We start from the raw sequence: 56,621 nt of genomic DNA, 5'->3' as shown, positions 1-56,621 counted from the left end.
GGCGGCCGACCACGAAGAGGCCCATGCGCTGCGAGACGGCGGCGTCCACGGTCGGCGGGTTGGCCAGCTTGTGGTTGATGTCCGCGAAGTCCTCGGCGGTGAGGCCGATGCCCTTGTCGTGGATCTCGACCATCACGCGGCCGTCGGGCAGCCGGGTGGCGGTGACGCGGACCTTGGTCTGCGGGGAGGAGAACGTGGTGGCGTTCTCCAGGAGCTCGGCGAGCAGGTGCACGAGGTCGGTCACGGCCTGGCCGTGGATCTCGGCGTCCGGCACGCCGGCCAGCTCGATGCGCTCGTACTGCTCCACCTCGGAGGAGGCGGCGCGCATGACGTCGACCAGCGGGACCGGCTGGTCCCAGCGGCGGCCGGGCTCCTCGCCGGCGAGGACCAGGAGGTTCTCGCCGTTGCGGCGCATACGGGTGGCCAGGTGGTCCAGCTTGAAGAGGTTCTCCAGCTGGTCCGGGTCGGCCTCGTTGTTCTCCAGGTCGGTGATGAGGGTCAGCTGGCCCTCGATCAGCGACTGGTTGCGGCGCGAGAGGTTGGTGAAGATCGCGTTGACGTTGCCCCGGAGCATGGCCTGCTCGGCGGCGAGCCGGACGGCCTCGCGGTGCACCTGGTCGAAGGCGCGGGCGACCTCGCCGATCTCGTCCTGGGAGTCGATCGGGATGGGCTGCACGCGGGTGTCGACCCGGCCGGGCTCGGTCCGGGACAGCTGGTCGACCAGCATCGGCAGGCGCTGCTCGGCGATGCCGAAGGCGGCGGTGCGCAGCTCGCGCATCGAGCGGCTCATCTGCCGGGCCATCATGCCGGCCAGGATGAAGGCGGTGAGCAGGGCGATCACGACGATGCCGCCGTTGACGTACGCGTCGGTCTGGGCGCTGTCGGAGATGTCGGCGGCCTCGGTCACGGCCTTGTCGACGAGCTCCTTCTCGACCTCGGTGTAGCCGTCGAACTTGCCGGTGGAGACGGCCATCCAGGTCTCGGGCGTGATGCCCTGGGCCTTGAGGGCGGCGAGCGCCTCGGGGTCCTTGGCGGAGCCGATCAGCTGGGCCACGCCGGTGTAGACGGAGTCGTCCTTGCCCTTGGGCAGCTCGATGCCGGCGACCGACATCTTCTTGGCGCCCTCGGCGGCCTTGCCGGCCATGACCTTCTTCAGCCGCTCGACGTCGGCCTCGGTACCACCGGACTGGAACTCGCCCAGGGCGATCTGCTCCAGATAGTTGTACGAGTTGAACGCAACCGACTGCTGTGCGAAGACGTCGTCCTTCTTGGAGGGACGCACGAGGAGCTGGGTGCCGATCGACCGCTGCAGCGACTCGGCGGCCTTCGCGAGCTGGATCGCGTAGACCGTACGGCCGTAGCTGGTGATGTTGCCGGTGCCCAGACCGAGCTCGTTGGAGAACTCCATCAGGTAGTGCTGGATGCCCGTGTAGCCGAGCTGGGTGTTCACCGGGTCGAGCGAGCGGGTGTAGGCGACCTTGCGCAGCGCCTCCAGCTTGGGCTCGGAGTCCCGGAAGAGCTTGAGGCGGCGCTCCAGGCCCTGCCCGCTGGGCATGTTCTTGACGGCCTCGTCGAACTTCACCTTGGCGGCGTCGGTGGCCGCGTAGGCCCGGGCCACCTCGTCGCTCTGGCGGTCCTCGGCGGTCTTGGCCTTGAGCAGGGGAGCGGCGGTGAGGTCGCGCTCGTCGAGCAGCGCCTGGCCGTACTCCGAGGCGGCGCGCACGATGAGCGCCGTCTTCTCGGCGTCCTGTGCCTCCGACCAGGTGTCGATGGAGGACTTCACCTGGAAGCCGCCCATGACCAGACCGACGAGCACGGGTATGAGCAGGATCGCGTTCAGCCTGGTGGGCACGCGCCAGTTGCGCGGGGACAGCTTGCTGGAGCTGCCCTTGCGGCTCGGGGCCGGGGGCGTCACGGGCTCGTCCGCGGGCGGCATCGCCGCGCGCGACGGCGGCGTGAAGTTGCCCCGCGTCTGCTGCTCCGCGGAGCTTTCCTTGCTTCGCCTCACTCGACCAACAACCTCTCGGCGTCGGCACCTACGTTGTGCCGGTGTTTCGTTCAGGGCCGTACTACTCGGGAGTTCATGAATTGCAGCACGTGAAGGGGGTCCCTTCCAAACAGTGCGAAGCAGCCGGTTTTTGGGTTTCACGCCAGAGATAAAACGGGCATAAAGAGCGAGCCCCGCCAAATGGCGGGGCTCATGTGAGCGCAGCGGCACCGATCGGATGCATCGGGTGTCCGAGGCGCCCCAATTCTCTGTCGAAATGTTATGAACGCGGGGGCGGCCGTGTCGAAGGACACAGACCGCCCCCAAAACCTCTACGACAACTTCCGTATATCGGCTTCTACTTGAGGTGTACTACTTCAGGCGGGCCATGAGGGCGTGCTCGACCAGGGTGATGAGCGCGCTCTTGGCGTCCGCGCGGTGGCGGGCGTCGGTGGTGATGATCGGGGTGTCGGGCCCGATCTGGAGGGCCTCGCGGACCTCCTCCGGGTTGTACGGCTGGTGTCCGTCGAAGCCGTTGAGGGCGATGACGAAGGGGAGGCCCGAGTTCTCGAAGTAGTCGACCGCGGGGAAGCAGTCGGCGAGGCGCCGGGTGTCGACCAGCACGACGGCGCCGATGGCGCCGCGGACCAGGTCGTCCCACATGAACCAGAAGCGGTCCTGGCCGGGCGTGCCGAACAGGTACAGGATCAGGTCCTGGTCCAGGGTGATGCGGCCGAAGTCCATCGCCACCGTGGTGGTGGTCTTGCCACCGGTGTGGGTCAGGTCGTCGATGCCGGCGGAGGCGGAGGTCATCACGGCCTCGGTCCGCAGCGGGTTGATCTCGGAGACCGCGCCGACGAACGTGGTCTTGCCCACGCCGAAGCCACCCGCCACCACGATCTTCGCGCTGGTGGTGGAGCGCGCCGCGCCGCCGTCAGAGCTTGCGAAGTCCACTGAGCACCCTTTCCAGGAGCGTGACGTCCGGCGTGCCGCCGGCCTCTCCGTTGCCCGGCTGGTGGATCGCCACCATGCCCGCCTCGGCCAGGTCGGCCACGAGGATGCGGGCCACACCGAGCGGCATCGACAAGAGCGCCGACACCTCGGCCACCGACTTCACCTCGCGGCACAGGTGGCAGATCCGCTGGTGCTCGGGGAGCAGGGTGGCCAGGTGCGCCGGGTCGGCCGTGGTGCTGACCAGGGCCTCGATGGCGAGCTGGTAGCGCGGCCGGGTCCGGCCGCCGGTCATCGCATAGGGACGGACCAGCGGCTGGTCGCCCTCACCGTAGCCGTCGTCTATCGACGCGCCATACGGATCGTGAGAGGCGGGGGGCGGGGTCATGAATCCTCCGGGCGTGACAGCAGAGACTTCTGCCGTCTGATGGGGCCGGTGGGGGGCCGGGTGGGGCGGCCGGACGGTGAACGGTCCGGGGGCGGCGCGGAGGGGCGCACCGCCCTGCGGTCGGTCTGGGTACGGAGTACGAGGTCGGCGCCCGCTCAGTGGAGCAGGCTGCCCTGGAGCTCGGCACGCAGGTCCGGGGTGAGGACCGTGCCTGCCCGGTCCACGAGCAGCGCCATCTCGTAGCCCACGAGGCCGATGTCGCACTCGGGGTGCGCGAGCACGGCCAGCGAGGAACCGTCGGAGACGGACATGAGGAAGAGGAAGCCGCGCTCCATCTCCACCACCGTCTGGGCGACGGGACCACCCTCGAAGATCCGGGACGCCCCCGCGGTCAGCGAGGTCAGTCCGGACGCGACCGCCGCCAGCTGGTCGGCGCGGTCCCGGGGGAACCCTTCGGACATGGCGAGCAGCAGACCGTCGGCGGAGACCACCACCGTGTGGGACACCCCGGGGGTGTTGTCCACGAAGTTGGTGATCAACCAGTTCAGATTCTGCGCCGCCTGGCTCATCGCGCTCAACTAGTGCTCCTGCTGGTGGGTCGGACCGATGTGGTGGGAACCCGTGGTCGAGTTGCCCGCCTGTCGGCCCTGCTGGATACCGCGGCGCAGATTCGTGAGCCGGCCGCGGACGTCGTCGGGTGCACGGGAGACCTGGGGGCCGGCCGACTGGGCCTGCTCCTGGGCGGTCCCGGGCACGAGGTTGGCACGCGGCACCCGCCGCGGCAGACCGGAGGTGGTGACACCGCCGGCCGCGGGCTTGCGCACCCGCTCGGCCTGGCGCACCAGCTCGTCGTTGGGCGAGGTGCGCCAGGCGCCGCCCCGCTGCTGCTGTGCCTGCTGCTGCGTCTGCTGCGGACCCTGCTGCTGCGGGGCCGCGGAGACGGGCTGCTGGGGTACGGCCGGAGCCGGGGCCTGCTGCCGGGGCTGCGCGGGCGCCTGGCCCGGGGCCTGCCCCTGCGGCTGACCCGGCACCTGGCCCTGGGCCTGACCCTGCTCCTGCCGGAACCAGTTGGTCTCCAGCGTGTCGTACAGCGGGGTACGCGCGTCACCGGCGCTCGGCGCCGGCGGCAGGGCCTCCGGCTGGCGCGGCTGCTGGAGCTGCGGCTGCTGGGGCCGGCCCTGCTGCTGGTCCTGCGGGTTCCGGCGCGGGGCCGGGGCCTGCTGCTGCGGGGCCTGGGCCTGCGGGACGTACGGCTGCTGGCCGTACGCCTGCTGGGGCTGGGCCTGCGGCTGCGGGGCGCCGAAGTCCGGGCGCGGGAACTGCGCGGTGGACGCCGGGTCCTGGACGCCGCCCTGGTAGCCCTGCGGGGCCTGCTGCTGCGGCATCTGCTGCTGCGGCTGCGGGGCACCGAAGTCGGGCCGCGGGAACTGGCCCGTGGAACCGGGGCCCTGCGGGGCGCCGGGCTGCGCGTAGCGGCCCGTGTTCTCCGGCTCCTCGTGACCGCGCGGCGCGTCGAGCGGCGTCATGTCCTGCTGCGGCCGACGGACCGGCTGCGCCGGGTCGTTGCCCCAGCTGGCGGCCTGCGGGCGCTGCGGCTGGGGGTTGCCGCCCGGCAGCTCGGCGCGCGGGAAGCCGTTCTGGCCCGGGCGGGGCTCCTGCGGGGCCTGGGGCGCCTGCTGCTGCGGAGCCTGGCCGGCCGGCTGGCCGCCCCAGACGTCCGTACGGGACGGGATCGCGCTCTGCGCGCCGCCGACGAAACCGCCGGGGGCGCCGAGACCCGGACGCTGCTGCGGCTCGGGCCGCTGCGGCTCCTGGGGGACCTGCGGCAGCTGCGCCGTCTGCGGGCCCTGGGCCTGCGCGGGCTGCGGGCTGCGTTCCTGGAACAGGTTCTGGCCCTGCGGACCGCCCTGGCCCTGCGGACCGTTCGGGCGCTGGGCGCCGTCGCGGCCCGGCAGCGCGGTGCGCGGACCGGGACCGGCGGCGAGCCGGCCGCCGGGAGCACCCGGGGCACCGCCCGGACGGCCGCCGGGGCCACCGGCCGCGCCGGGACCGCCGGCCAGCAGACCGCCGGGGGCGGACTGGCCCTGCGGCACGGCGCCCTGGCCGCCGGCGCCGGGCTTCGGCACGGGCTTCTTGCCGCCGTGGGCGACGTCGACCGGGAGCATGACGAGCGCGGTGGTGCCGCCCGAGTCGGACGGGCGCAGCTGGATCCGGATGCCGTGTCGCAGGGACAGGCGGCCGACCACGAACAGACCCATGCGGCGGGAGACCGAGACGTCCACGGTGGGCGGCGAGGCGAGCCGCTCGTTGATCGCGGCGAGGTCCTCGGGGGAGAGGCCGATGCCGGTGTCGTGGATCTCGACGAGCACCCGGCCGTCGGGCAGCGCGTGACCGGTGACCTTGACCTTGGTCTGCGGGGAGGAGAACGAGGTGGCGTTCTCCAGCAGCTCGGCGAGGAGGTGCACGAGGTCGTTGACGACCCGGCCGGCGACCTCGGTCGCCGGGACCGAGGCCAGCTCGATGCGCTCGTACTGCTCCACCTCGGACGCGGCGGCACGCAGGACGTCGACCAGCGGGACCGGGCGGGTCCAGCGACGGCCCGGCTCCTCACCGGCGAGGACGAGGAGGTTCTCGCCGTTCCGGCGCATACGGGTCGCGAGGTGGTCCAGCTTGAAGAGCGAGGACAACTGGTCCGGGTCGGCCTCGCGGGACTCCAGCTCGGAGATGAGCGAGAGCTGACGCTGGATGAGGCCCTGGGAACGGCGCGAGAGGTTGGTGAACATCGCGTTGACGTTGCCCCGGAGGAGGGCCTGCTCGGCGGCGAGGCGGACCGCCTCGCGGTGCACGTCGTCGAAGGCCGCGGCCACCTGGCCGATCTCGTCCCGGGAGTGCACACCGACGGACTCGACGGAGGTGTCGACGTCCTGCGGGTCGGACTCGGAGAGCTGCTTGACCAGCTCGGGCAGGCGTTCCTGGGCGACCTTGGTCGCGGTGTCCTGGAGCCGGCGCAGCGAGCGGATCATGGACCGGGCCACGACGAAGGCGCCGACGAGGGAGACGCCGAGGACGAGGAGGATCAGCGCACCGTTGATGATGGCGTCGCGCTGCGACTCCTGGCGCAGCTCACGGGCCTTGCTCTCCATCTCGCCCAGCAGCGTGGCCTCGATGGTGTTCATTGCCTGGATCTTCGTGCCGTACTCGTCGGTGAAGTTCAGGTGACCGCGCTTGACGCGGTCGGACATCCCGCGGTCCGACTGCAGCACCCGCTCGGTGTACTTGTCGGCCGCGTCGATGGACGGGTTGCCGGAGGTCAGCGCGGCGGTCAGCTCGTCGGCGTTCCCGCCGGTCGACTCGTAGATCGACTGGAAGGTCTTGAGCTCGACGCCCTCGGAGTTGAGGGCGGCCTCGCCGTAGAGGCGGTCACCGAGCTGGAGGCTGCCGGACTTGCTGTCGCTGGAGGGCAGCGCGGCGGCGATGATCGCCTGCTGGATGGAGGCGTACTCCTTGGCGGACGAGAACGCGGCGAGCGCGCGGGTCCGCTTGATCATCTCCGGGTTGCTGGTCGCCTGGGCCATGTCCTGGGACAGGCTGAGCAGCGAGCGGATGAGGCGGCTGTAGGCCTCGACCGTCACCGAGTGGGCGATGTTCTTCTCGTACGCGGAGCTGCGGATCGCGCCGAGCTGGCTGACCTGCGAGGCGATCTGGCTGACGTTCTGCCGGATGCTGCGCAGCGACTCGTCGTCCTCGGTGGCCGGGATGTCGTTGGTCGCGTCGAGGAACGCCTTGTACGCGCGGTCGGTCGCCTTGCGCGGGTTGGAGATCTGGTAGTCGCTGACCGTCTTGCCGTTGGCCAGCGGACCCGCCGACAGGTCGCGCTCGGCCTGCAGGGCCTGCGCGAAGTCGGTGGCCTCCTTGGTCAGCTTGGTGAGCAGCTGCATGTGGTCGAGCTGCTGCATGTCCTCGAGGGACTCGCTGATGCGGATGCCGCCGAGGCTGGTCGCCGCGACCACGGGGAGGGTCAGCAGCGCCACCAGGCGGGTGGAGATGCGCCAGTTGCGCAGGGCTATTCGGGGCCCGACCTCGTTCTCCGCGCCCGCCTTGGGGGGCGCGGTCTGTTCGGCGGAGGCGTCGGCGGCGCCGCGCGCGGCGGTGTCGCCCTCGCCCTGTCCCGGGTTCGGGGAGTGCGGGGCCGAGGAGCCGTGCTGGGCTCCGGCACGCGGCTCCTGCTCCGCCGGAGCTTCCCCTCGGCCCTTCCGGGCCTGGGAAGAGCCCGTGCCATCCCTCTTGAAACGTCCCTGCACTAGCGTCGCAACCTCTGGACCAGGCGTCCTTCCGGGTGAACGGAGAGGACGGTGTCGGCTTCGTGGGGCGCAGGCGCGCCCCAGTGGTGGTCGTAGGTGACCGGCGCAGATCCCCCTTTCCCGCCACTCGGCCGGCGCTGCTCGCGCCTCCTGCGCGCCGGCTTGCAAACCAGCGGCGGTGCGGGAATTCCAGCACAGTGCCGGATCTCCAACAAGGGCTGTGGGGCGTGGCGCGAAGGGGATGACAACGCGTGAACGCCGTGTCACCCCATGTAGAAGATGATCACGGAGGAATCGGGCGTATCGCATCGAAGGGGCGAGGTGGCCCCGGTGTCCCAGTCGCCATGATCAGGAGCGGAATGGATCATTCAATGGCGGAATGTCCGTTTCGGTGGCGACGGATGGCGGTGCGTAATGCCCTATTTGTTCGCGTGGTGGTGAGCAAACTCACACGTAGTTCGTTGGATCCGCCAGGCATTCCAAGGGAATTGCATGTTTAGCCTGACGCTTTACAAAATGGGTGACGCCCCCAGCCCCGCCCCAGACAAGGGATCCGAGACCGCGATGAACACGACGCCCGTACTCCGCACCACGGCCAACCCCCGCCGCGCCACCCTCGCCCACCTCGAGGACGCCGCCCAGCTCGGCCGCGGCGCCCAGCCCGAGTACGCCGTCCAGCTCCCGGCCCAGACGGCCAACCCGCGCCGCACCGTCCTGATGACCGCCCCGGAGCCGTACCGCCCCGAGCGCTAGTCCCCGTCCGCCGGATCGGGCCGGGCCCGGTCCCCGGTCCCGGGATCCGGCGGCCCGCCGGGTAATCCCCGCAGGACACGGCCCCTCGCCGCGTTAGCCTGGAGCGTCAGACTCCAGCCAGTAGCAAGTGAGGGGCGACAGCACTCGTGCGCATCGCCAGATTCTCCATCGACGGCAACGTCGCCTTCGGCGCGGTCGAGGGCGAAGGGACCGTCGAGTCCGGCGGCCTGGTCCTCGACATCATCAAGGGCATCCCGTACACCGACTTCGAGCTGAGCGGCACCAAGGTCCCGCTCAGCAAGGTCCGGCTCCTGCCGCCCGTGCTCCCCAACAAGGTCGTGGCCATCGGCCGCAACTACGCGGAGCACGCCAAGGAGCTCGGCCACGAGGTCCCCGAGGTTCCGGTCACCTTCTTCAAGCCCACCACCTCGGTCATCGGCCCCGGCGACGCCATCGAGTACCCCTCCTTCTCCGACGAGCTGCACCACGAGGCCGAACTGGCCGTGGTCATCGGCCGCATGTGCCGCGAGGTTCCCCGCGAGCGCGTCAAGGACGTCATCTTCGGCTACACCTGCGCCAACGACGTCACCGCCCGCGACGTCCAGAAGCGCGAGGCCCAGTGGGCCCGCGCCAAGGGCTTCGACACCTCCTGCCCGCTGGGCCCCTGGGTGGAGACCGACCTGACCCCGGCCGCCGCCGGCGACCTGACCGTCCAGGCCACCGTCAACGGCGAACAGCGACAGCTCGGCCGGACGAGCGACATGATCCGCTCCATCGAGGACCTGGTCGTCCACATCACCGAGGCCATGACGCTGCTCCCGGGCGACGTCATCCTCACCGGCACCCCCGCCGGGGTCGGCCCCCTCAACGTCGGCGACGAGGTCGCCGTCACCATCGAAGGCATCGGCACTCTCACCAACAAGGTGATCAAGCGTGGCTAACGCGATCCGCGTACGTTTCTGTCCCTCCCCGACCGGCAACCCCCACGTGGGCCTGGTCCGCACCGCCCTCTTCAACTGGGCCTTCGCCCGGCACAACGAGGGCACGTTCGTCTTCCGCATCGAGGACACCGACGCGGCCCGCGACTCCGAGGAGTCGTACCAGCAGCTGCTCGACTCGATGCGCTGGCTGGGGTTCACCTGGGACGAGGGCCCGGAGATCGGCGGCCCGCACGCCCCGTACCGCCAGTCCCAGCGCATGGACATCTACAAGGACGTGGCCGAGCGGCTGCTCGCCGGCGGCCACGCGTACCCCTGCTACTGCACCGCCGAGGAGCTCGACGAGCGCCGCGAGGCCGCCCGCGCGGCCGGCCGCCCGTCCGGCTACGACGGCCACTGCCGCGACCTCACCGCCGAGCAGAAGCAGGCGTACGAGGCCGAGGGCCGCAGCCACATCGTCCGCTTCCGGATGCCCGACGAGGCGACCACCTTCACGGACCTGGTCCGCGGCGAGATCACCGTCCAGGCCGAGAACGTCACCGACTACGGCATCGTGCGCGCCAACGGCGCTCCGCTGTACACGCTGGTCAACCCGGTCGACGACGCCCTGATGGAGATCACCCACGTCCTGCGCGGCGAGGACCTGCTCTCCTCCACCCCGCGGCAGATCGCGCTCTACAAGGCGCTGATCGAGCTGGGCGTCGCCAAGGAGATCCCGGTCTTCGGCCACCTGCCGTACGTCATGGGGGAGGGCAACAAGAAGCTCTCCAAGCGCGACCCGCAGGCCTCCCTCAACCTCTACCGGGAGCGCGGCTTCCTCCCCGAGGGCCTGCTGAACTACCTGTCGCTGCTCGGCTGGTCCTTCTCGGCCGACCAGGACGTCTTCTCGATCGAGGACATGGTCGCCAAGTTCGACATCGCGGACGTCAACGCCAACCCGGCCCGCTTCGACCTCAAGAAGGCCGAGTCGATCAACGCGGACCACATCCGCATGCTCGACGTGAAGGCCTTCGCCGCGGCCTGCGAGCCCTGGCTGACCGCCCCGCACGCCAACTGGGCCCCGGAGGACTTCGACCGGGCCGCCTGGGAGGCCATCGCGCCGTACGCCCAGACCCGCCTGACCGTCCTGTCGGACATCACGGCCAACGTCGACTTCCTCTTCCTCGACGAGCCGGTCTTCGACGAGGCCAGCTGGACCAAGGCCATGAAGGAGGGCTCCGACGCCCTGCTCGTGACCGCCCGCGAGAAGCTGGACGCGGCCGACTGGAGCGACCCCGAGTCCCTCAAGAACGCCGTCCTGGCCGCCGGCGAGGCCCACGGCCTCAAGCTGGGCAAGGCCCAGGCCCCGGTCCGCGTCGCCGTCACCGGCCGCACGGTCGGCCTGCCGCTCTTCGAGTCGCTGCAGATCCTGGGCAAGGAGAAGACCCTCGCCCGCGTCGACGCCGCCCTGGCCAAGCTGGCCGGCTGACACCCTTCCGCACGCCCACGGGGGCGGCGCCCGGACCTTCCGGGCGCCGCCCCCGCGGCGTCCCCGGACCCGCCGGACCTCCGTGCTCCCGGATCCCGCCTCCGGGCCGCGGTCCGGGAGTACGGTCGTCCCATGGGCATCCGCGCGGTCCTCTGGGACATCGACGACACGATCTTCGACTACGCGAGCGCCGACCACGAGGGGATGCGCGCCCACCTCACCGCCGAGGGCCTGGTGGACGGGTACGACTCCGTCGACCAGGCCCTCGGGCGTTGGAAGGAGCTCACGGTGCTCCACTGGCGCCGCTTCGAGGCCGGCGGCGTGGACTTCCGGGAGCAGCGGCGCGAGCGGGTGCGGGACTTCCTGGCGCGGCCGGGCCTGACCGCCGAGGAGGCCGACGGGTGGTTCGAGCGGTACCTGGGCCATTACGAGGCCGCCTGGGAGCTGTTCCCCGACGCGCGGCCGGTCCTCGACCTGCTCGCGGGGGAGTACCGGCAGGCGGTCCTGTCGAACTCCAGCATCCACAACCAGGAGCACAAGCTGCGCGCGCTGGGCGTGCGCGACCGTTTCGAGACCGTGCTGTGCGCCGCGGAGCTCGGGGTCGCCAAGCCGGCCGCCGAGGCCTTCCACGCCGCCTGTACGGCCCTGGGGCTGCCGCCCTGGCAGGTCGCGTACGTCGGGGACCAGCCGGACATCGACGCCCGGGGCGCGGTGGAGGCGGGGCTCCTGGGCGTCTGGCTGGACCGCGCGGACACCGGTGGGAGACCCGAGCTGACCCGCATCACCGACCTCCATCAGCTGTCCCGCGTCCTGCGTGGGGATACGCGTTTTGGAGCACCGTCCACCTTCGGGTAATGTTCTTCCTGCGCCGAGGGAAACGGGCCGAAAGGCCGGAAAGACCCGGAAGCGCAAGCCGAGCAAGATCCTCTCCTCGGAGGGATCGCGCCCCGGTGGCCTATGGTGTAATTGGCAGCACGACTGATTCTGGTTCAGTTAGTCTTGGTTCGAGTCCAGGTAGGCCAGCTCGCAGAGCTCATCTGCAAACCGTGGATGGCATCCACAAAGCCCCCGTTGTGTAGCGGCCTAGCACGCCGCCCTCTCAAGGCGGTAGCGCCGGTTCGAATCCGGTCGGGGGTACAGATCCTTCCCGCGGGATCACTTGGGTAGCTCCCGGTGAACCCGATGCAGGATCGCTAGGGCCCCCGTTGTGTAGCGGCCTAGCACGCCGCCCTCTCAAGGCGGTAGCGCCGGTTCGAATCCGGTCGGGGGTACCAACTGGTCTTATCCACCAGTGGCCTATGGTGTAATTGGCAGCACGACTGATTCTGGTTCAGTTAGTCTTGGTTCGAGTCCAGGTAGGCCAGCGAGTCTCTCTCGCAGAGATCTTGCCCCCGTTGTGTAGCGGCCTAGCACGCCGCCCTCTCAAGGCGGTAGCGCCGGTTCGAATCCGGTCGGGGGTACGAAACGAAGAAGCCCTTCCCTTCGGGGGAGGGCTTCTTCGTCGTTCCCGGTCGACCACGAGTGATGTGATCGTGGACACAACTCCGGCCCACCGCTGCGGCGTTGGAGCGGTGGGCCGGTGACGTACGAGACAGCTGAAGAGAGGGAAAGGGCGGCGGGGAGGTCAGCCGTTGCGGCGCAGGGCCTCGGAGAGGCGCGCGGCCGCGTCGATGACCGCCTGGGCGTGCATCCGGCCCGGGTGGCGGGTCAGGCGCTCGATCGGGCCGGAGACCGACACGGCGGCCACCACGCGGTTCGAGGGGCCGCGTACGGGCGCGGAGACGGACGCGACGCCGGGCTCCCGCTCGCCGATCGACTGGGCCCAGCCGCGGCGCCTTACGCCCGACAGGGCCGTCGCCGTGAAGCGGGCCCCCTGCAGGCCGCGGTGCAGCCGCTCGGGCTCCTCCCAGGCCATCAGGATCTGCGCGGACGAGCCGGCCTTCATGGTCAGCGTCGAGCCGACCGGGACGGTGTCCCGGAGTCCGGACAGCCGCTCGGCCGCCGCCACGCAGATGCGCATGTCGCCCTGGCGCCGGTAGAGCTGGGCGCTCTCGCCGGTCACGTCGCGCAGGTGCGTCAGCACCGGCCCGGCCGTCGCCAGCAGACGGTCCTCGCCGGCCGCGGCGGCGAGCTCCGCCAGCCGCGGTCCGAGGATGAACCGGCCCTGCATGTCACGGGCCACCATCCGGTGGTGTTCCAAAGCCACGGCGAGTCGGTGTGCCGTGGGTCGTGCGAGTCCCGTCGCCGCGACCAGACCTGCGAGGGTGGCCGGACCGGACTCCAGGGCGCTCAGGACAAGGGCTGCCTTGTCGAGAACGCCTACGCCGCTAGAGTTGTCCATGAAACGATATTCGCGTCTCACTCTGTGAAACGCAAGTTCAATTTTCCGAGGAACGCGTCACTCTGGTGAGGCGGCCGCACGACGGCTCGCGAAACGATCTCTAGTGGTGCCGGCGCACGCCGCCGGCCGGAGGGAAAGCGATGGGTAGGACACTCGCGGAGAAGGTCTGGGACGACCACGTCGTCCGGCGCGCCGAAGGCGAGCCCGACCTCCTCTTCATCGATCTGCACCTGCTGCACGAGGTGACCAGCCCGCAGGCGTTCGACGGGCTCCGCCAGAACGGCCGGCAGGTGCGGCGCCTCGACCTCACCATCGCCACCGAGGACCACAACACCCCGACCCTCGACATCGACAAGCCGATCGCCGACCCGGTCTCCCGCGCCCAGCTGGAGACCCTGCGGAAGAACTGCGCCGAGTTCGGCGTCCGGCTGCACCCGCTGGGCGACGTCGAGCAGGGCGTCGTCCACGTGGTGGGACCGCAGCTGGGCCTGACCCAGCCGGGCACCACCGTGGTCTGCGGCGACTCGCACACCTCCACCCACGGCGCCTTCGGCGCGCTGGCCTTCGGCATCGGCACCAGCCAGGTCGAGCACGTGCTGGCCACCCAGACGCTGCCGCTGGCCCGCCCGAAGACCATGGCCATCACGGTCGACGGCGAGCTGCCCGAGGACGTCACCGCCAAGGACCTGATCCTGGCGATCATCGCCAAGATCGGCACCGGTGGCGGCCAGGGCTACATCCTGGAGTACCGCGGCGCGGCCATCGAGAAGCTCTCGATGGAGGCCCGGATGACCATCTGCAACATGTCGATCGAGGCCGGTGCCCGCGCGGGCATGATCGCCCCCGACGAGACCACCTTCGCCTACCTGAAGGGCCGTGCCCACGCCCCCGAGGGCGAGGACTGGGACGCCGCCGTCGCGTACTGGAAGACCCTGAAGTCCGACGAGGACGCCGTCTTCGACGCCGAGGTCGTCATCGACGCCGCCGCGCTGGCCCCCTTCGTCACCTGGGGCACCAACCCGGGCCAGGGCGCGCCGCTTTCGGCGAACGTCCCCGACCCCGCTTCGTACGAAGACGCTTCGGAGCGCCTGGCCGCCGAAAAGGCCCTGGAGTACATGGGGTTGACCGCCGGGCAGCCGCTGCGCGACATCAAGGTCGACACCGTCTTCGTAGGCTCCTGCACCAACGGCCGCATCGAGGACCTGCGCAACGCGGCCTCGCTGCTGGAGGGCCGCAAGGTCGCCGACGGCGTCCGCATGCTGGTCGTCCCCGGCTCGGTCCGGGTCGCCCTGCAGGCCGTCGAGGAGGGCCTGGACAAGGTCTTCAAGGAGGCCGGCGCCGAATGGCGGCACGCGGGCTGCTCGATGTGCCTGGGCATGAACCCCGACCAACTGGCCCCCGGCGAGCGCTCCGCGTCCACCTCCAACCGCAACTTCGAGGGCCGGCAGGGCAAGGGCGGGCGCACCCACCTGGTCTCCCCCCAGGTCGCCGCCGCCACCGCCGTCCTGGGCCACCTGGCCTCCCCGGCCGATCTGTCCGACGTCGCCACCACCGCGGGGGTCTGAGGAACCATGGAAGCATTCACCACCCACACCGGCCGCGCCGTCCCGCTGCGCCGCAGCAACGTCGACACCGACCAGATCATCCCGGCGCACTGGCTCAAGAAGGTCACCCGCGACGGCTTCGAGGACGGCCTGTTCGAGGCCTGGCGCAAGGACGAGCAGTTCGTCCTCAACCGCCCGGAGCGGCAGGGCGCCACGGTCCTGGTCGCCGGCCCCGACTTCGGCACCGGCTCCTCCCGTGAGCACGCCGTCTGGGCGCTGCAGAACTACGGCTTCAAGGCGGTCATCTCCGCCCGCTTCGCCGACATCTTCCGCGGCAACTCGCTGAAGAACGGCCTGCTGACCGTCGTCCTGCCGCAGGAGACCGTCGACGCCCTCTGGGAGCTGACCGAGGCCGACCCGACCGTCGAGGTCACCGTCGACCTGGAGGCCCGCAAGGTCGTCGCGCCCGGGATCGACGCCGACTTCGAGCTCGACGAGAACGCCCGCTGGCGTCTGCTGAACGGCCTGGACGACATCAGCCTCACCCTTCAGAACGAAGCGGACATCGCCGCCTACGAGGCCTCTCGGCCGGCCTTCAAGCCCCGTACAATTACGGTCTGAGCAGCGCTTTTCCACGACTGCGCCCCCCACCGCCCGGTGGGGGGCGCAGTCGCTTGTTGAGACCCCGTCGGGCGACAACTCGCCCTAGATGGCACAATCGGTGCATGGAACGCGACAGCCAACTCGAGCTCTACGAGGCAGTCGCCGCCCGATTGAAGGAAGCGCACACAAGAGTGCGCTCACTGCAAGTCCCGGAGGGCGTAAGGATGGCGCTGTCCCGGAAGCTGCTGGTCATCACGGCCGCGGCGAAGCACGATCTCCCGGACGCGGCAACGCGTCTGGACCGGTTGATGAAGGACCTCGACGAGGGCCGATTCCCTGAAGACGACTGACACCAGGAACTCCGCAACGTACTTCAGCGTTGCGGCACTAGGGTGATTAGCCCGTTTCGTGTTTGATTTGCGGTATATACATGCCTAACGTGCGAAATAGCTTGAACACTTTCGTTCCGGCAATGTCTCCGAAGGGGAAGACGTGAACAAGGCGCAGCTCGTAGAAGCGATTGCCGACAAGATGGGCGGCCGCCAGCAGGCCGCCGACGCCGTCGACCACGTGCTCGACGCCATCGTGCGTGCCGTGGTCAGCGGGGACCGGGTCTCGGTCACCGGCTTCGGCTCGTTCGAGAAGGTCGACCGTCCGGCCCGCTACGCCCGCAACCCGCAGACGGGTGAGCGCGTGCGGGTCAAGAAGACCTCCGTTCCGCGCTTCCGTGCGGGTCAGGGCTTCAAGGACCTGGTCAGCGGCTCGAAGAAGCTCCCCAAGGGCGGCGAGGTCTCCGTCAAGAAGGCCCCGAAGGGCAGCCTGACCGGCGGCGCCTCCGCGACCGTCAAGAAGGCCGCGGCCAAGAAGGCCACGACCGCCAAGAAGGCCGCCGCGAAGAAGGCGACCCCGGCCAAGAAGACGACGGCCGCCGCGAAGAAGACCACCGCGGCCGCGAAGAAGACCACCACGGCGGCGGCGAAGAAGACCACCACGACCGCCAAGAAGACCACCGCGGCCGCGAAGAAGGCGACCCCGGCGAAGAAGACGACGGCCGCGGCCAAGAAGACCGTCGCCAAGAAGACCGCGCCGGCGAAGAAGGCCACCGCGAAGAAGGCGCCCGCCAAGAAGACGACGGCGCGCAAGACCACCGCGAAGAAGGCCGCCGCGAAGAAGTAAGGCGGCAGGTGCTCACACGCCGGGCCGGGCTCCCTCTCGGGGAGCCCGGCCCGCGGCGCGTCCGGAGGGCGGAAGCCCTCGTCAGAAGGTCTGCAGCGTCACCAGCGTGATCCGCCGGGCCCCGCCCTCGCCGGCCGTCTCGATCCGCACCCGCTGCCCCGGCCGCAGCAGCCGCAGCCCGCCCGCCTCGAAGGCCTCGGCCCCGAACTCCACCGGGGTGCCGTCGTCGAGCAGCACACTTCCGCTGCGGGTCTCGGGGTCGTACGTGTACGCGGTCGCCTGCATGGACCGCAGCCTATCCGGCCGCGCCCACCCACCGGGCCGCCGTCCGCGGCCCCACGCCCAGCGCCAGTGCCGCCGCCAGGTCCTCCCCGGTGTCCACGTCCCGGCGCACGGAATCCACCCCCGCGAGCCGGATTTCCACCGCCCCCGTGGACAAATGCCGCCGGCGCGAAGCCCCTCCGAATGCCGGTTCCAATTCCGTACCGGGACCCGCCGAGAGGAATGTCGTACCTATTTCGGCGGCATCCGCGAGAAATGCCCGGGGAAATTTCCCGGCCGCGTCCAGGACCCGGGCCAGCTCGGCGGAGCGCAGCGCCGGCAGATCCGCGTTCAGCGCCGCCACCGCCGCGGCCGGCCGCACCGCCCGCACCGCGCGGGCCCCGTGCGCGAGCGCCGCGTTGAGCCCGCCGCCCGGCACGTCGGGCACGATCCGCGCCCCGAGGGCCGCCAGCGCCCCGGCGGCCGCCCGGTCGTCCGTGACGACCACCACATCCCGTACCGCCGCGCAGGCCAGCACCGCCGCCACCGTGTCCTCGGCGAAGGCCAGCGCCAGCCGGGGCCGCAGACCCCCGGCCGCGGCCGGGGCCAGCCTGCTCTTGGCGCGCTCCAGCGGCTTCACCGGCACCACCAGGGACCAGCCGTCGGCGACGTGATCGCCGGCGTCACCGGCGGCGGAGTTCCTCATCGGGACCCATTCTGTCCCGCCCGCGCGATCCGCCCGAGCCCCGGGGCGTACGGTGTCCTCGACAGACCAGGAGCGGGGAGTGACACTTGACCCCCTCGAACCAGTCCCGGAGAAAGGTGTACGAGTGCCCCGCCGCAGAATCGGCTTCTGGTACCGCCTGGCGGCGGTCATCGCCAAACCCCCACTGGTGGTGCTGTTCAAGCGGGACTGGCGCGGGACGGAACACATCCCGGCCGACGGCGGATTCATCACCGCGGTCAACCACAACTCGTACCTGGACCCGCTGTCGTACGCGCACTACCAGTACAACACCGGCCGGGTGCCCCGCTTCCTCGCCAAGGCGGGCCTCTTCAAGGGCTTCGTCGGCACCATGCTGACCGGCACCGGGCAGATCCCGGTCTACCGCGAGACCACCAACGCCCTGGACGCCTTCCGGGCCGCCGTCGACGCCATCGAGCGCGGCGAGTGCGTCGCCTTCTACCCCGAGGGCACCCTCACCCGCGACCCCGACATGTGGCCCATGGCCGGCAAGACCGGCGCCGCCCGCGTCGCGCTGCTCACCAAGGTCCCGGTCGTCCCGGTCGCCCAGTGGGGCGCCAACCTCGCGATGCCGCCGTACGCCAAGGAGAACAAGTTCCGGCTCTGGCCGCGCAAGACCCTGATCGTGCAGGCCGGTCCGCCGGTCGACCTCTCCCGCTTCTACGACGTCGAGCCCACGCCCGACGTGCTGCGCGAGGCCACCGAGGAGATCATGGCCGCCATCACCCGCCTCCTGGAGGAGGTCCGGGGCGAGAAGGCGCCGGCGGAGCCGTACGACCACCGCAAGGCCCGGCAGGAACAGCGGCGCAAGGCCGCGGAGGAAGGCAAGAAGTGACCAAGGCAGCCGTCTTCGGCAACGGATCCTGGGGCACGGCCTTCGCCATGGTGCTCGCCGACGCGGGGTGCGAGGTGAGCCTGTGGGGCCGCCGCGCCGCCCTCGCCGAGACCATCAACACCACCGGGACGAACCCCGACTACCTGCCGGGGGTCGAACTCCCCAAGGGCATCACGGCCACCGCCGACCCGGCCGAGGCCGCCCGCGGCGCCGACTTCACCGTCCTCGTCGTGCCCTCGCAGACCCTGCGCGAGAACCTGGCCGCCTGGAAGCCGCTGCTCGCCCCGGACACCGTCCTCGTCTCGCTGATGAAGGGCGTCGAACTCGGTACGGCCGAGCGGATGAGCGAGGTCATCCAGGAGGTCGCCGAGGTCCCCGCCGAGCGCGTGGCCGTCCTCACCGGACCCAACCTGGCCAAGGAGATCGCCGCCCGGCAGCCCGCCGCGGCCGTCGTCGCCTGCGTCGACGAGGCGGTCGCCCAGCGGTTCCAGACCGCCTGCATGACCCCGTACTTCCGCCCGTACACCAACACCGACGTGGTCGGCTGCGAGCTCGGCGGAGCGGTCAAGAACGTCATCGGGCTCGCCGTCGGCATCGCCAACGGCATGGGCCTCGGCGACAACTCCAAGGCCACCCTCATCACCCGCGGCCTCGCCGAGACCACCCGTCTCGGCCTCGCCATGGGCGCCGACCCGCTCACCTTCTCCGGCCTCGCGGGCCTCGGCGACCTCGTCGCCACCTGCTCCTCCCCGCTCTCCCGGAACAACACCTTCGGCACCAACCTGGGCCGCGGGATGACCCTGGAGGAGACCATCGCGGCCACCAAGCAGACCGCCGAGGGCGTCAAGTCCTGCGAGTCCGTCCTCGATCTGGCCCGCCGGCACGGCGTCGACATGCCGATCACCGAGACCGTCGTCTCCATCGTCCACGACGGCAAGCCGCCGATCGTGGCGCTCAAGGAGCTGATGTCCCGCAGCGCCAAGGCGGAGCGGCGCTGAGCCCGGCTTGACCCGTACGCGCGCGGTGGCAGCGGGGCGCTCAGCAGTTCGGACGTCGCAAGGTACCCTCAACGCGATATGAGCGAGAACACCCAGAGCCCCCGCAAGCCGCGCGTGGCCGTCGTCTTCGGCGGACGCAGCTCCGAGCACGCCATCTCCGTCGTCACCGCAGGCGCCGTCCTGAGCGCCATCGACCGGGACAAGTACGACGTGCTGCCCATCGGCATCACCACCGACGGGCGCTGGGCGCTGACGGCCGACGCCCCGGAGCGGATGGCCATCGCCGACCGCACCCTGCCGAGCGTGACCGACCTCGCCGAGTCGGAGACCGGCGGCGTGGTCCTCTCCGTCGACCCGGCCAGCCGCGAGGTCGTCTACAACGAGCCCGGCTCCGTGCCGCAGGCCCTCGGCGAGGTCGACGTCGTCTTCCCCATGCTGCACGGCCCGTACGGCGAGGACGGCACCCTCCAGGGCCTGCTGGAGCTCTCCGGCGTCCCGTACGTCGGCGCGGGCGTGCTCGCCTCCGCCGTCGGCCAGGACAAGGAGTACATGAAGCGGGTCTTCGTCTCCTTCGGCCTGCCGGTCGGCCCGTACGAGGTCATCCGCCCGCGCGAGTGGGAGCAGAACCCCGCCGCGGCCCGCAAGAAGATCGTGGAGTTCGCCGCCGACCACGGCTGGCCGCTCTTCGTGAAGCCCGCCCGCGGCGGTTCCTCCATGGGCATCACCAAGGTCGACGACCTGGCCGGCCTCGACGAGGCCGTCGAGGAGGCCCGTCGGCACGACCCGAAGATCATCGTCGAGTCGCTGATCCGCGGCCGCGAGATCGAGTGCGGCGTCCTGGAGTTCGAGGACGGCCCGCGCGCCAGCGTGCCGGCCGAGATCCCGCCGGTCACCGACCACGACTTCTACGACTTCGAGGCCAAGTACATCGACTCGGCCTCCGGCATCGTGCCCGCGCCGATCGGCGACGAGGCCACCGCCGAGATCCAGCGCCTGGCGGTCGCGGCCTACGAGGCCGTCTCCTGCGAGGGCCTGGTGCGCGCCGACTTCTTCCTCACCGAGGACGGCGACTTCGTCATCAACGAGATCAACACGATGCCCGGCTTCACGCCCATCTCCATGTACCCGCGCATGTGGCAGGAGAGCGGGGTGAGCTACCCGGAGCTCGTCGACCGGCTCATCCAGGCCGCGCTCAACCGCTCCACGGGCCTGCGCTAGTCCTCCCGGGCAGCCCCGGGCCGCCCTCGGGCGGCCCGGGGGGCGCCTAGAGGCTGGGGGGGACGGCCTTCTTCACGGGGGCGGCGAGATCCACGAGCGGGCCGACGTCGTGCGCGTACCGCTCGTCCAGCGTCACCTCGACGTACGCCTTGCGGTACGTCGTGGTGAAGCGCGGTCCGCCGTTCTCCAGGCGCTCGAAGAGCCAGTTCACGCCGTCGGCGTCGATCCCGTGCGCCTGCGGATCGTTCATCTTTTCGGGCCGGGGGACCCCGCAGCGCAGTACGATCGCCGCATCCCCCCACGCGGCGGTCAGTTCGGAGTCCGGCTCGGTGCCGGAGCGCTCCAGACCCGCCACGGTGCCGGGCAGCTCCTTCGCGAGCGAACGGCAGACGGCGGCCTCGGCCGCCGGCGGACTGGGAACCGGGACCGACGCCTTCGCGCCCGGAGAGGAACAGCCCGCGACGGCCAGCAGCAGCACGGCCGCGGCGGCGGAAGCGGGCAGGCCGAAGGGCCGGTGGGAAGACATCACCGGCCTAGGGTAGACGGGGGCTAGATATGCACGACCGGGCAGGTGAGGGTGCGCGTGATGCCTTCCACTTGCTGGACCTTGGCGACCACCATGCGGCCCAGCGCGTCCACGGTGTCGGCCTCCGCCCGCACGATCACGTCGTACGGACCGGTCACGTCCTCGGCCTGGATCACCCCCGGGATCTTGGCGATGGTCTCGGCGACGGTCGACGCCTTGCCCACCTCGGTCTGAATAAGGATGTACGCCTGTACCACGGAACCTCCAGGGCGGCCACGAGGATCTTGTGGGAGAAAGAGACGCCACGGTACCGCGTCGCCTCGCGCCGCGGGGAGACCTGCGCGCCCCGAGGCGCTCGCAGTGTGGCGTACGCACGTAAGAAGTTGACGGTCTACTTGACGGTATCCGGCACGGTGACGGCCCGCGACCCGCAGCGCGAGGCGCGGCGGAGCGGCGCGGCGGCCGGCACGACGACACGAGGTGAGACGCGGTGAAGGGCACAGTCGGAGAGCTGGGCGAGTTCGGGCTGATCAAGGAGCTCACCTCCCGGCTCACCGCCACCCCGGCGGTACGGATCGGACCCGGCGACGACGCCGCGGTCGTCTCCGCCCCCGACCGGCGGGTGGTGGCCAGCACGGACATCCTGCTCGAAGGACGTCACTTCCGCCGCGACTGGTCGACGGCCTACGACGTCGGCCGCAAGGCCGCGGCCCAGAACCTCGCCGACATCGCGGCCATGGGCGCCGTGCCCACCGCGCTCCTGCTCGGCCTGGTCGTCCCCGCCGAACTCCCCGTCACCTGGCCCACCGAGCTCATGGACGGCCTGCGCGACGAGTGCCAGGTGGCCGGCGCGGCCGTGGTCGGCGGGGACGTCGTCCGCGGCGACACGATCATGGTCTCCATCACCGCCCTCGGCGACCTGCGCAACCAGGACCCGGTCACCCGCGGCGGAGCCCAGCCCGGCGACGTCGTCGCCTACACCGGCTGGCTCGGCTGGTCCGCCGCCGGCTACGCGGTGCTCTCCCGCGGCTTCCGCTCCCCGCGCGCCTTCGTCGAGGCCCACCGGCGCCCCGAGCCCCCGTACCACGCGGGCCCCGCGGCGGCCGGGCTCGGCGCCACCGCCATGTGCGACGTCAGCGACGGCCTGATCGCCGACCTCGGGCACATCGCCGAGGCCAGCAAGGTCCGCATCGACCTGCGCTCCGGCCTCATCGACATCCCCACCCAGATGAACGACATCGGCCAGGCCGTCGGAGTGGACCCGCTCCAGTGGGTGCTCACCGGGGGAGAGGACCACGCGATCGTGGCGACCTTCCCGCCGGACGTGAAGCTGCCCGCCCGCTGGAAGGTCATCGGCGAGGTCCTCAACCCCTCGGCGCTGCCCCAGGTGACCGTCGACGGGGCGCCCTGGCACAGCAAGGGCGGCTGGGACCACTTCGGAGAGACCGAGTGACCTCCCGTCCCCCGCTGGTGCTGACCGTCGCCGGATCGGACTCCGGCGGCGGCGCGGGCATCCAGGCCGACCTGAAGACGATGCTCGCCCTCGGCGTCCACGGCATGAGCGTGCTCACCGCGGTGACCGCCCAGAACTCGCGGGGCGTCCTGGGCGCCTGGGAGCTGCCCGTGGAGGCCGTACGGGCCCAGTTCCGGGCCGTGGTGGACGACATCGGCGTCCAGGCCGTGAAGACCGGCATGCTCGCCTCAGCCCCGCTGGTGGAGACGGTGGCGGAGCTGCTGGCCCCGCTCGACGCCCCGGTGGTCGTCGACCCGGTCGGCGTCTCCAAGCACGGCGACCCGCTGCTCGCCGCCTCCGCGCTCGACTCCGTCCGTATGAAGCTGCTGCCGGTCGCGACCGTCGCCACCCCCAACCTGGACGAAGTGGCGCAGCTCACGGGCCTCGTGGTCGAGGACGAGGCCGGGATGCGGCGGGCCGCCGACGCGATCCTGGCGTACGGGCCGCGCTGGGCGCTGATCAAGGGCGGGCACCTGCCCTCCGGCGAGGCGGCCGTGGACCTGCTCACGGACGGCTCCGAGGAGCACTGGCTGCGGGCGCCGCGGCACGACAACCGGCACACCCACGGCACGGGCTGCACGCTCGCCTCCGCGGTCGCCTCCGGGCTCGCGCGGGGCCTGCCGGTGCCGGCGGCGGTGCGGGAGGCCAAGGCGTACGTGACGGGGGCGATCGCCGCCGGGTTCGCGCTGGGCGCGGGCATCGGCCCGGTCGACCACGGCTGGCGCTTCCGGGGCTAGGCCGTGTCTTTCGGATCAGGCCGGGCCCCGGGGCCCGGCCCCGGCCCTGCCGCCGTCTCCGTACGCGGGCATGCGAAAAGGCCGGTTCACCGAGGTGAACCGGCCTTTCAAGGCAACCGCAGGGGCTGCGCTACGACGTGACGTCGGCGGGATCATCCCCGCTGACGCGGGGAGCATCTCTTAGCGCGAGACCTTGCCGGCCTTGATGCACGAGGTGCAGACGTTGAGCCGCTTCGGCGTCCGACCGACCACGGCACGCACACGCTGGATGTTCGGGTTCCAGCGACGAGACGTACGGCGGTGCGAGTGCGAAATGTTGTTGCCGAAGCCCGGCCCCTTGCCGCAGACGTCGCAGTTGGCAGCCACGGGTCACTCCAAAGACTTCAGATTTACAGTGAAACCGGCGCACCGGAATCAGGTATCTGAAGTGGCTTGCCGGGGGATGGCCCAGCGTGTGCCGGGCAACCGAAGCAGCATACAACGGCTGCATCGGTGGAACGAAACTACCACGGTCTTCGCCGCCCCCGCCCCGGGCCCGGGGTGATCACGGGTCTACCCTGCGGTGAACCGACCGCAGCGCACAGGAGGACCACCCGTTGCCGCGAGCTCCGCAGACCCTCGACGCCGAAGCGATCCGATCCTGGTGCGCAGGGGCCCTGGTGGCGCTCGGCAGGGAGCGCGAGGAGATCGACGCCATCAACGTCTATCCCGTCGCGGACGGTGACACCGGGACCAACCTGTACCTGACCGTGGAGTCGGCCGCGCGGTCCGTGGAGGAGGCCTTCGGGGCCGCCGGGGACCCCGCCGCGGGGCTGCCGGACGTGGCCGAGGTCATACGGGCCATGGCCCACGGCGCCCTCCTCGGCGCCCGCGGCAACTCCGGCACGATCCTCTCCCAGCTGCTCCGCGGCATGGCCGCCGTGCTGGCCGGGGGGAGTGACGGCGATCACCTCGCCCGCGCCCTCGCCGGCGCCGCCGACGCGGCCCGGCAGGCCGTGGCCCACCCCGTCGAGGGCACCGTCCTCACCGTCGCCTGCGCCGCCGCCGAGGCCTGCGCGGGGGGCGGGGAGCTCGTGACGGTGGCCACGAGGGCGTACGAGGGGGCCAGGAGCGCCCTGGAGCGCACCCCCGGCCAACTGGACGTACTGCGCCGCGCGGGCGTCGTGGACGCCGGAGGACGCGGTCTGGTGACCGTGCTCGGCGCCCTCGTGGAGAGCCTCACCGGCGAGGCGCAGGACCGGCCCGCGCCGCCCGCGCACCGCCCGGTCCTCGACCCCGGGTGCGACGCCGAGGGCGGCGGCCCCGGCTACGAGGTGATCTACCTCCTGGAGGCCGAGGACGCGGCGGTGGAACGGCTGCGGGCCCGCCTCGACGCGCTGGGCGAGTCCCTGGTCGTCGTCGGCGGCGACGGGCTGTGGAACGTCCACGTCCACGTCGACGACGCGGGCGCGGCCGTCGAGGCCGGCGTGGAGGCGGGACGCCCCTACCGGATCCGCATCACCCACTTCGAGGGCGCCGCGGCCGGACCGCCGCCCGAGCCCGTCCAGCGGGCCGTCGTCGCCGTCCTGCCCGGCGAGGGCCTGGCCGGGCTCTGCGCCGAGGCCGGGGCGACCACCCTGCTCGCCCTGCCCGGCGAACCGCCCTCCGCGGCGGAGCTCGCCGAGGCGGTCCGGCGGGCGCACGCGCGCGAGGTCGTCCTGCTGCCCAACGACACCGACCTGCGGCAGGCCGCCGCCGCTGCCGCCGAACAGGCCCGCGCCGAGGGCATCCGGGTCGCCCTCATCCCGACCCGCGCCGCGGTCCAGGGCATCGCCGCCCTCGCCGTCCACGAGCCGGACCGGCGCTTCGACGAGGACGTCGTCGCCATGACCGCGGCGGCCGGCGCGACCCGCTACGCCGAACTCGCGGTCGCCGAACGCCAGTCCTTCACCTCCGCCGGCGTCTGCCAGGCCGGGGACGTCCTGGGCCTCATCGAGGGCGACGTCGCCGTCATCGGCCAGGACCTCACCACGACGGCCCGCACCGTCCTCGACCGGATGCTCTCCGCGGGCGGCGAGCTCGTCACGCTCATCGTCGCCGCCGACACCCCGCCGGACCTGGCCCGCACCCTGGAACGGCACGTACGGGCCACCTACCTGGCGGTGGACACGACGACGTACGAGGCCGGGGCGGGGGCCCCGGCGCTGCTCATCGGCGTGGAGTAGCGCCCGGGGCGGCCCGAGGCAGGGCCGAGCGGCCCCCTCAGGGCCCGCCCGGCGCCGGGTCCCCGGCACCCTCCGCGAGCCCGGCCAGCAGCGACTCCGCCTCCGCGCGGTGCTCCGGGGCGTCCTCGGCCAGCACCGCGCGGGCCAGCTCCGCCGCCGCCTCCCGGTCGCCCAGGTCCAGCCGGATCCATGCGGTCAGCAGCTCCGCGGCGAGGCGGTCCGACCGGCTCTCCGGGCCCGCCTCCCGGTAGGCCGCCGAGGCGCGCTCGGCGTAGGACAGCACCTCGGACAGGTCCGCCTCCGGCGCCCGGGCGAGCAGTTCGGCGGTCCGCCGGTAGGTGTCGCCCAGCCCCGCCGGATCGTCGCCGCAGGCCTCCGCCGCCGTCGCCATCAGCGCGCGCCCCCGTGCGTCCGGGCCCGCGATCCAGGCCCGGACCCGCAGCGTGCGGACGTACGCCGGGACGTCGCCCAGCGCCTGCCACAGCTCCCCGGCCCGCTCGAACGCGGCCGCCGCCGGCTCATCGAGCTCCGCCCGCAGCAGCGCCTGCGCCGCGAGGTTCGCCAGCATCGCGTGGTCGTGCTGGTCCGGCCAGGCCGCCGCGAGCTCCGCCGCCCTCAGCCACTGCTCGGCCGCCGACCGGGGCTCCGCCACGGCCATCAGGCAGTCGCCGAGCCACCACAGCGACTGCACGACCGTCCCGTCCCCGTGCTCCTCCACCGAGAGGTCCGGCAGCACCGCCTCCAGGACCGCCGCCGCCTCCTCGCACCGGCCCTCGCGCAGCAGCCAGCCGCCGAGCAGATGGCGCGCGTACGCCCCGAGCCCGCGGCCCTCGTCCGCCTCGTCCGCCCAGTGCGCCGCCTCCAGGCCCTGCTCGGCCGCCTCGCCGAACCGGCCCGCCGCGCCGAGGACCTCCGCGAGCCGCAGCCGCAGCCGCGCCTGGCCGGAGGGCCCCGCGTACCCGGCGCCGTGCTCCAGGGCCGCCCGCGCCGCCCGCTCGGCCGTCGCGAGGTCGCCGCCCCGGTGGGCCAGGGCCGCGAGCCGGGCCTCGGGCTCCACCGCGAACCAGGGCAGCCCGGCCTCGAGGAAGAGCTCCGCCGACCGCTCGTACCGCCCGGCCGCCCGCCCGGCGTCGCCGTCCCGCGCCGCCGCGTCGCCGAGCAGCCACTCGGCCTCGGCGACGCGGTCGGCGACGTCGGCGGTGCCGGCCGCAGCGGCGGGGGCCACGGCGCCGGGGTCGGTGGAGGCGCCGGCGGTGCCGGTGGCGGACGCGGCCTCCGCGAACGCCAGGACCTCCTCGGCCGCCTCGGCCGTCCCCAGGACACGGGCCCGCAGCAGCAGCGCCCCCGACACCTGGCGGGCCGTCGCCGTCCCCGCCCCCTCGTACAGCTCGCGCAGCCGGGCGACCGGCTCCGCGAAGGCCGCCGGATCGCCGAGCGCGTACGCGGCCCGCGCCCGGGCCGCCCAGGCCTCGCCGGGCGAGCCGGCCGCCTCGTACCGCTCCGCCGCCGACCGGAACAGGGCGGCGGCCTCCTCCGGGTCCGCCAGGGACATCGCGCGGTGGTCGGTCAGCTCCGCCTCGGCCGGCGCGTCGAGCTCCACCAGGCCCTCCGCCACCGCCCGGGCCAGCGCCGCCCAGGCCGCGTCGGCCTCCGGACGCCGCTCCGCCGTCATCCGCCGTGCCTCGGCCAGCAGGTCCCGCGGGGCCGCCGAGGTCACCGGGACGGGAGCCGGGGCCCGCGGCGGTACGGTCGGGCCCGCCGCCCGGACGCCCAGCGGCAGCCGGTCCACCAGCGGCTGCGCCGCCATCTGCTCCCGGGCCAGCCGGCTCACCCGGTCCGTGCCGTTGCGCTCGTCGAAGCGCGCCGCCAGCTCCTCCGCCCGCCCGCGCGCGTGCCGGGCGAGCTCCGCCGCCGTCCACTCCCGGTCCGCGGGGCCCGGCACCCGCTGCCCGCCGAGCCCGCGTGCCACCAGCCGGTCCATCAGCAGCGCCGTCACGGCCAGGAAGTCCAGCTCGCTGTCCGGGTCGCCGTGGTCCGTGAGGTACGCCGGGCGCTCCGCGAGCAGCTCCAGCGCCCGCGCCTCGTTCCCGGTCAGCGCGCAGAACTCGATGTGCTGCGCCATCGCGCCCCGCATGCTCTCCATCGGCCGCACCAGCCGGTGGCCGCGCAGGTGGTTCGCCCGCGCCTGCTCCGTCCGGCCGAGCCGCAGCAGCGGCAGCAGCGAGGAGGCCAGCACCGCGTGCGGCTCGTGGGCGCAGGTGTGTTCGCCCTCCAGGACCGGCGCCCAGACCGCGAGCGCCGCCTCGTCGTCGCCGAGTTCGGCCAGCCACAGGCCCTGCCCGTGCAGCTCGCAGGCGTGGCAGTCGGCCATGTCGTCCCGCTCGGCCGCCAGCCACGCCGCGTACGCGCGGGCCGCCCGGTCGAGGTCGCCGATGTGCCGCGCCACCCGGAACTCACCCTGCCGCACCGCGCGTTCCGAGTGCCCGGCGAGCCGGTAGCGGTGCTCCATCTCGCCCAGCCACTTCTCGATCGAGGCGAGCGGGATGTGCGGCTGGTCGAGCATGCCGCTGGAGACCCACTTGAACACCCAGTGCAGCGCATACGTCTCGTACGCGTCGAAGTCGGCCGGGTTCTGGTCCCACATCCGCAGCAGCCGCGAGAAGGGCACGAACATCTTCGCCTTCTCGGAGCTGTAGTTGTACACCTGCAGCTGGTGGCCGAGCGCCTCGATGACCGCGAGGGGCTCGCCGATCCGCTCCGCCTCCGCGAGCAGCCGCTCGGCGCGCGCGTTGCGCTCCGGGCCCTCGGGCCGGCCGTGGTTGTCCCGCATGGCCTCGCGCAGGGCCTGGAACTCCGGGCTCGTCATCCCTCCGTCCCCCCGTCGGCGCCGTGCGCGGTGCTCCATTCGAGGAGGCCGAGGAAGGTGCGGTTGAGGAGGGCGTTGTCGGCGGGGCGGAGCGGGCGTTGGGCCATGAGGAGGGCTTGTCCGTAGAGGGCTTCGACGGCGGTGGCGGTGAGCCGGGGGTCGTCGAGGGCGCTGATGCGGCGGACGAGCGGGCTGTGGTGGTTGAGGACCAGCCGGGCGCGGGGCGCGCTGCCGCGCAGGGAGCCGAGGATCCCGGCCCACAGGTCGTCGGCCTGCTCCGCGGCCTCGGCCCGCGCCTGCTCGTGGCGGGCGGTCCGGTCGTCCAGGTGCAGGGCGGGGACGGTCACCGGATGGAAGGAGCGCAGCGACACGTCGCAGCCCAGGGCGTCCAGGGTCGACCGGGCCACCGACAGGAAGCCGGACAGGGCCAGCTCCCGGTCCGGGTCGACCGCGTCCAGGTGCGCCGTCACGGTGTCCGCGTCGAGCTCGGCCACCACCGTCCCCGGCCGCACCTCCGGAAGCCGCGCGAGCAGCTCCGCGTCGTAGGTGTATCCGCCGTTGACGACGCCGATGCCCTGGGCGGCGGCGATGGCGGCGACCTGGCGGAACTCCTCGACGGTGCGGGTGAAGTGGACGACGCGGTGGCGGCGGGCGAACTCGTCGAGGGAGAGCTGTCCGTCGGTGGTCTCGAAGGGGAGCCAGGGCAGCATCGCCGCCAGGATCCCGTCGTCGTGCCGGGCCAGCGACTTCACGCCGAGGTGGTGCACGGACAGGAACTGCCCCAGCCGCTCCGGCGATCCGGCGGCCAGCCCCGTGAGCCAGTCGCGGATCGCCTCGCCCAGCGCGTCCCGCACCCCCGCCAGGGCCTCGTCCTCGTACAGCGACTCCCGGGAGGCCGTGGGCCGCAGGGTGTCGGTGTCCAGGACGCAGCGGACGAAGAAGGCCCAGTCCGGGAGCAGCCCGTCGGCCTTCTCGGTCAGCAGCATCCCCTTGAGATGGACCCGGTGCCCGGCCCGCTGCGCCGGACTCACCGCCGACGGCAGCACGTACGCCACGCCCCGGATGCCCGCCAGCGGCAGGTCCAGGTCGATCGAGTCCAGCGGACCGAACCCGAACTGCTCCTGACAGTGCGCCGCCAGCGCGACCCGCCGCGCCGCCGGGCTCGGGTACGTCCGCTCCCACGGCGCCGGCAGCTCGGCGACCGGCTCGTCGCCCACCCGGATGTCGTGGGGGAGGAGGTTGCCGTAGTGGCGGGCGAGGGTGAGGGCGCGGTCGTGGGTGAGCCAGTCGGTGGTGCCGGGGCGGGCGGTGAGGTGGACGGTGGTGCCGGGTTCGGGGTGTGCGGTGTGGTGGAGGGGGGTGACGGTGTAGGAGCCGTCGTCGTGGGCGCGCCATTCGACGGGGGGTGCGTCGGGGGTGCGGGCGGAGCGGGAGACGACGCGGATCTCGGCGGCGACGACGAAGCAGGCGAGGAGTCCGATGCCGAACTGGCCGAGGAATTCGGTGCGGGCGGTCTCCAGGCCGTGGGTGGTGTCGCGTTTGGAGCTGCGGCCGATGGTGGCGAGGAGGGTGTGGACGTCGGTCTCGGTGAGGCCGATGCCGGTGTCGGTGATGCGCAGGGTGGTGCCGTCGGCGTGGATGCGGACCGTGGCGGGTGCGTCGGGGTCCAGGGCGCGGCGGGCGGTGAGTGCGTCCACGGCGTTCTGCAGCAGTTCGCGCAGGTAGACCCGGGGGCTGGAGTAGAGGTGGTGGGAGAGCAGGTCCACCAGGCCACGCAGATCGACCTGGAACGTGTGCGGTGTCTGGTCAGCAGTCATCGTCGCTGCGCCGGTGGGGGGACGGGCGACGGCGCGGGTCGGGCGATCCCGGCGTCCGGTGATCGCGGGGGAGGAGCGGAAGAGCGGCCATCCTAGGCGCCACGGCGCCGACGTGACCAACCGGTATCCACGGCCTGCGCGACGACTGTCGGTGCCGTGGTGTGCAATGGACCGCGTGCCTGCGCTCGACGAACCACTGAAGAAGCCGCTCGGAGCCGCCACCGCCGCGGCGACGGCCGGAGCCGCGCCCGCCCGCGGGAGGTGCCGTGCGGCTCGCTGACCCGCTGAAGGGCCTCCTCGGCGCCGCCACCGCCAAGGTGATGGCCGAGCACATGGACCTGCACACGGTGGGCGACCTGCTCCACCACTACCCCCGCCGGTACGCGGAGCGCGGCGAACTGACCGCGCTCGCCGACCTGCCCCTCGACGAGCACGTCACCGTCGTCGCCCAGGTCGCCGACGCCCGGGTGCACACCTTCAACAAGGGCGGGCGCGGCAAGGGCCAGCGCCTGGAAGTCACCATCACCGACGGCAGCGGCCGCATGCAGCTGGTCTTCTTCGGCCGCACGGTCCACTTCCACCAGAAGGAACTGCTGCCCGGCCGGCGCGCCATGTTCGCCGGCAAGGTCGGCCTCTTCAACCGCAGGCTCCAGCTCGCCCACCCCGAGTACAAGCTGCTCGACGCCGAGAGCAGCACCGAGACCGTCAAGGCCTTCGCGAGCGAGCTGCTGCCCATCTACCCGGCCTGCAAGCAGCTGGAGTCCTGGACGATCGAGCAGTCCGTGGCCATCGCCCTGGACTCCATGGCCGCCACCGGCTGGGCCGGCCTCGCCGACCCGCTGCCGCCCGCCCTGCGCGAGGGCCGGGGCCTGACCGACCTGGCCGACGCCCTCGTCAAGGTCCACCGCCCGCACACCAAGGCCGACATCGCCGACGCGCGCGACCGCCTCAAGTGGGACGAGGCCTTCGTCCTCCAGGTCGCCCTCGCCCGCCGCCGCCACGCCGACACCCAGCTCCCCGCCGTCCCCCGCCGCCCCTCCGCCGACGGCCTCCTCGACGCCTTCGACGCCAAGCTGCCCTTCACCCTCACCGAGGGCCAGCAGAAGGTCTCCCGGGAGATCTTCGACGACCTCGCCACCGACCACCCCATGCACCGCCTCCTCCAGGGGGAGGTCGGATCGGGCAAGACGATGGTGGCGCTCCGCGCCATGCTCGCCGTCGTCGACGCCGGGGGGCAGGCGGCGATGCTCGCGCCGACCGAGGTGCTCGCCCAGCAGCACCACCGGTCGGTCACCGAGATGATGGGCGAGCTCGCCGAGGGCGGGATGCTCGGAGGGGTCGAGCACGCCACCAAGGTCGTGCTCCTCACCGGCTCGATGGGCGCCGCCGGGCGCCGGCAGGCGCTGCTCGACCTGGTCACCGGCGAGGCGGGGATCGTCATCGGCACCCACGCCCTCATCGAGGACAAGGTGCAGTTCCACGACCTGGGCCTGGTCGTCGTCGACGAGCAGCACCGCTTCGGCGTGGAGCAGCGCGACGCCCTGCGCGGGAAGGGCAAGCAGCCGCCGCACCTGCTGGTGATGACGGCGACGCCCATCCCCCGGACGGTCGCCATGACCGTCTTCGGCGACCTGGAGACCTCGGTCCTCGACCAGCTGCCGGCCGGGCGGTCCCCGATCGCCAGCCATGTGGTCCCCGCCGCCGACAAGCCGCACTTCCTCGCCCGTGCCTGGGAGCGGGTCCGCGAGGAGGTCGAGGGCGGCCACCAGGCGTACGTGGTCTGCCCCCGGATCGGCGACGAGGAGGACCGGAAGCAGAAGCGGAAGGCGAGCCCCGAGGACGAGGCCGAGAAGCGGCCGCCGCTCGCCGTCCTGGAGGTCGCCGAGGGGCTGCGCACCGGGCCGCTCGCCGGCCTCCGGGTCGAGGTGCTGCACGGCAGGATGCACCCGGACGACAAGGACGACGTCATGCGCCGCTTCGCCGCCGGCGAGGTGGACGTCCTGGTCGCCACCACCGTCATCGAGGTCGGCGTCAACGTGCCGAACGCCACCGCCATGGTGATCATGGACGCCGACCGCTTCGGCGTCTCCCAGCTGCACCAGCTCCGCGGTCGCGTCGGGCGCGGCTCCGCGGCGGGCCTGTGCCTGCTGGTCACCGAGATGCCGGAGGCGAGTCCCGCCCGGCAGCGCCTCGGCGCCGTCGCCTCCACCCTCGACGGCTTCGAGCTCTCCCGTATCGACCTCGAACAGCGCCGTGAGGGCGACGTCCTCGGCCAGGCCCAGTCCGGGGTCCGCTCCTCCCTGCGGATGCTCACCGTCATCGACGACGAGGAGGTCATCACCGCCGCCCGCGAGGAGGCCACCTCCCTCGTCCTCGCCGACCCCGACCTCACCGCCCACCCCGAGCTGCGCACCGCCCTCGACGCGCTGCTCGACAAGGACCGCGAGGAGTACCTGGAGAAGGGCTGACCGGCGTCCGCCCGGTCCGCTCCGGCGCGGACGGCCATAAGCTGGTGTGCACGCACTGGCTTATGGATGACGAGGACCCCAGATGACCCGCGTGATCGCCGGCAGCGCCGGCGGACGCCGACTCGCCGTGCCGCCCGGCACCGGCACCCGCCCCACCTCCGACCGGGCGCGGGAAGGCCTCTTCTCCACCTGGGAGTCGTTCCACGGCATCGAGGGGGCCCGCGTCGCCGACCTGTACGCGGGCTCCGGCGCCGTCGGCCTGGAGGCGCTCTCCCGCGGCGCGGTGCACGCCCTGCTGGTCGAGGCCGAGCCGCGGGCCGCGCGGACCATCCGGGAGAACATGACCGCGCTCGCCCTGCCGGGCGCCGAGCTGCGCACGGGCAGAGCGGAGCAGATCGTGACGGGCCCGGCGCCCGCGGAGCCGTACGACCTGGTCTTCCTCGACCCCCCGTACGCCGTCTCCGACGACGATCTTCGAGAGATCCTCCTCACACTCCGCTCGGGGGGCTGGATCACCGGGGACGCGCTCGTCACCGTGGAGCGCAGCACCCGGGGCGGCGAGTTCGGCTGGCCGGACGGCTTCGAACCCATGCGGGCCCGTCGCTACGGCGAGGGAACGTTTTGGTACGGTCGCGCCGCCTCTACGTGCGAAGACGCACGATGACCGGACCGGAGAGCGAGGGACCCACGTTGCGCCGCGCCGTCTGTCCGGGGTCATTCGACCCCATCACCAATGGACACCTCGACATCATCGCCCGCGCCTCCAAGCTGTACGACGTCGTGCACGTCGCGGTGATGATCAACCAGTCGAAGAAGGGCCTCTTCACCGTCGACGAGCGGATCGAGCTGATCCGCGAGGTCACCGCCGACTTCGGCAACGTCGAGGTCGAGTCCTTCCACGGGCTGCTCGTCGACTTCTGCAAGCAGCGCGACATCCCCGCCATCGTCAAGGGGCTGCGGGCCGTCAGCGACTTCGACTACGAGCTCCAGATGGCACAGATGAACAACGGGCTCTCGGGCGTCGAGACCCTGTTCGTGCCCACCAACCCCACATACAGCTTCCTGTCGTCCTCGCTGGTCAAGGAGGTCGCGGCCTGGGGCGGAGACGTCTCCCACCTGGTGCCGGCGGCGGTCCTCGGCCGGCTGACCGAGCGGCTCGCCGAGCGGCGCCCGGGGCAGTGACCCCCGGCCACCGCCGCTGACGCTCCGTCACCAGGTCCCGGACGGGGCCCGACTGGCCTTACAGTCGTCCCGTCCGTCTCCATCCAGCTGTAGAGAGTGGCGAGCACCGGTGGACGTGCAGAAGAAGCTCGACGAGATCGTCGCGACGGTCCAGAGCGCCCGTTCCATGCCCATGTCGGCGTCCTGCGTGGTCAACCGGGCCGAGCTGCTCGCCCTGCTCGAAGAGGTGCGCGAGGCCCTGCCCGGCTCGCTCGCCCAGGCGCGGGAGCTGCTCGGCGGCCGGGAGCAGATGGTCGAGCAGGCCCGCCAGGAGGCCGAGCGGATCATCGAGGCGGCGCACGCCGAGCGCGGCTCGATCGTCTCCGACAGCCAGGTCGCCCGCCAGTCCCAGGGCGAGGCGGACCGCATCCTCACCGAGGCCCGCCGGGAGGCGGAGGAGATCCGCGCCGAGGCCGACGACTACGTCGACTCCAAGCTGGCCAACTTCGAGGTCGTGCTCAACAAGACGATCGGCTCCGTCGACCGCGGCCGCGAGAAGCTGCTCGGCCGGGGCCCCGGCCTCGACGCGGACGGGTACGCCGACGAGGACGCCCCCGAGTACAGCGCGGACCCGCAGACCCTGATCCACCGTGCCGACGCCTACGTGGACGCCAAGCTGGGCGCCTTCGAGGCCGTCCTGTCCAAGACCCTGGAGGCCGTGGGCCGCGGCCGGCAGAAGCTGAACGGCCGGATCGCCTCCGACGACCTCGGCGAGCACATGGCCGCGCAGGACGCGGCCGGCGCGCCGGTGCACACCAGCGACGCCGACTACCTGGCCGGCCTCGCGGAGCTGGCCGACCCCGAGCCCGTGCAGATCCCGCAGCAGCAGGCCCCCCAGCAGCCGCAGCACGACCCGTACGGCTACGCGGCCCAGCAGCAGGTCCCGCAGATGCCCCAGGTCCAGCCGGTCCCGGTGCAGCAGGCCGACCCGTACGGGTACCAGCAGCAGGACCCGTACGCGTACCAGCAGCCGCAGGCCGACCCCTACGGGTACCAGCAGCAGTACGGTTACGAGCAGCAGCCGGCCCAGCCCGCGCACCAGCCGCAGGCCGCCGCGCTCGACGAGACCAGCTTCTTCGACACGAGCATGATCGATCTGGAGCAGCTGCGCCGCTACGAGCAGGGGCACTGAGCGGGCGCGGACGGTGACCGGGCTCCGGTCGGGCTCGGTGCGGGCCCGGATTGGGCCCTGAGCGAAGCGTCCAGTATCCTGGCTCTTCGGTCGCGCGTATCCCGCGATCCATGCTGCCCTCGGTCGGCAGCCCCCCTCACGTTGTGAACGATCCGAAAGCAGGAAGAGCCCTGAGCACGCGCCTCGACCACCGCGACCCCCTCGTGTTCGACACGCACGAGCTGGGGCGGCGTCCTGGCGCCCTCCAGCGGATCTCCCGCACGGTCGACGCCCCCAGGGACCTGGGTGTCGCGGGGGTCATCGGAGTGCCCGAGGGCGCGCCGGTGGAGATCGATCTCCGACTCGAGTCGGTCATGGAAGGGGTGCTTGTCACAGGCACCGCCCGTGCATCGGCCGAGGGGGAGTGCGTAAGGTGTCTGGAGTCCGTGGAGCTTGAGCTCGACGCGGACTTCCAGGAGATGTTCTCGTACCCCGACTCCGACGACCGGGGCCGCTCCAAGGCGGCCGCGGACGACGAAGCCGAGGACGACGAGGACATGATCCCCCTCGAGGACGGCATGTTCGACCTCGAGCCGGTGCTGCGTGATGCGGTGGTGCTCGCACTGCCGATGCAGCCGGTGTGCCGGGAGGACTGTGCAGGCCTGTGTTCCGAATGCGGGATCAGCCTGAACGAGAACCCGGACCACCACCACGACGCCGTCGACATCCGTTGGGCGGCACTGCAGGGACTCGCCGGTTCGCAGGGAACCGATGAGAAGGACAATTTGAGCGGCACAGCCTCTGACGGGGACGTCCGAAGCGCCGCCGAGAAGCAGGAGAAGTAGCCGTGGCTGTTCCGAAGCGGAAGATGTCGCGCAGCAACACGCGCCACCGCCGGTCGCAGTGGAAGGCTGCGGTCCCCACCCTGGTTTCGTGTGAGCGTTGCCAGGAGCCGAAGCAGCAGCACATCGCGTGCCCGAGCTGCGGCACCTACAACAAGCGCCAGGTCCTCTCGGTCTGAGTGGCTGGTGAGAGGCACGATGTCTGACCACGTCAACACAGCCTCGTCCCACACGCTTCTGGAAGGGCGGCTCGGGTATCAGCTCGAGTCCGCCCTTCTGGTGCGTGCGCTCACCCACCGTTCGTACGCGTACGAGAACGGCGGTCTGCCCACCAACGAGCGTCTGGAGTTCCTCGGGGACTCCGTGCTCGGCCTGGTGGTCACGGACACGCTCTATCGCACCCACCCCGACCTGCCCGAAGGCCAGCTGGCCAAGCTGCGGGCCGCGGTGGTCAACTCGCGTGCGCTGGCGGAGGTGGGCCGCGGCCTCGAACTGGGCTCCTTCATCCGGCTCGGCCGGGGCGAAGAGGGCACGGGCGGCCGGGACAAGGCCTCCATCCTCGCCGACACCCTCGAAGCGGTGATCGGCGCGGTCTATCTCGACCAGGGTCTCGACGCGGCGTCCGAGCTGGTGCACCGGCTCTTCGACCCGCTCATCGAGAAGTCCTCGAACCTCGGCGCAGGCCTGGACTGGAAGACCAGTCTCCAGGAACTGACCGCGGCCGAGGGCCTGGGTGTGCCGGAGTACCTCGTCAGCGAGGAGGGTCCGGACCACGAGAAGGTCTTCACGGCTGCCGCCCGCGTCGGTGGTGTCTCGTACGGCACCGGCACCGGCCGCAGCAAGAAGGAAGCGGAGCAGCAGGCCGCGGAATCCGCGTGGCGCGCCATTCGCGCGGCCGCGGACGAGCGGGCGGCGGCGGCCGAGGCCGCCGTCGACAGCGCCTCCGCCAACGGTGGGGAAGAGGTCGCCGACCCCTCTTCCGCCAAGGACCAGGCCTCGGCCTGACCCTTCGCTTCCCGATGCCCCCGCCCCTTCCAGGGGACGGGGGCATCGTCGTGCCCGGCGGTTGTAGGCTGCGGACATCACCCGCAGGAACCGTCCAGGAGGAGTCCCGTGCCCGAGCTGCCCGAGGTCGAGGTCGTACGACGCGGTCTTGAGCGATGGGTCGCCGGACGGACCGTCGCCGAGGTCGAGGTCCTGCACCCCCGGGCCGTGCGGCGCCACCCGGAGGGCGGCGCCGACTTCGCGGCCCGGCTGGAGGGACAGCGGTTCGGCACCGCGCGGCGGCGCGGCAAGTACCTGTGGCTGCCGCTGGACGAGGCCGACGCCTCCGTGCTCGGCCATCTCGGCATGAGCGGCCAGCTGCTCGTGCAGCCGGAGGACGCGGCGGACGAGAAGCACCTGCGGATCCGGGTCCGCTTCGCCGACGCGGCCGGCACCGAGCTGCGCTTCGTCGACCAGCGCACCTTCGGCGGGCTCTCGCTGCACGACACGGTCCCGGGCAGCACCGACGGGCTGCCCGAGGTCATCGCGCACATCGCGCGCGATCCGCTGGACCCGCTCTTCGACGACGCCGCCTTCCAGGCCGCGCTGCGGCTGCGGCGTACGACGATCAAGCGGGCGCTGCTCGACCAGTCGCTGATCAGCGGCGTCGGCAACATCTACGCCGACGAGGCGCTGTGGCGGTCGAGGCTGCACTACGACCGCCCGACCGCGAGCCTCACCCGGCCGCGCTCGGCCGAGCTCCTCGGGCACGTGCGGGACGTGATGAACGCGGCCCTCGCGGCCGGCGGCACCAGTTTCGACTCGCTGTACGTCAACGTGAACGGCGAGTCGGGCTACTTCGACCGCTCGCTCGACGCGTACGGGCGGGAGGGCGAGCCGTGCCGCCGCTGCGGTACGCCGATGCGCCGGCGCGCGTGGATGAACCGGTCCAGCTACTTCTGCCCGCGCTGCCAGCGCCCGCCACGCGTCACGCCGTGACGGCACGCTCCGCGTCGTAGTTCTCGCGGGCGGCCAGCACCTGGTCCATCCGGCCCTCGACCAGGTGGATCAGGCCCAGCAGGCGCTCCGCGACCTCCTGGCCCAGCGGAGTGAGCCGGTAGTCCACGCGCGGAGGGTTGGTGGGCTGCGCCTCGCGGTGCACCAGGCCGTCGCGCTCCAGCGCGTGCAGCGTCTGGGACAGCATCTTCTCGCTGACGCCGTCCACCCTGCGCCGCAGCTCGTTGAAGCGGAAGGTGCCCTCGTGGAGCGCGCCCAGCGTCAGGCTGCCCCAGCGGCCGGTCACGTGCTCCAGGGTGCCCCGCGAGGGACAGGCCTTCGCGAAGACGTCGTAGGCGAGGTCGTCGGCGTCAGTCATGCCCCCACCGTACTCCCGCGCAGCGCTTACGACCACGCCTGCGCTCACCAAAGGTTTGCGCTTTCGAAAAGTTAGTGCTCTACTTCTGGTGTCCCCGGGAGGTGTCCCCGCACCCCCCGACCGAGCTGTTCGAGGAGCCTCCTGTGACCACGCCCGTCGTCTCCATCGCCTACCACTCCGGCTACGGCCACACCGCCGTCATCGCCGAGGCCGTCCGGGACGGTGCCGCCGACGCCGGCGCCACCGTCCACCTGATCAAGGTCGACGAGATCACCGACGCCCAGTGGGAGCTGCTCGACGCCTCCGACGCGATCGTCTTCGGCTCGCCGACCTACATGGGCACCGCCTCCGGCGCCTTCCACCAGTTCGCCGAGGCCAGCTCGAAGCGCTGGTTCGCCGACGCCTGGCTGGACAAGCTCGCGGCCGGCTTCACCAACTCCGCCTCGAAGAGCGGCGACAAGCTGCACACCCTGCAGTTCTTCCAGACCCTCGCCGGCCAGCACGGCATGACCTGGGTCAACCTGGGCCTGAAGCCCGGCTGGAACAGCAGCACCGCCTCCGAGAACGACATCAACCGCCTCGGCTTCTTCTCCGGCGCCGCCGCCCAGACCCCCAGCGACCTGGGCCCGGAGGCCGTCCACAAGGCCGACGTCGCCACCGCCGAGCACCTCGGCCGCCGCGTCGCCGAGACCGCCCGCACGTTTGCGCTCGGCAAGGCCGCCGCCTGACGTCCGTGCCGAAGGCTCCATGGGAAAGGCCCCGTCACCGCAGTGGTGACGGGGCCTTCCGCGTGCGCGTACGCACGGGGGCGCGGGGGATCAGTAACCGAAGTCCTGGGTCCACCACGGACCGCCGTCCGCGAAGTGCACTCCCACGCCCAGCGTCTTGTAGTCGCAGTTCAGGATGTTCGCGCGGTGGCCGTCGCTCGCCATCCAGGACTTCATCACCGCGGCCGCGTCCACCTGGCCGCGGGCGATGTTCTCGGCGCCGAGCCCGCTGACGCCGGCCCGGGTGGCACGCGCCCACGGGGTCAGACCGTCGGGGTCCGTGTGGTCGAAGAAGTTCCGCGCGGCCATGTCCGCGCTGAAGGCGCCGGCCAGGGCCGCGAGGTCCGCGTCGGAGCGGATCGCGACGCAGCCCACCTTCGCGCGCTCGACGTTCACCAGCCGGACGACCTCCGCCTCGGCGGCGGCGGCGCGGTCCGCCAGGGGGCGGACGGTGGCCGGCGGCGCGGGGGCCTCGGTGGTGGGGGCCTGGGTGGGCCGGGCGGTGTGCGAGGGCTTCGGCGCCGGGGCCTTCGGGCTCGGCTTCGCGGTCGGCTCGGTGGCGGTGGGCTTCGGCGCGGGGGTCGCGCTCGTGGAGGGGGCGGCCGGGGTGGCGGCCTTGCCGTTCCCCGTGCCCGAACCCGAACCCGTACCCGTACCCGTGCTCCTCGAGGCCGGGTCGCCGGCCGGGGTCACCGAGGCGCCCCCCTGCGTGGTCAGGCTCGGCGCCTGCTGCGTGGCGACGCGCTGCTCGCCTCCCGCACCCGAGCCCGCGCTGCCCACCGTGAACGTGTCGCCGCCGGGCAGCAGGCCCGAGGTGACCGCGATCGCGCCGAGGGCGACCGCGGCGGAGACACCGAGCAGTCCGGTGCGTACCGGCGCGCCGCGTCGCGCGCCCCGATGGCGTCCCATCCGCTCTGCCTCCCTGTGAGGACGATCTTTGCTGGTGTTTGCTTCTGTGGATGCTTCCGAACGGGACGCGTCCATGTGGGTGACTCCCGTTCCGTCGGGACTGTACGGCATGACATGCGGGGCTGACGTGCTCCTTCCGTAATCCGCCCGTTAGCGTGCAGCCATGAATGACGACGTACGGATGACCGCCTGGGTGCGCGGCCGGGTACAGGGAGTGGGCTTCCGCTGGTTCACCAGGGCAAACGCGCTGGAGATCGGAGGGCTCGTGGGCTTCGCCCTGAACCTCGACGACGGCCGCGTGCAGGTCGTGGCCGAGGGGCCGAGTGACAATTGCCACCGTCTGCTGGACTGGCTCCGTTCCGGCGACACGCCCGGGCGCGTGGACGGAGTCACTGAGATCTGGGACACGCCCCGCGGCATCTACGAGACCTTCGCGATCCGCTGAGACCCTTCGACGATCTCGTCCGAGCGCCCCGCGCGGCGCCCCCGGAGGGGCGCGCGGGGGGCGCTCACGGCGTACGGAAAAGGGTCGCCGGGAGCGGAAACCTCCTGGTGGTTGCCAAGAAGGGCTTGCCGTGCCAGGCTGCCCGAGTAAGGATGATCTCCACGCCCCCCGGGCACCGAGTTGCGAGGCGCCGCCGCCCTTCCCGCGGCCGCAGGCCCCCCGGTGATCCCTTGATACGGGGTGTGATCGTGTTGACCGTCAAACTTTTTGGTGAGACTCTGGAAGCCCCGCGCACCTCAGCTGTTCGACCGTGAGAACCGGCACGACAAAGAGCATGGTCGGGCACCGCGGGTGCGAATCCCTCACGACCCACACCGCTTCGGTCGGTCACTCAGTGTGGAGGACCATCCATCATGGCAAAGGCGCTTCTCGGTTACGTCGGCGGCTCCGACCCGCGACTCCTCGCCGAGATGCGACGGCTTCAGCAGCGCGTCCAGGACCTCGAGTCCGAGCTGGTTCGGATCCAGTCCGAGAACGACGCGCTCGCCGCTGCCGCCGCACAGCACGGAGACTCGCTGCTGGACAGCATCGACCTCGACGTTCCCAAGGCGGAGCCTGCGCTCACCTGACGCCCCGTGCCGGGGCACCGGTGAGAAACACTCTCGCTAGCACAGCTAGGCATGCAGCACGGCAAGATATGCAAGGGGCGCCTAGGCGTCCCTTCTTTCTTGCCTCTTCCTCACGGCTCTGCCGGGTCTTCTCGGGTCTTTCGAGCGCCCTCCCCCGTCCCCCGGGTCACACCCTCCTTGGCGGAGGGTCTGCCCTGCGCGTTCGCGGGTGAAACACACGACCCCGGGTAGAGTCCGCAGGCGTGCATCTCAAGGCCCTGACGCTCCGCGGTTTCAAGTCGTTCGCCTCCGCCACCACGCTGCGGTTCGAACCCGGGATCACCTGCGTCGTCGGCCCCAACGGCTCCGGCAAGTCCAATGTCGTGGACGCGCTCTCCTGGGTCATGGGGGAGCAGGGCGCCAAGTCGCTGCGCGGCGGCAAGATGGAGGACGTCATCTTCGCCGGCACGACCGGGCGGCCCCCGCTCGGCCGCGCCGAGGTCTCGCTGACCATCGACAACTCCGACGGCGCGCTCCCCATCGACTACGCCGAAGTCACGATCACCCGGATCATGTTCCGCGGCGGCAGCAGCGAGTACCAGATCAACGGCGAGACCTGCCGGCTGCTGGACATCCAGGACCTGCTCTCCGACTCCGGCATCGGCCGCGAGATGCACGTCATCGTAGGCCAGGGCCAGCTGGACTCCGTCCTGCACGCCGACCCCATGGGCCGGCGGGCCTTCATCGAGGAGGCCGCGGGCGTCCTCAAGCACCGCAAGCGCAAGGAGAAGGCGCTGCGGAAGCTGGACGCGATGCAGGCCAACCTCGCCCGCGTCCAGGACCTCACCGACGAACTGCGCCGCCAGCTCAAGCCGCTCGGCCGGCAGGCCGCGGTCGCCCGCCGGGCCGCCGTCATCCAGGCCGACCTGCGCGACGCCCGGCTGCGGCTGCTCTCCGACGACCTCGTACGCCTCAGGGAGGCGCTGAGGACCGAGCTCGCCGACGAGGCCGCGCTGCTCGCCCGCAAGGAGTCCGCCGAGGCCGAACTGAAGGCCGCGCTCGCCAGGGAGGCCGGCCTGGAGGACGAGGTGCGCCGCCTGGTGCCCCGGCTCCAGCGCGCCCAGCAGACCTGGTACGAACTCTCCCAGCTGGCCGAGCGGGTGCGCGGCACCGTCTCGCTCGCCGACGCGCGCGTCACCAGTGCGACCGCCGGGCCCGCCGAGGAGCGGCGCGGACGCGACCCGGAGGACCTGGAGCGCGAGGCCGCCCGGGTCCGCGAACAGGAGGCCGAGCTGACGGCCGCCCTGGAGGCCGCCGAGCGCGCCCTGGAGGACACCGTCGCCCACCGCGCCGACCTGGAACGCGCCCTCGCCGTCGAGGAGCGGCGGCTCAAGGACGCGGCCCGGGCGATCGCCGACCGCCGCGAGGGCCTGGCCCGCCTGCACGGACAGGTCAACGCGGCCCGCTCCCGCGCCGCCTCCGCCCAGGCCGAGATCGACCGGCTGGCCGCCGCCCGCGACGAGGCGCGGGAGCGCGCCGCCGCCGCGCAGGAGGAGTACGAGCAGCTGCGGGCGGAGGTGGACGGCCTCGACGCCGACGACACGGAGCTGGGGGAGCGGTACGAGGCCGCCCGCCGGGAGCTCGCCGAGGCGGAGTCCGCGCTCGCCGCCACCCGCGAGGCCCTCGGCGCCGCCGAACGCTCCCGCGCCGCGGCGGGCGCCCGGCGCGACGCCCTCGCCCTCGGCCTGCGCCGCAAGGACGGCACCGGCGCGCTGCTCGCCGCCGGGCTCACCGGCCTGCTCGGCCCGGCGGCCGAGCTGCTGACCGTCACCCCCGGCTACGAGATCCCGGTCGCCGCCGCCCTGGGCGCGGCCGCCGACGCCCTCGCCGTCACCGGCCCGGCGACCGCCGCCGAAGCCCTCCGCCTGCTCCGCAAGCAGGACGCGGGGCGGGCCTCGCTGCTCCTCGCGGGCGCGCCGGAACCGGCCGCCCAGGACGCGCCCCCGCCGGCCGGAGCGGTGCCCGCAGCCCCGCTGGTCTCGGGCCCCGGCGAACTCCTGGGGGCCGTGCGCCTGCTGCTCCGGGACGTCGTCGTGGTCGAGGGGCTGGACGAGGCCGTCGAGGTGGTCCGGGCCCGGCCGGGACTGACCGCGGTCACCGCCGAGGGCGACCTGCTCGGGGCGCACCTCGCCCAGGGCGGGGCCGCCGGTGCGCCCAGCCTCCTCGAAGTGCGGGCCTCGGTCGACGAGGCGGCGGCGGAGCTGGCCGGTCTCGACGTGCGCTGCGCGGAGCTGGCGGCCGGTCAGGAGGCCGCCGCCGAACGCCGGCGCGAGGCCGCCGGGCTCGTCGAGGAGCTGGGCGAGCGGCGGCGGACCGCGGACCGGGAGAAGTCGGCGGTCGCCCAGCAGCTCGGGCGGCTCGCAGGGCAGGCCAGGGGCGCCGCGGGAGAGGCCGAGCGGACCGCCGCGGCCGCCGCCCGCGCGGGCGAGGCGCTGGAGAAGGCGCTGGCCGAGGCGGAGGAGCTGGCGGAGCGGCTGCTGGTGGCGGAGGAACTGCCGGCCGACGAGGAGCCGGACGCCTCGACCCGTGACCGGCTCGCCATCGACGGCTCCAACGCGCGCCAGACCGAGATGGAGGCCCGCCTCCAGGTCCGCACCCACGAGGAGCGGGTCAAGGGCCTGGCCGGCCGGGCCGACTCCCTGGACCGCGCCGCCCGCGCCGAGCGCGAGGCCCGGGCCCGCGCCGAGCAGCGCCGGGCCCGGCTGCGCCACGAGGCGGAGGTCGCGGCCGCCGTCGCCGCGGGCTCCCGCCAGTTGCTCGCCCACGTGGAGGTCTCGCTGGCGCGCGCCGAGCGGGAGCGGGCCCTGGCGGAGGCCGCGAAGGGTGCCCGCGAGGAGGGGCTCGTCGCGGCCCGCAACCGGGGCCGCGACCTGAAGGCGGAGCTCGACAAGCTCACCGACTCGGTCCACCGCGGCGAGGTCCTGGGTGCCGAGAAGCGGCTGCGGATCGAGCAGTTGGAGAGCCGTTCGCTGGAGGAGCTGGGGGTGGAGCCTGCCGCGCTGGTCGACGAGTACGGCCCCCACCGGCCCGTACCGCCGTCGCCGCCGGCCGAGGGCGAGACGCTGCCGGACGATCCGGAGGACCCGCGCAACCAGCCGCGGGCGTTCGTCCGTTCGGAGCAGGAGAAGCGGCTCAAGGCCGCCGAACGGGCGTACCAGCAGCTCGGCAAGGTCAATCCGCTCGCCCTGGAGGAGTTCGCGGCCCTGGAGGAGCGGCACCAGTTCCTCTCCGAGCAGCTGGAGGACCTGAAGAAGACCAGGGCCGACCTCCTTCAGGTCGTGAAGGAGGTGGACCTCCGGGTCGAGCAGGTCTTCACCGAGGCGTACCGGGACACGGCCCGCGAGTTCGAGGGCGTCTTCTCGCGGCTCTTCCCCGGCGGCGAGGGCCGGCTGGTGCTCACCGATCCGGACGACATGCTCCGGACCGGCATCGACGTGGAGGCCCGCCCGCCGGGCAAGAAGGTCAAGCGGCTCTCGCTGCTCTCCGGCGGCGAGCGCTCGCTGACGGCCGTGGCGCTGCTGGTCTCCATCTTCAAGGCCAGGCCCAGCCCGTTCTACGTGATGGACGAGGTCGAGGCGGCGCTGGACGACACCAACCTCCAGCGGCTGATCCGGATCATGCAGGAGCTCCAGGAGTCCTCGCAGCTGATCGTGATCACCCACCAGAAGCGCACGATGGAGGTCGCCGACGCGCTCTACGGCGTGTCGATGCAGGGCGACGGCGTCTCCAAGGTGATCAGCCAGCGGCTGCGCTGACCGGGAGATCCTCCCCCCGGCCCCTCAATCTCTTCAAGGGTTGAACTCAAGCCACCTTGTGGTGCCTATTAAGTCACACGACATCGACTATTGACTTCGAAACTTGAAGGCATAGTCTCTGCAACGTTGCTTTTACCTTCATGTGGTGGGCGGCGTGAAGTTGTGCGCCACTTGAAGGGCTCGCCCCCCCACCGCACCGGCGACGCTGCCGGAGCCCCGAGGAGTCCTCGTGACCACCACCGACAAGGCGTCCACACCGCCGCCGTCCGAAGGCCGTTCGGCCCATCCGGACCACATCGGACACGTCATCTTCATCTCGGCCTCGGCCGCGATGGGCGGCTTCCTCTTCGGCTACGACAGCTCCGTCATCAACGGCGCCGTCGAGGCCATCCGCGACCGGTACGACATCGGCTCCGCGGCCCTGGCCCAGGTCATCGCCATCGCGCTGATCGGCTGCGCCATCGGCGCCGCCACCGCCGGCCGGATCGCCGACCGCATCGGCCGCATCCGCTGCATGCAGATCGCCGCCGTGCTCTTCTCCATCAGCGCCGTCGGCTCGGCGTTGCCCTTCGCCCTGTGGGACCTGGCCTTCTGGCGCATCATCGGCGGCTTCGCCATCGGCATGGCCTCGGTGATCGGCCCCGCCTACATCGCCGAGGTCGCCCCCGCCGCGTACCGCGGCCGGCTCGGCTCCTTCCAGCAGGCCGCGATCGTCATCGGCATCGCCATCTCCCAGCTGGTCAACTACGGCATCCTCCAGCTGGCCGACGGCGACCAGCGCGGCAAGATCGGCGGCCTCGAGGCCTGGCAGTGGATGCTCGGCGTGATGGTCGTCCCCGCCGTCCTCTACGGCCTGCTCTCGTTCGCGATCCCCGAGTCCCCGCGCTTCCTCATCTCCGTCGGCCGCACCGACCGCGCCAAGGAGGTGCTCGCCGAGGTCGAGGGCCACGGCGTCGACCTGGACCACCGGGTCGCCGAGATCGACCGGGCCATGCGCAGCGAGCACAAGTCCACCTTCAAGGACCTGCTGGCCGCCGGCAGCAAGTACCGGCTGCTGCCGATCGTCTGGGTCGGCATCGGACTCTCGGTCTTCCAGCAGCTCGTCGGCATCAACGTCGCCTTCTACTACTCGGCGACCCTCTGGCAGTCCGTCGGCATCGACCCGTCGAGCTCCTTCTTCTACTCGTTCACCACGTCGATCATCAACATCGTCGGCACCGTGATCGCGATGGTCCTGGTCGACCGGGTCGGCCGCAAGCCGCTCGCCCTCGTCGGCTCCGTCGGCATGGCGATCGCCCTCGCCTTCGAGGCCTGGGCCTTCTCCGCCGACCTCGTCGACGGCAAGCTGCCCACCACCCAGGGCGTCGTGGCGCTCGTCGCCGCCCACGTCTTCGTGCTCTTCTTCGCCCTCTCGTGGGGCGTGGTCGTCTGGGTCTTCCTGGGCGAGATGTTCCCGAACCGGATCCGCGCCGCGGCCCTCGGCGTCGCCGCCTCCGCGCAGTGGATCGCCAACTGGGCCATCACCGCCAGCTTCCCGTCCCTCGCGGACTGGAACCTCTCCGGCACGTACGTCATCTACACGGTCTTCGCCGTGCTCTCGATCCCCTTCGTGCTCCGGTACGTCAAGGAGACCAAGGGCAAGGCGTTGGAGGAGATGGGCTAAACCCCGCTGCCCCTCTCCTCGCACACGAGACCGCCCCGCCCGAGGCCCCGCGCCCCGGGCGGGGCGGTTCGGTCATCCGCGGAGCCGGGGCAGCACGGCGTCGCAGAACAGCCGTACGCTCCGCCAGCCCTCCTCGACCGGCATCCCGCCGCACAGCGGATGCAGCACCAGGCTCTCCAGCTCCCGCCCGAGCGCCACGCACTCCTCGGGCGTCACCACCCGGTACACCCCCTCCGCGCGCAGCTCCGCCACGCTCCCCGCGGCCGAGCGGACCGCCGACCTGATGTCCTTCGACTGCCAGGAGGCGTAGGTGCGGGCCTCGTGCAGGAAGTGCTCCCCGTGCTCCGCCCAGGTCCGGTCCGGGTCCTCCGACACGTGCAGCAGCGGGGTCTCGCGGGCCGGCATCATCGTCCAGCCCTCGGTGCCGTGCGCGGCGCACTGCTCCTGGTAGTACGTCTCCAGCTCGGGAAGGTGCGCGCTCGGGAAGAACGGCAGCCCGAGCCGGGCCGCCCGCCGGGCCGCCGCCTTCGAGGAGCCGCCGACCAGCAGCAGCGGGTGCGGCTGGGTGAAGGGCCGCGGGGTGATCCGCACCGTACGGCCCCGGTACGTGAAGGGCTCGCCCGACCAGGCGGTCAGCAGGGTCTCCAGGAGCAGGTCCTGCAGCTTGCCGCGGCGGCCCCAGTCGACCCCGCGCTCCTCGTACTCCTCCGGCCGGTAGCCGATCCCGGCGACGGTCACCAGCCGGCCCGCGCTCAGCAGGTCCAGGACCGCGATCTCCTCCGCGAGCCGCAGCGGGTCGTGCAGCGGGCCGATGATCGCGGAAACGGTGACCGCGATCCGCCGGGTGGCGCCGAAGACGGCTCCGGCGAAGGCGAAGGGGGAGGGGAGCCAGTTGTTGACGGCCCCGTGGTGCTCCTCGGTCTGCACGGTGTCGACGCCGTGCGCGTCGGCGTGGGCCGCCATCTCGACGGCCGCCCGGTAGCGGGCCGACAGGGAGGCCGGGTCCGCGTGCGGATCCACGAGGTTGAACCGGACGACGGTGAACGGCATGGGAAGTCCCCCTCCACGGGTGCGTCGGAGGGGGACGGTAGCTGACGTCGCGTCAGATGGAAACGGTCGCGCGCCGCTCGTCGGGCTCCTCGCCGGAGACCGGGGCCGGCTCCGCGCCCCGCTCGCGGGGCAGCACCGCGTACAGCACGCCGGCCACCACGATCGTCGCCGCCCAGCCGAGGCCGTTCCGCCCGATCCAGGAGGAGGCCAGCGGGCCGGCGAACCAGTCGACCCTGGTGAACAGCAGGCCCGTCACGAGCGCCACGCCCCAGGCGGCCATCGCCTGCCAGGCGAAGCCGCCCCGGTACCAGTAGCCGCTGGTCCGGGTGGTGTCCATCAGCGCCTCGGCGTCGTACGACCGGCGGGTCAGCATGTCCACGCCGAAGACGCCGATCCAGGCCGAGAACGCGACCGCGAGCAGGGTCAGGAAGGAGATGAACGAGCCGATGAAGCTGGTCGCCACCACCATCAGCAGGAAGCCGAAGACCAGGCTGATCACCGCGTTCACGCTGACCGCCGCGGCCCTCGACACCTTGATGCCGAGGGTCTGCGCGGTGAACCCGGCCGAGTACATCGACATCGAGTTGATCAGCAGCATCCCGATCAGGGCGATCAGCAGGTACGGCACCGAGATCCAGGTCGGCAGCAGCTCGCCGATGAAGGACACCGGGTCCTGCGCCGAGGCCAGGTCCGGCGTCGACACCGCCATCACGGCGCCCATCAGGACCATCGGCAGCACCACGATGCCGGCGCCGCCGACCGTCGTGCCGACCAGGCCCTTCGAGGAGGCGTTCCGCGGCAGGTAGCGGGTGAAGTCCGGACCGGAGGGCACCCAGCTGATGCCGCCCGCCGCGATGGTGCCGACCCCGGCCACCAGCATCGCCGTCGAGCCGGCCGGCCTGGCGAAGACCGCGGACCAGTCCGTGTTCGCCACCAGGTAGACGAGGACCAGCACGGAGAAGGCGCCGAAGAGGTACGTCGACCACGTGCTGCACACCCGCAGCGCGTTGATGCCGAGGCCGGAGACCAGGAAGGTGCAGGAGACGAAGAGCAGCAGCGTCACCACGATCAGCGCCGTGTTGGACTTCACACCGAACAGCAGGTCGAGCACGGTCAGCACCGCGTAGGCGCCGGTGACCGCGTTGATGGTCTCCCAGCCCCAGCGGGCCACCCAGATCAGCGAGCCGGGGAAGAGGTTGCCGCGCTGCCCGAAGACCGCGCGCGACAGCGCCATGCCGGGCGCGCCGCCGCGCTTGCCCGCGATCGAGATCAGTCCGACGATCCCGTACGACAGGACCGGCGCGGCGGCCGCGACGAACAGCACCTGCCAGAAGTTCAGGCCGTTGAAGACGATCAGACCGGCGCCCATCGTGAGCAGCAGCACACTGATGTTGGCGGCGACCCAGGTCGGGAAGAGCTCCCGGACCCGGCCGGTGCGCTCGGCGTCGGGGACGGGTTCGAGGCCACGGCTCTCCAGCGTGGCGCCGCTCTGCGCGCCCTCGGTCTCGGCGGCGTGGGGCATGGGGACACTCCGTACACATGTGGGGGAACCCACCCAGACTACGTGCTCCTCGAACCGCGCTCCCGTGGCCGATACTGGTCAGGTTATGGAACTCATCCTTGCTGTAGTCATCGCTCTGGTCGTCGCGGTCGCCGTGACCAGCGGACTCGTGATCAGCGGTCGCAAGAAGAAGCAGCTGCCGCCCGCCGAGCCGCCGTCCACCACGCCGACCATCACCGCTCCGCCCGCCGAACCGCACGTCGGCGACGAGGCGGAGACGCCGCGGGAAGAACCACGCCGCACCGTCGAAGAGGTCACCCTCCCCGCCCCCGAGGCCGCCGAGGCCCCCGCCCCGGTCGAGGAGCCGGCCGCCGCGGTCCCCGAGATCGAGGTGCCCGAGCCGACCGCCGGCCGCCTCGTGCGGCTCCGGGCCCGGCTCGCCCGCTCCCAGAACTCGCTCGGCAAGGGGCTGCTCACGCTCCTGTCGCGCGAGCACCTCGACGAGGACACCTGGGAGGAGATCGAGGAGACCCTCCTCACCGCCGACGTCGGCGTCGCCCCCACCCAGGAACTGGTCGAGCGGCTGCGCGACCGGGTCAAGGTGCTCGGCACCCGCACCCCCGAGGAGCTGCGCGGGCTGCTCCGCGAGGAGCTGATCGCCCTCCTCGGCGCCGACCTCGACCGCTCGGTGAAGACCGAGAGCCCCGAGGACGTCCCGGGCGTCGTGATGGTCGTCGGGGTCAACGGCACCGGCAAGACCACCACCACCGGCAAGCTGGCCCGGGTGCTCGTCGCCGACGGCAAGTCCGTCGTCCTCGGCGCCGCCGACACCTTCCGCGCCGCCGCCGCCGACCAGCTCCAGACCTGGGGCGAGCGGGTCGGCGCGCGCACCGTGCGCGGCCCGGAGGGCGGCGACCCGGCGTCGATCGCCTACGACGCGGTCAAGGAGGGCATCGCCGAGAAGGCGGACGTCGTCCTCATCGACACCGCCGGCCGGCTGCACACCAAGACCGGCCTGATGGACGAGCTCGGCAAGGTCAAGCGCGTCGTCGAGAAGCACGGCCCGCTCGACGAGGTGCTGCTCGTCCTCGACGCCACCACCGGCCAGAACGGCCTGATCCAGGCCCGGGTCTTCGCCGAGGTGGTCGACATCACCGGCATCGTCCTGACCAAGCTGGACGGCACCGCCAAGGGCGGCATCGTCGTCGCCGTCCAGCGCGAGCTGGGCGTCCCGGTCAAGCTGATCGGCCTGGGCGAGGGCCCGGACGACCTGGCGCCGTTCGAGCCGGGCGCGTTCGTGGACGCCCTGATCGGCGACTGATCCCCGCCCGCGTACGACGAAGGCCCCCGCCGCATCCGGCGGGGGCCTTCGTCGTACGGGCCGGGGGAGGGGGCGCCTCAGAAGTGCGTGCGGTGACAGATGTACGCCAGCGTGCCGAGCAGCAGCCGGGCCTGCGGCGGCGACCCCGCCGTGTCCAGCGTCGGCGACCGCAGCCAGCGCACCGGGCCGAGGCCGCCCAGGTCCGAGGGCGGGGCCGTGACATGGGCGCCGGGGCCCAGGCAGTGCAGGTCCAGGTCGGCGTCGTCCCAGCCCATCCGGTACAGCAGCTGCGGCAGCTCGGCCGCGGCGCCCGGGGCCACGAAGAACTGCGCCCGGCCCGTCGGCGTCGCGCTCACCGGGCCCAGCGGCAGCCCCATGCGCTCCAGCCGGACCAGCGCCCTGCGGCCCGCCGCCTCCGCCACCTCGATCACGTCGAAGGCCCGGCCGACCGGCAGCAGCAGCGCCGCTCCCGGGTAGCGCGACCACGCCTTGCCCGCGTCGTCGAGGCCCGCGCCCGCCGGGACCGGCTCGGCGAAGGAGAGCGGATGCGCCCCCGGCGCCGTACAGCCGAGGTCGCCGCAGGAGCAGCGGCCCGCGACCGCCCGTGCTCCCGGGACCACGTCCCAGCCCCACAGTCCGGTGTACTCGGCCACCGCTGTGCACTCCGTGGTGCGTACGCGGCGACGTGAGCCGGACCGCATCTCACGAATGCCGCCGATCGTGAAGCCCATGCCCCCTCCAACGGGTCGAGCGCGCCGGTGGTTACGGACCGGGGTCCACCGTCACGCTCCGCCGCCCCCGTGGGGGTGCGGTGGCGCGGGGGGTGGTGCGGACCGTTGCGCGCGCCTCTCCGCGCTCCGGTTCACGGACCCCGTTCCGTCGCATGTCAAGTGAATCGTGTTCCGTGCGCGGCGAGTTCATTCGAAGGGGTGGCGAATGGTGGCGTTTCTTGAATCGCCATGCCGGGGCGGGTGATCGTAGGATTACCTTCGGTACACGAACCCGGGGCGGATCGCACGCACGGGTATGCCGGAGGCAAGCCGGTTTTCCGTTCGAAGGAGTACAAACACCGGACGGGAACCGTGAAACACGGCATTCTGGCAGGGGATCGCAGGACGGCATCAGTGTGGATGGGGGCGTTCCAGTGGGCGGCAACGGCGCAGACGGTTCGACTGCCGGCAAGCGCCCGAACGAACAGCTGAGCTCGTGGTTCGTGCGCAGCGGCTGGTCGAAGGGTGAGCTGGCGCGCCAAGTGAACCGCCGGGCACGCCAGATGGGCGCGCACCACATCTCCACCGACACCTCGCGGGTGCGCCGCTGGCTCGACGGCGAGCAGCCCCGCGAACCCATCCCGCGGATCCTCTCCGAGCTGTTCTCCGAACGCTTCGGCTCCGTCGTCGCCGTCGAGGACCTCGGCCTGCGCACCGCCCACCAGTCGCCGTCCGTCTCCGGCGTCGACCTGCCCTGGGCCGGCCCCCAGACCGTCGCACTGCTCGGCGAGTTCTCCCGCAGCGACCTGATGCTCGCCCGCCGCGGCTTCCTCGGCTCCTCCCTCTCGCTCGCCGCGGGCCCCTCCCTCATCGAGCCCATGCAGCGCTGGCTGGTGCCCACCCCGGCCGGCGAGCCGCTGCCCGGTCCAGCGCCCGACGAGCGCCGGGCGCACCGGCTCTCCCCGGTCGAGCTCGACCTGCTGGAGTCCACCACCGCCATGTTCCGCCAGTGGGACGCCCAGTGCGGCGGCGGACTGCGCCGCAAGGCGGTCGTCGGGCAGCTCCACGAGGTCACCGACCTGCTCCAGGAGCCCCAGCCCGCCGCCACCGCCCAGCGCCTCTTCACCTGCGCGGCCGAACTGGCCGAACTGGCCGGCTGGATGAGCTACGACGTGGGCCTCCAGCCCACCGCCCAGAAGTACTTCGTGCTCGCCCTGCACGCCGCGAAGGAAGCCGGCGACAAGCCGCTCGGCTCGTACATCCTCTCCTCCATGAGCCGGCAGATGATCCACCTCGGCCGGCCCGACGACGCCCTCGAACTCATCCACCTCGCCCAGTACGGCAGTCGGGACTGCGCCACCCCCCGCACCCAGGCCATGCTGTATGCGATGGAGGCCCGCGCCTACGCCAACATGGGCCAGCCCTCCAAGTGCAAGCGGGCCGTGCGGATGGCCGAGGACACCTTCTCCGACGTCGGCCTCGACGGCGAGCCCGAGCCGGACTGGATCCGCTTCTTCTCCGAGGCCGAGCTCAACGGCGAGAACTCCCACTCCTACCGCGACCTCGCCTACGTCGCCGGACGCTCCCCGACCTACGCCTCGCTCGCCGAGCCCGTCATGGAGCGCGCCGTCGAGCTCTTCGAGAAGGACCCCGAGCACCAGCGCAGCTACGCCCTCAACCTCATCGGCATGGCCACCGTCCACCTCCTCAAGCGGGAGCCCGAGCAGTCGGTCGTGCTGGCCGAGAAGGCCCTCGGCGTCGCCCGCAAGGTCCGCTCCGAGCGGGTCAACACCCGGCTCCGCAAGACCGTCGACACCGCCGCCCGCGACTTCGGCGACGTCGCCGAGGTCGTCCACCTCACCGACCGGCTCACCGCGCTGCTCCCCGAGACCGCCGAGGCGGTCTGAGCCCCGCGGCAGGACCGCACCGACCCCGGCCGCGCCGGCCGTCCCGTAAAGCCCGACTCGGCTCCCCCGCCGCAAGGACACACGGACGCCGGCGCGGTCGGTTCTCCTCTCCTCCCGTGGGCTTCCGCGCCCTCCCCGGATCCCGCGCGGAGAGTACGCCCGTTACATCTCCGTGACCCCGGCGTTCACGGTCGCGTAACACGCCCCGTCCCTTCGTCACTGCGGCGAAACATCGAGCGGCATCGGCGGAAACCGCGCTGCGCGAATCTCTGGCGCATAACCGGCCACCCCTCACGGCCAAGCCGCTCCGGCCCCGCCCCGCACAGGCCGCATTCGACGACGAGGAGACGCCGATGGCATCAGCCATCACGACCCTGGCAGCAGACGCGCCCGCGCTGTCCGCCGCCAACACCGGGTTCATGCTCATCTGCTCCGCCCTGGTCATGCTGATGACCCCGGCTCTCGCCTTCTTCTACGGAGGCATGGTCCGCGTCAAGTCCACCCTCAACATGCTGATGATGAGCTTCATCAGCCTCGGGATCGTCACGATCCTCTGGGTGCTCTACGGCTTCAGCATCGCCTTCGGCACCGACTCCGCCTCGCTCTTCGGGTGGTCCTCCGACTACGTCGGCCTCAGCGGCATCGGCCTCACCGAACTGTGGGACGGCTACACCATCCCGGTGTACGTCTTCGCCGTCTTCCAGCTCATGTTCGCGATCATCACCCCGGCCCTGATCAGCGGCGCCCTCGCCGACCGCGTCAAGTTCACCGCCTGGGCCCTCTTCATCACCCTGTGGGTCACGATCGTCTACTTCCCGGTCGCCCACTGGGTCTGGGGCACCGGCGGCTGGCTCTTCGAGATGGGCGTCATCGACTTCGCCGGCGGCACCGCCGTCCACATCAACGCGGGCGCGGCCGCCCTCGGCGTCATCCTCGTCATCGGCAAGCGGGTCGGCTTCAAGAAGGACCCGATGCGCCCGCACAGCCTCCCGCTGGTCATGCTCGGCGCCGGTCTGCTCTGGTTCGGCTGGTTCGGCTTCAACGCCGGCTCCTGGCTCGGCAACGACGACGGCGTCGGCGCGGTGATGTTCGTCAACACCCAGGTCGCCACCGCCGCCGCCATGCTCGCCTGGCTCGCCTACGAGAAGCTCCGCCACGGCTCCTTCACCACCCTCGGCGCCGCCTCCGGCGCGGTCGCCGGCCTCGTCGCCATCACCCCCTCCGGCGGCTCCTGCTCCCCGCTCGGCGCGATCGCCATCGGTGCCGTGGCCGGCCTGCTCTGCGCCATGGCCGTCGGCCTCAAGTACAAGTTCGGTTACGACGACTCGCTCGACGTCGTCGGCGTCCACCTCGTCGGCGGTGTCGTCGGCTCCCTCCTCGTCGGCTTCTTCGCCACCGGCGGCGTCCAGTCCGACGCCAAGGGCCTCTTCTACGGCGGCGGCCTCGACCAGCTCGGCAAGCAGGCCATCGGCGTCTTCTCCGTCCTCGCCTACTCTCTGATCGCCTCCGCGATCCTCGCCCTGATCATCGACAAGACGATGGGGATGCGGGTCAGCGAGGACGACGAGATCTCCGGCATCGACCAGGTCGAGCACGCGGAGACCGCGTACGACTTCAGCGGGGCGGGCGGCGGCAGCTCCTCGCGCAGCACCGCCGTACCCGCCCCGGCCCCGACGGAGAACAAGAAGGTGGACGCATGAAGCTCATCACCGCGGTCGTGAAGCCGCACCGGCTCGACGAGATCAAGGACGCCCTCCAGGCCTTCGGCGTCCAGGGCCTCACCGTCACCGAGGCCAGCGGGTACGGCCGCCAGCGCGGCCACACCGAGGTCTACCGCGGCGCCGAGTACACGGTCGACCTCGTCCCCAAGATCCGCATCGAGGTCCTGGTGGAGGACGAGGACGCCGAACAGCTCATCGACGTCGTCGTCAAGGCCGCCCGGACCGGCAAGATCGGAGACGGCAAGGTGTGGAGCGTCCCGGTCGAGACCGCCGTGAGGGTCCGCACCGGCGAACGCGGTCCGGACGCGCTGTAGCCCGGACGACGACGCGAAAAGGAGCCGCTGGGTGACGAGCCTCGACGTGAACACGGAATCCGAAGACACGGGACCCAGCGGTTACGCGGCGGCCCGGCTGCGCCTTCTCAGTGAGAAGACGCGGTCCGGGCCGCCGCGCCGTGCCGAGCTCTCCCGGCTCACCGACGCCTGGCTGGCGGCCCTCCTCGACGCCGGCCTCGACGCCGCCGGACGGCCGCCCCGAGGGGTGGCGCTCGTCGCCGTCGGCGGCTACGGGCGCGGCGAGCTCTCCCCGCGCAGCGACCTCGACCTGCTGCTCCTGCACGACGGCTCCGCCGACCCGGGCGCCGTCGCCACCCTCGCCGACCGGGTCTGGTACCCGGTCTGGGACCTGGGCCTCGCCCTCGACCACTCCGTCCGCACCCCCGCCGAGGCGCGCAAGACCGCCGCCGAGGACCTCAAGGTCCAGCTCGGCCTCCTGGACGCCCGGCCCGTCGCGGGCGACGCGGGCCTGGTCACCGCCCTGCGCACCACCGTCCTCGCCGACTGGCGCAACCAGGCCACCCGGCGGCTGCCCGAGCTCGACGCCCTCTGCCGCGAGCGGGCCGAACGCAGCGGCGAGCTCCAGTACCTCCTGGAGCCCGACCTCAAGGAGGCCCGCGGCGGACTGCGCGACGCCCAGGCCCTGCGCGCCGTCGCCGCCTCCTGGCTCGCCGACGCGCCCCGCGAAGGACTCGACGAGGCCCGCCGCCGCCTCCTCGACGCCCGCGACGCCCTCCACCTCGCCACCGGCCGCGCCACCGACCGCCTCGCCCTCCAGGAGCAGGACGCCGTCGCCGCCGAACTCGGCCTGCTCGACGCCGACACCCTGCTGCGCGAGGTGTACGAGGCCGCGCGGACCGTCTCGTACGCCTCCGACGTCACCTGGCGCGAGGTCAACCGGGTCCTCAAGGCCCGCGCCGGGCGGCCCCGGCTGCGCGGCCTGCTCGGCGGGCGCGGCGGCCGGCCCGGCGGCGCGAAACCGCCCGCCGAACGCACCCCGCTCGCCGAGGGCGTCGTCGAGATGGACGGCGAGGCCGTCCTCGCCCTCAGTGCCCGACCCGAACGCGACCCCGTCCTGCCGCTGCGGGCCGCGGCCGCCGCCGCCCAGGCCGGCCTCCCGCTCTCCCTGCACGCCGTACGCCGCCTCGCCTCCTCCGCCAAGCCGCTGCCGGTGCCCTGGCCGGCCGAGGCCCGCGAGGAACTCGTCACCCTCCTCGGCGCGGGCGAACCCACCGTCCCCGTCTGGGAGGCCCTGGAGGCCGAAGGGCTCGTCACCCGGATGCTGCCCGACTGGGAGCGGGTCCGCTGCCGCCCCCAGCGAAACCCCGTCCACACCTGGACCGTCGACCGGCACCTCGTCGAGACCGCCGTCCGCGCCGCCTCCCTCACCCGCCGGGTCCACCGGCCCGACCTGCTGCTCGTCGCGGCCCTCCTGCACGACATCGGCAAGGGCTGGCCCGGCGACCACGCCGTCGCCGGCGAGACCATCGCCCGCGACGTCGCCGCCCGGATCGGCTTCGACGCCGCCGACGTCGCGGTCCTCGCCACCGTGGTCCGCCACCACCTGCTCCTCATCGAGACCGCCACCCGGCGCGACCTCGACGACCCCGCCACCGTCCAGTCCGTCGCCGCCGCCGTCGGCACCCTCGGCGCCCTGGAACTCCTGCACGCCCTCACCGAGGCCGACGCCCTGGCCAC

General features: G+C 72.3%; 50 protein-coding genes and 5 tRNA genes (2 of these 55 only partly in view). 37 read left to right on the top strand and 18 right to left on the bottom strand.

The window, feature by feature from the left end; all coding sequences use genetic code 11:
* The 5 genes from ABD981_RS37475 to ABD981_RS37455 form a co-directional block, all read right to left on the bottom strand.
* A protein-coding gene (locus ABD981_RS37475) for a sensor histidine kinase (RefSeq protein WP_046905432.1) crosses the window boundary here: on the bottom strand, positions 1-2,008 show its 5' portion. Its footprint begins 1,265 nt before the window's first position; 2,008 of the gene's 3,273 nt are visible here — the first part of the coding sequence; its start codon is at positions 2,006-2,008; its stop codon lies beyond the left edge, outside the window.
* 351 nt (positions 2,009-2,359) lie between these two features.
* Positions 2,360-2,941 carry a GTP-binding protein gene (locus ABD981_RS37470; RefSeq protein WP_046905433.1) on the bottom strand — a complete coding sequence of 194 codons (582 nt, stop codon included), beginning with the start codon at positions 2,939-2,941 and terminating at the stop codon, positions 2,360-2,362.
* Complete coding sequence (locus tag ABD981_RS37465) at positions 2,922-3,326, bottom strand: DUF742 domain-containing protein (protein ID WP_046905434.1); 405 nt, start codon at positions 3,324-3,326, stop codon at positions 2,922-2,924. Before ABD981_RS37465 ends, ABD981_RS37470 begins: the two co-directional genes overlap by 20 nt.
* A 155-nt stretch (positions 3,327-3,481) precedes the next feature.
* On the bottom strand, positions 3,482-3,895 hold the full coding sequence (locus tag ABD981_RS37460) for a roadblock/LC7 domain-containing protein (RefSeq protein WP_046905435.1): 414 nt from the start codon (positions 3,893-3,895) through the stop codon (positions 3,482-3,484).
* A 9-nt stretch (positions 3,896-3,904) separates the two neighbouring features.
* Positions 3,905-7,627, bottom strand: coding sequence for a sensor histidine kinase (locus ABD981_RS37455; protein ID WP_046905436.1), 3,723 nt, complete (start codon positions 7,625-7,627; stop codon positions 3,905-3,907).
* 564 nt (positions 7,628-8,191) lie between these two features.
* Between ABD981_RS37455 and ABD981_RS37450 the strand changes: the two genes are divergently transcribed.
* The 9 genes from ABD981_RS37450 (at position 8,192) to ABD981_RS37410 (ending at position 12,246) form a co-directional block, all read left to right on the top strand.
* A complete protein-coding gene (locus ABD981_RS37450; protein ID WP_046905437.1) occupies positions 8,192-8,380 on the top strand; it encodes a hypothetical protein in 189 nt (62 codons plus the stop codon).
* Positions 8,381-8,526: 146 nt separating this feature from the next.
* Positions 8,527-9,321: a fumarylacetoacetate hydrolase family protein gene (locus ABD981_RS37445; RefSeq protein ID WP_046905438.1), complete on the top strand. Its 795-nt coding sequence runs from the start codon at positions 8,527-8,529 to the stop codon at positions 9,319-9,321.
* Complete coding sequence (gene gltX, locus ABD981_RS37440; protein WP_046905439.1) at positions 9,314-10,786, top strand: glutamate--tRNA ligase; 1,473 nt, start codon at positions 9,314-9,316, stop codon at positions 10,784-10,786. Before ABD981_RS37445 ends, gltX begins: the two co-directional genes overlap by 8 nt.
* 132 nt (positions 10,787-10,918) lie before the next feature.
* Positions 10,919-11,641: an HAD family hydrolase gene (locus tag ABD981_RS37435; protein WP_046905440.1), complete on the top strand. Its 723-nt coding sequence runs from the start codon at positions 10,919-10,921 to the stop codon at positions 11,639-11,641.
* A 96-nt stretch (positions 11,642-11,737) separates the two neighbouring features.
* A tRNA-Gln gene (locus ABD981_RS37430) sits at positions 11,738-11,809 on the top strand.
* 41 nt (positions 11,810-11,850) lie between these two features.
* Positions 11,851-11,923 (top strand) — tRNA-Glu (locus ABD981_RS37425).
* Positions 11,924-11,984: 61 nt separating this feature from the next.
* Positions 11,985-12,060: transfer RNA gene (locus ABD981_RS37420), tRNA-Glu, on the top strand.
* 18 nt (positions 12,061-12,078) lie between these two features.
* A tRNA-Gln gene (locus ABD981_RS37415) sits at positions 12,079-12,150 on the top strand.
* A gap of 23 nt (positions 12,151-12,173) precedes the next feature.
* A tRNA-Glu gene (locus ABD981_RS37410) sits at positions 12,174-12,246 on the top strand.
* A gap of 164 nt (positions 12,247-12,410) precedes the next feature.
* Here ABD981_RS37410 and ndgR read toward each other — a convergent pair.
* Positions 12,411-13,127: an IclR family transcriptional regulator NdgR gene (gene ndgR / locus ABD981_RS37405; protein ID WP_005311436.1), complete on the bottom strand. Its 717-nt coding sequence runs from the start codon at positions 13,125-13,127 to the stop codon at positions 12,411-12,413.
* Positions 13,128-13,267: 140 nt separating this feature from the next.
* Here ndgR and leuC point away from each other — a divergent pair, with 140 nt between their 5' ends.
* The 4 genes from leuC to ABD981_RS37385 all read left to right on the top strand — a co-directional run bounded on the left by leuC (position 13,268) and on the right by ABD981_RS37385 (position 16,450).
* The gene (gene leuC / locus ABD981_RS37400; protein ID WP_046905441.1) at positions 13,268-14,692 is read left to right on the top strand and encodes a 3-isopropylmalate dehydratase large subunit; all 1,425 of its coding nucleotides are present in this window, start codon (positions 13,268-13,270) and stop codon (positions 14,690-14,692) included.
* Positions 14,693-14,698: 6 nt separating this feature from the next.
* Positions 14,699-15,292 carry a 3-isopropylmalate dehydratase small subunit gene (gene leuD, locus ABD981_RS37395; protein WP_046905442.1) on the top strand — a complete coding sequence of 198 codons (594 nt, stop codon included), beginning with the start codon at positions 14,699-14,701 and terminating at the stop codon, positions 15,290-15,292.
* A gap of 104 nt (positions 15,293-15,396) precedes the next feature.
* A complete protein-coding gene (locus tag ABD981_RS37390) occupies positions 15,397-15,624 on the top strand; it encodes an SCO5555 family protein (RefSeq protein WP_046905443.1) in 228 nt (75 codons plus the stop codon).
* A 142-nt stretch (positions 15,625-15,766) separates the two neighbouring features.
* Complete coding sequence (locus tag ABD981_RS37385) at positions 15,767-16,450, top strand: HU family DNA-binding protein (RefSeq protein WP_046905444.1); 684 nt, start codon at positions 15,767-15,769, stop codon at positions 16,448-16,450.
* Between the two features lie 81 nt (positions 16,451-16,531).
* On the opposite strand, the gene ABD981_RS37380 is transcribed toward ABD981_RS37385, so the two are convergent.
* Positions 16,532-16,735: a 2-phospho-L-lactate guanylyltransferase gene (locus ABD981_RS37380; RefSeq protein WP_046905445.1), complete on the bottom strand. Its 204-nt coding sequence runs from the start codon at positions 16,733-16,735 to the stop codon at positions 16,532-16,534.
* A 10-nt stretch (positions 16,736-16,745) separates the two neighbouring features.
* Entirely contained in the window at positions 16,746-17,417 is a 672-nt protein-coding gene (cofC, locus tag ABD981_RS37375; protein ID WP_046905446.1) for a 2-phospho-L-lactate guanylyltransferase, read from the bottom strand.
* 124 nt (positions 17,418-17,541) lie between these two features.
* Between cofC and ABD981_RS37370 the strand changes: the two genes are divergently transcribed.
* The 3 genes from ABD981_RS37370 to ABD981_RS37360 all read left to right on the top strand — a co-directional run bounded on the left by ABD981_RS37370 (position 17,542) and on the right by ABD981_RS37360 (position 20,507).
* Positions 17,542-18,291, top strand: a complete 750-nt coding sequence (locus tag ABD981_RS37370; RefSeq protein WP_046905447.1) for a lysophospholipid acyltransferase family protein — start codon at positions 17,542-17,544, stop codon at positions 18,289-18,291.
* Positions 18,288-19,289: an NAD(P)H-dependent glycerol-3-phosphate dehydrogenase gene (locus tag ABD981_RS37365; protein ID WP_123954083.1), complete on the top strand. Its 1,002-nt coding sequence runs from the start codon at positions 18,288-18,290 to the stop codon at positions 19,287-19,289. Before ABD981_RS37370 ends, ABD981_RS37365 begins: the two co-directional genes overlap by 4 nt.
* A gap of 78 nt (positions 19,290-19,367) precedes the next feature.
* Positions 19,368-20,507: a D-alanine--D-alanine ligase family protein gene (locus ABD981_RS37360; protein WP_046905448.1), complete on the top strand. Its 1,140-nt coding sequence runs from the start codon at positions 19,368-19,370 to the stop codon at positions 20,505-20,507.
* A 46-nt stretch (positions 20,508-20,553) separates the two neighbouring features.
* On the opposite strand, the gene ABD981_RS37355 is transcribed toward ABD981_RS37360, so the two are convergent.
* Positions 20,554-21,033 (bottom strand): DUF3515 domain-containing protein, encoded by a 480-nt coding sequence (locus ABD981_RS37355; RefSeq protein WP_046905449.1) that lies wholly within the window; start codon positions 21,031-21,033, stop codon positions 20,554-20,556.
* 23 nt (positions 21,034-21,056) lie between these two features.
* A complete protein-coding gene (locus ABD981_RS37350; RefSeq protein ID WP_046905450.1) occupies positions 21,057-21,290 on the bottom strand; it encodes an Lrp/AsnC family transcriptional regulator in 234 nt (77 codons plus the stop codon).
* 233 nt (positions 21,291-21,523) lie between these two features.
* On the opposite strand from ABD981_RS37350, the gene ABD981_RS37345 reads away from it, so the two are divergent.
* The gene (locus ABD981_RS37345) at positions 21,524-22,486 is read left to right on the top strand and encodes a thiamine-phosphate kinase (RefSeq protein WP_046905451.1); all 963 of its coding nucleotides are present in this window, start codon (positions 21,524-21,526) and stop codon (positions 22,484-22,486) included.
* Positions 22,483-23,283, top strand: coding sequence for a bifunctional hydroxymethylpyrimidine kinase/phosphomethylpyrimidine kinase (gene thiD / locus ABD981_RS37340; RefSeq protein WP_046905452.1), 801 nt, complete (start codon positions 22,483-22,485; stop codon positions 23,281-23,283). Before ABD981_RS37345 ends, thiD begins: the two co-directional genes overlap by 4 nt.
* A gap of 180 nt (positions 23,284-23,463) precedes the next feature.
* Here thiD and rpmB read toward each other — a convergent pair whose 3' ends face one another.
* The gene (gene rpmB / locus ABD981_RS37335; RefSeq protein WP_003957616.1) at positions 23,464-23,649 is read right to left on the bottom strand and encodes a 50S ribosomal protein L28; all 186 of its coding nucleotides are present in this window, start codon (positions 23,647-23,649) and stop codon (positions 23,464-23,466) included.
* 230 nt (positions 23,650-23,879) lie between these two features.
* On the opposite strand from rpmB, the gene ABD981_RS37330 reads away from it, so the two are divergent.
* Positions 23,880-25,487: a DAK2 domain-containing protein gene (locus ABD981_RS37330; protein WP_046905453.1), complete on the top strand. Its 1,608-nt coding sequence runs from the start codon at positions 23,880-23,882 to the stop codon at positions 25,485-25,487.
* Between the two features lie 37 nt (positions 25,488-25,524).
* On the opposite strand, the gene ABD981_RS37325 is transcribed toward ABD981_RS37330, so the two are convergent.
* Together ABD981_RS37325 and ABD981_RS37320 are read right to left on the bottom strand one after the other, a co-directional pair.
* Positions 25,525-28,353, bottom strand: a complete 2,829-nt coding sequence (locus ABD981_RS37325) for a hypothetical protein (protein WP_046905454.1) — start codon at positions 28,351-28,353, stop codon at positions 25,525-25,527.
* A complete protein-coding gene (locus tag ABD981_RS37320) occupies positions 28,350-30,170 on the bottom strand; it encodes an HSP90 family protein (protein ID WP_345530554.1) in 1,821 nt (606 codons plus the stop codon). Before ABD981_RS37320 ends, ABD981_RS37325 begins: the two co-directional genes overlap by 4 nt.
* Positions 30,171-30,436: 266 nt before the next feature.
* Between ABD981_RS37320 and recG the strand changes: the two genes are divergently transcribed.
* The 8 genes from recG (at position 30,437) to mutM (ending at position 37,795) form a co-directional block, all read left to right on the top strand.
* Positions 30,437-32,638: an ATP-dependent DNA helicase RecG gene (gene recG / locus ABD981_RS37315; RefSeq protein WP_046905456.1), complete on the top strand. Its 2,202-nt coding sequence runs from the start codon at positions 30,437-30,439 to the stop codon at positions 32,636-32,638.
* Between the two features lie 82 nt (positions 32,639-32,720).
* Positions 32,721-33,302 (top strand): 16S rRNA (guanine(966)-N(2))-methyltransferase RsmD, encoded by a 582-nt coding sequence (gene rsmD, locus ABD981_RS37310; protein WP_046905457.1) that lies wholly within the window; start codon positions 32,721-32,723, stop codon positions 33,300-33,302.
* A 26-nt stretch (positions 33,303-33,328) separates the two neighbouring features.
* Positions 33,329-33,820 (top strand): pantetheine-phosphate adenylyltransferase, encoded by a 492-nt coding sequence (gene coaD / locus ABD981_RS37305; protein WP_205628095.1) that lies wholly within the window; start codon positions 33,329-33,331, stop codon positions 33,818-33,820.
* A 109-nt stretch (positions 33,821-33,929) separates the two neighbouring features.
* Positions 33,930-34,991 (top strand): F0F1 ATP synthase subunit B, encoded by a 1,062-nt coding sequence (locus ABD981_RS37300; RefSeq protein ID WP_046905459.1) that lies wholly within the window; start codon positions 33,930-33,932, stop codon positions 34,989-34,991.
* A gap of 110 nt (positions 34,992-35,101) precedes the next feature.
* Positions 35,102-35,815 carry a YceD family protein gene (locus ABD981_RS37295; protein ID WP_046905460.1) on the top strand — a complete coding sequence of 238 codons (714 nt, stop codon included), beginning with the start codon at positions 35,102-35,104 and terminating at the stop codon, positions 35,813-35,815.
* A gap of 2 nt (positions 35,816-35,817) precedes the next feature.
* Positions 35,818-35,991: a 50S ribosomal protein L32 gene (rpmF, locus tag ABD981_RS37290; protein WP_030496967.1), complete on the top strand. Its 174-nt coding sequence runs from the start codon at positions 35,818-35,820 to the stop codon at positions 35,989-35,991.
* A gap of 19 nt (positions 35,992-36,010) precedes the next feature.
* On the top strand, positions 36,011-36,817 hold the full coding sequence (rnc, locus tag ABD981_RS37285; RefSeq protein WP_046905461.1) for a ribonuclease III: 807 nt from the start codon (positions 36,011-36,013) through the stop codon (positions 36,815-36,817).
* 108 nt (positions 36,818-36,925) lie between these two features.
* Positions 36,926-37,795, top strand: a complete 870-nt coding sequence (gene mutM, locus ABD981_RS37280) for a bifunctional DNA-formamidopyrimidine glycosylase/DNA-(apurinic or apyrimidinic site) lyase (RefSeq protein ID WP_046905462.1) — start codon at positions 36,926-36,928, stop codon at positions 37,793-37,795.
* On the opposite strand, the gene ABD981_RS37275 is transcribed toward mutM, so the two are convergent.
* The gene (locus ABD981_RS37275; protein WP_046905463.1) at positions 37,785-38,171 is read right to left on the bottom strand and encodes a winged helix-turn-helix transcriptional regulator; all 387 of its coding nucleotides are present in this window, start codon (positions 38,169-38,171) and stop codon (positions 37,785-37,787) included. The two genes, mutM and ABD981_RS37275, sit on opposite strands and share 11 nt — an antisense overlap.
* 143 nt (positions 38,172-38,314) lie before the next feature.
* Here ABD981_RS37275 and ABD981_RS37270 point away from each other — a divergent pair, with 143 nt between their 5' ends.
* Positions 38,315-38,899 (top strand): flavodoxin family protein, encoded by a 585-nt coding sequence (locus ABD981_RS37270; RefSeq protein WP_046905464.1) that lies wholly within the window; start codon positions 38,315-38,317, stop codon positions 38,897-38,899.
* 90 nt (positions 38,900-38,989) lie between these two features.
* Here ABD981_RS37270 and ABD981_RS37265 read toward each other — a convergent pair whose 3' ends face one another.
* Positions 38,990-39,847 (bottom strand): CAP domain-containing protein, encoded by an 858-nt coding sequence (locus tag ABD981_RS37265; RefSeq protein ID WP_046905465.1) that lies wholly within the window; start codon positions 39,845-39,847, stop codon positions 38,990-38,992.
* 163 nt (positions 39,848-40,010) lie between these two features.
* On the opposite strand from ABD981_RS37265, the gene ABD981_RS37260 reads away from it, so the two are divergent.
* The 4 genes from ABD981_RS37260 to ABD981_RS37245 all read left to right on the top strand — a co-directional run bounded on the left by ABD981_RS37260 (position 40,011) and on the right by ABD981_RS37245 (position 46,378).
* Complete coding sequence (locus ABD981_RS37260) at positions 40,011-40,292, top strand: acylphosphatase (protein ID WP_046905466.1); 282 nt, start codon at positions 40,011-40,013, stop codon at positions 40,290-40,292.
* 413 nt (positions 40,293-40,705) lie between these two features.
* Positions 40,706-40,921, top strand: a complete 216-nt coding sequence (locus ABD981_RS37255; protein ID WP_046905467.1) for a hypothetical protein — start codon at positions 40,706-40,708, stop codon at positions 40,919-40,921.
* Positions 40,922-41,163: 242 nt separating this feature from the next.
* Positions 41,164-44,715, top strand: coding sequence for a chromosome segregation protein SMC (gene smc / locus ABD981_RS37250; protein WP_046905468.1), 3,552 nt, complete (start codon positions 41,164-41,166; stop codon positions 44,713-44,715).
* 229 nt (positions 44,716-44,944) lie between these two features.
* Positions 44,945-46,378: a sugar porter family MFS transporter gene (locus ABD981_RS37245; protein WP_046905469.1), complete on the top strand. Its 1,434-nt coding sequence runs from the start codon at positions 44,945-44,947 to the stop codon at positions 46,376-46,378.
* A 72-nt stretch (positions 46,379-46,450) separates the two neighbouring features.
* On the opposite strand, the gene ABD981_RS37240 is transcribed toward ABD981_RS37245, so the two are convergent.
* Both ABD981_RS37240 and ABD981_RS37235 read right to left on the bottom strand, forming a co-directional pair.
* Positions 46,451-47,428 carry an LLM class flavin-dependent oxidoreductase gene (locus tag ABD981_RS37240; RefSeq protein ID WP_046905470.1) on the bottom strand — a complete coding sequence of 326 codons (978 nt, stop codon included), beginning with the start codon at positions 47,426-47,428 and terminating at the stop codon, positions 46,451-46,453.
* Between the two features lie 52 nt (positions 47,429-47,480).
* A complete protein-coding gene (locus ABD981_RS37235; protein WP_046905471.1) occupies positions 47,481-48,950 on the bottom strand; it encodes a cytosine permease in 1,470 nt (489 codons plus the stop codon).
* A gap of 85 nt (positions 48,951-49,035) precedes the next feature.
* Here ABD981_RS37235 and ftsY point away from each other — a divergent pair, with 85 nt between their 5' ends.
* Entirely contained in the window at positions 49,036-50,250 is a 1,215-nt protein-coding gene (gene ftsY, locus ABD981_RS37230) for a signal recognition particle-docking protein FtsY (protein WP_046905472.1), read from the top strand.
* 77 nt (positions 50,251-50,327) lie between these two features.
* Here ftsY and ABD981_RS37225 read toward each other — a convergent pair whose 3' ends face one another.
* Positions 50,328-50,981, bottom strand: coding sequence for a bifunctional DNA primase/polymerase (locus ABD981_RS37225; protein ID WP_046905473.1), 654 nt, complete (start codon positions 50,979-50,981; stop codon positions 50,328-50,330).
* A 413-nt stretch (positions 50,982-51,394) separates the two neighbouring features.
* On the opposite strand from ABD981_RS37225, the gene nsdA reads away from it, so the two are divergent.
* The 4 genes from nsdA to ABD981_RS37205 all read left to right on the top strand — a co-directional run.
* Positions 51,395-52,867 carry a transcriptional repressor NsdA gene (gene nsdA / locus ABD981_RS37220; RefSeq protein ID WP_046905474.1) on the top strand — a complete coding sequence of 491 codons (1,473 nt, stop codon included), beginning with the start codon at positions 51,395-51,397 and terminating at the stop codon, positions 52,865-52,867.
* 353 nt (positions 52,868-53,220) lie between these two features.
* Complete coding sequence (locus ABD981_RS37215) at positions 53,221-54,567, top strand: ammonium transporter (protein ID WP_046905475.1); 1,347 nt, start codon at positions 53,221-53,223, stop codon at positions 54,565-54,567.
* Positions 54,564-54,902 (top strand): P-II family nitrogen regulator, encoded by a 339-nt coding sequence (locus ABD981_RS37210; RefSeq protein ID WP_046905476.1) that lies wholly within the window; start codon positions 54,564-54,566, stop codon positions 54,900-54,902. The genes ABD981_RS37215 and ABD981_RS37210 overlap by 4 nt, the downstream gene beginning before the upstream one ends.
* Positions 54,903-54,933: 31 nt before the next feature.
* Positions 54,934-56,621, top strand: the 5' portion of a protein-coding gene (locus ABD981_RS37205; protein WP_046905477.1) for a [protein-PII] uridylyltransferase. Its footprint extends 784 nt past the window's final position; 1,688 of the gene's 2,472 nt are visible here — the first part of the coding sequence; the start codon lies at positions 54,934-54,936; the stop codon falls past the right edge of the window.

Origin of the sequence: Streptomyces showdoensis (assembly GCF_039535475.1) — a bacterium.
GTDB classification, from domain to species: Bacteria; Actinomycetota; Actinomycetes; order Streptomycetales; family Streptomycetaceae; genus Streptomyces; species Streptomyces showdoensis.
The sequence above is the reverse complement of the archived record's forward strand: the minus strand, read 5'-3'. Positions and strand labels throughout refer to the sequence as shown.

What these genes read in the sequence shown, in the direction of transcription:
- ABD981_RS37390 (WP_046905443.1), top strand. Translation starts at nt 15,397, where the DNA reads ATGGAACGCGACAGCCAACTCGAGCTCTACGAGGCAGTCGCCGCCCGA.
- leuD (WP_046905442.1), top strand. Translation starts at nt 14,699, where the DNA reads ATGGAAGCATTCACCACCCACACCGGCCGCGCCGTCCCGCTGCGCCGC.
- ndgR (WP_005311436.1), bottom strand. Translation starts at nt 13,127, where the DNA reads ATGGACAACTCTAGCGGCGTAGGCGTTCTCGACAAGGCAGCCCTTGTC.
- ABD981_RS37260 (WP_046905466.1), top strand. Translation starts at nt 40,011, where the DNA reads ATGAATGACGACGTACGGATGACCGCCTGGGTGCGCGGCCGGGTACAG.
- ABD981_RS37295 (WP_046905460.1), top strand. Translation starts at nt 35,102, where the DNA reads ATGCTGCCCTCGGTCGGCAGCCCCCCTCACGTTGTGAACGATCCGAAA.
- ABD981_RS37235 (WP_046905471.1), bottom strand. Translation starts at nt 48,950, where the DNA reads ATGCCCCACGCCGCCGAGACCGAGGGCGCGCAGAGCGGCGCCACGCTG.
- ABD981_RS37225 (WP_046905473.1), bottom strand. Translation starts at nt 50,981, where the DNA reads ATGGGCTTCACGATCGGCGGCATTCGTGAGATGCGGTCCGGCTCACGT.
- ftsY (WP_046905472.1), top strand. Translation starts at nt 49,036, where the DNA reads ATGGAACTCATCCTTGCTGTAGTCATCGCTCTGGTCGTCGCGGTCGCC.
- ABD981_RS37355 (WP_046905449.1), bottom strand. Translation starts at nt 21,033, where the DNA reads ATGTCTTCCCACCGGCCCTTCGGCCTGCCCGCTTCCGCCGCCGCGGCC.
- ABD981_RS37360 (WP_046905448.1), top strand. Translation starts at nt 19,368, where the DNA reads ATGAGCGAGAACACCCAGAGCCCCCGCAAGCCGCGCGTGGCCGTCGTC.
- ABD981_RS37465 (WP_046905434.1), bottom strand. Translation starts at nt 3,326, where the DNA reads ATGACCCCGCCCCCCGCCTCTCACGATCCGTATGGCGCGTCGATAGAC.
- ABD981_RS37435 (WP_046905440.1), top strand. Translation starts at nt 10,919, where the DNA reads ATGGGCATCCGCGCGGTCCTCTGGGACATCGACGACACGATCTTCGAC.
- leuC (WP_046905441.1), top strand. Translation starts at nt 13,268, where the DNA reads ATGGGTAGGACACTCGCGGAGAAGGTCTGGGACGACCACGTCGTCCGG.
- ABD981_RS37240 (WP_046905470.1), bottom strand. Translation starts at nt 47,428, where the DNA reads ATGCCGTTCACCGTCGTCCGGTTCAACCTCGTGGATCCGCACGCGGAC.
- ABD981_RS37380 (WP_046905445.1), bottom strand. Translation starts at nt 16,735, where the DNA reads ATGCAGGCGACCGCGTACACGTACGACCCCGAGACCCGCAGCGGAAGT.
- rsmD (WP_046905457.1), top strand. Translation starts at nt 32,721, where the DNA reads ATGACCCGCGTGATCGCCGGCAGCGCCGGCGGACGCCGACTCGCCGTG.
- ABD981_RS37255 (WP_046905467.1), top strand. Translation starts at nt 40,706, where the DNA reads ATGGCAAAGGCGCTTCTCGGTTACGTCGGCGGCTCCGACCCGCGACTC.
- ABD981_RS37460 (WP_046905435.1), bottom strand. Translation starts at nt 3,895, where the DNA reads ATGAGCCAGGCGGCGCAGAATCTGAACTGGTTGATCACCAACTTCGTG.
- cofC (WP_046905446.1), bottom strand. Translation starts at nt 17,417, where the DNA reads ATGAGGAACTCCGCCGCCGGTGACGCCGGCGATCACGTCGCCGACGGC.
- ABD981_RS37215 (WP_046905475.1), top strand. Translation starts at nt 53,221, where the DNA reads ATGGCATCAGCCATCACGACCCTGGCAGCAGACGCGCCCGCGCTGTCC.
- ABD981_RS37210 (WP_046905476.1), top strand. Translation starts at nt 54,564, where the DNA reads ATGAAGCTCATCACCGCGGTCGTGAAGCCGCACCGGCTCGACGAGATC.
- ABD981_RS37265 (WP_046905465.1), bottom strand. Translation starts at nt 39,847, where the DNA reads ATGGGACGCCATCGGGGCGCGCGACGCGGCGCGCCGGTACGCACCGGA.
- ABD981_RS37320 (WP_345530554.1), bottom strand. Translation starts at nt 30,170, where the DNA reads ATGACTGCTGACCAGACACCGCACACGTTCCAGGTCGATCTGCGTGGC.
- ABD981_RS37450 (WP_046905437.1), top strand. Translation starts at nt 8,192, where the DNA reads ATGAACACGACGCCCGTACTCCGCACCACGGCCAACCCCCGCCGCGCC.
- ABD981_RS37325 (WP_046905454.1), bottom strand. Translation starts at nt 28,353, where the DNA reads ATGACGAGCCCGGAGTTCCAGGCCCTGCGCGAGGCCATGCGGGACAAC.
- rnc (WP_046905461.1), top strand. Translation starts at nt 36,011, where the DNA reads ATGTCTGACCACGTCAACACAGCCTCGTCCCACACGCTTCTGGAAGGG.
- ABD981_RS37275 (WP_046905463.1), bottom strand. Translation starts at nt 38,171, where the DNA reads ATGACTGACGCCGACGACCTCGCCTACGACGTCTTCGCGAAGGCCTGT.